Origin of the sequence: Rhodoferax lacus, assembly GCF_003415675.1 — a bacterium.
Lineage (GTDB): Bacteria > Pseudomonadota > Gammaproteobacteria > Burkholderiales > Burkholderiaceae_C > Allorhodoferax > Allorhodoferax lacus.
The window spans coordinates 111168-168144 of the sequence record NZ_QFZK01000004.1 but is presented as its reverse complement, the minus strand read 5'-3'; the positions used below and the strand labels follow the sequence as shown (position 1 = coordinate 168144).

Sequence of the window (56977 nt, the reverse complement as noted above, 5' to 3'; positions counted from 1 at the left end):
CCGGTCAAGAAATAAGCATCTACTTCCTTTGCCACAGCCCGACGCGGATACCAAGCCATGACCGATTTTCTTCAACTGCTGTTCAGTGGCCTGGCCACGGGCGCAATTTATGGCCTGGCTGCGCTGGGCTTTACCTTGCTGTGGCAGGCCAGCGGCACCATCAACTTTGCCCAGGGCGAGTTTGTGATGCTGCCGGCCTTCATGATGCTGGCCTTCATGTCCTTCGGTGCGCCGCTGGTGGCCAGCTTTGTGCTGTCGGTGGGCCTGGCCGTGCTGGTGCTGGGCTGGCTGTTCAAGCGCGGGATTGTGGATCCGCTGTTCAAGTACGGCATGATGCCCATTGTGGTGGCCACCATTGGCCTGTCCATCTCCATGCGCAGTGTCATCCGCGCTGGCCATAGCGCCGAGGCTTCGCCCTTTCCCAGCCTGTTTGCGGACGAGCTCTACAACATCGCTGGAGTGACCATCACCCTGGCCGACATCGGCACCTTCGTTCTGGCCCTGGCCTTGGTGTTTGCCACGCAGGCCTTCATGACCAAGACCGTGACCGGCCGTGCCATGCAGGCCGTGGCGCAGAACACCGAGAGCGCCTCAGTGCTGGGCATCAACGTGCCGCGCATGATTTTTTACGCCTTTGCCATCAACGCGGTGCTGGCCGTGGCCGCGGCACTCCTGGTCACGCCCACCTACCTGGCCAAGTTCGACATGGGCGAGTCGCTGGGCAACAAGGCATTTTTCGCCGCCATCATCGGTGGCTTCAACAACTCGCGCGGCGCCCTGCTGGGCGGCTTGCTGGTGGGCGTGTGTGAGAACCTGGCTGCGGCCTACATCTCGCCCGCCTACAAGGATGCCGTCGCCCTGGTGATCTTCATGGTGGTGATTCTGTTCAAGCCGCAGGGGCTGCTGGGCAAAAAAGAAGAGCGCAAGGTCTGAGTCCGCAACCCCATACAGCTTGCACACACCATGAAAAAATTTACTCTCATTGCCTGGGCGATCGCCGCAGCCATTCTGCTGGCCGCGCCCCCATTCCTGAAAAACTACGGCATCTACCTGCTGAGCTACTGGATGGTGTTCATCATCGCCACCATGGGCCTGAACCTCACGGTGGGATACGCCGGACAAAAATCCCTGGGCCACGCTGCCTTCTTCGGTATCGGCGCCTATGTGGTGGCCCTGATGATGAAAGCGGGCCTGAGCTTCTGGCTCGGCCTGCCTGCAGCGGCCCTGATCTGCTTTGTGGTCGGCATCATCCTGGGCTTTCCGGCCCTGCGCGTGCAGACCATTTACCTGGCCTTTGCCACACTGGGCTTCAACACCGCCGTCTGGCTGGTGATGCGCAACGAAGAGTGGCTTACCGGCGGCACTTTTGGTATCAACGATATTGCGCGTCCCTCGCTGTTTGGCTTCTCGCTGGAATCCAACCTGGCCTACTACTACCTGGTGCTGGCGGCCACCGTGCTGATGGGCCTGTTGCTGCTGGGCCTGCTGCGCAGCCCGTGGGGCAAGGCCTTTACCGCCCTGCGCGACAACCCCATCCGTGCCGAGAGCCTGGGCATTGACACCCGCAGCTACACGCTGCTGAGCTTTGCCATTGGCGCGGCCTATGCCGGCATTGCCGGTGGCCTGCTGGCCTCGCTGGTGCAGTTCATCGAACCGGCCCCGTTCGCCGTGGGCTCCTCCATCATGATGTACCTGATGGTGGTGGTCGGCGGCCCCGGCTACTTCCTGGGCCCGGTGCTGGGTGCGGCGGTTGGCGTGCTTCTGCCCGAATGGCTGCGTTTTGCGCAGGCCTGGTACCTGTTTGTTTTCGGCAGCGCCGTGGTGCTGCTGATGATCTGGCTGCCCGACGGGCTGCTGAGTATTCCTGACCGCATACAGGCCCGCAGACTGGCCAAAGAGGCTTCTGCTGCGCGTGCCGCCTCCGCCAAAAACATGGGAGCCCGGGCATGACACATCCCCACCACCATGACCGCGCCTCGGGTGCGCCGGTCCTCAAGGTCAGTGGCCTGAAAAAATCCTACGGCGCCATCCAGGCTGTGGGCGGCGTGAGCTTTCACGTGCAGCCGGGCGAAATCTTCGGCGTGATTGGCCCCAACGGCTCGGGCAAGACCACCTTGTTCAACAGCATGCTGGGCCAGATCACACCGGATGCCGGCAAGATCGAACTCAATGGCGAAGACGTCACACAACTCGGCCCGCTGGAGCTCAACCGGCGCGGCGTGGGCCGCACCTTCCAGACCCTGCAGGTGTTTGGCAAGATGACGGTACGCGACAACCTGATCGTGGCCGCGCAGGAGCACCAGGGCACCATGTTCAGCCGCATGTTCGCACCCACCGACTCCGGCCTGGGCGAGAAGGCCGACGCCCTGATCGACCAGTTCCGCATCCGCCATGTGGCCGACAAGAAGGCCGGCGAGCTGAGCTATGGCCAGCAAAAGCTGGTGGACATTGCCATGGCCTTCATGAGCGAGCCCGACCTGGTGCTGCTCGACGAGCCCTGTGCCGGCGTCAACCCCAGCCTGGTGGGCGGCATCAGCACCCTGCTCAAGGAGCTCAACCGCAACCCCAAGTTCGGCAAGCACAGCTCCTTTGTGGTGATTGAACACAACATGGACTTCGTGATGGACCTGTGCCACCGCATCATGGTGATGGTGGAAGGACAGGTGATGGCCATCGGCACGCCTGAGGAAATCCGTGGAAACAAGCAGGTGCTCGACGCCTACCTGGGAAGCTGAAACATGAGCAACGATACCTGTATTGAATTTGTGGATGTGGTGGCGGGCTACAAGGATTTCATGATCCTCAACAACCTGTCATTCAAGGCCAAGAAGGGCACCATCACCCTGCTGCTCGGGCCCAATGGCGCTGGCAAGTCCACCGTGCTCAAGACCCTGTTCGGCCTGCTCAAACCCCGCCAGGGCCAGATCCTGCTGGACGGTGTGGAAGTGGGCGGCGCCACGCAAAAGCAACTGCTGGCCCAGGGCATTGCCTTTGTGCCGCAGGGGCGCAATCTGTTCGGCCAGCTCACCGTGTTTGAAAACCTGGAGCTCGGCGGCATCACACTTGGCATGAAGACCACGCACGAGCGCATCCCCGAAGTGCTGGAGTTTTTCCCGCGCGTGAAGGAACGCATGAACTCCACGGCGGCTGCCCTGTCGGGCGGTGAGCAAAAGCAGCTGGAGATTGGCCGGGCCCTGTTGCTGCGCCCCAAGGTGATCCTGATTGACGAGCCCTCCATCGGCCTGTCACCCATGGTGGTGGGCGACGTGTTCAAGCTGCTGCGCAAGCTGGCAGACCAGGGCACCACGGTGCTGATGGTGGAGCAGAACGTCAAGAGCGCGCTGAAGATTTCGGACGAAGCCATCGCCCTGGAGTCCGGCCGCCTGGTGCTGCAAAAACCCGCCTCCGAGCTGCTGGCCGACCCGCATATCGAACGCCTGTTCCTGGGCGGCGCCCACGCCGCAGCAGCCACCTCCGTCTAGACAGAGCCTCTGCACGGCGAAAGCCGTGCAGCCCGCTGCTTGCGCCGGGGTGCTTGCGACTATGCTCGGGGTTTGCAGCCCAATGGCTGCCAACCCCTGGAGCACAAGTGACCCTGGAACCCCTGATACAACTCACCCGCGGCGGCCTGCAGGAGTGCCTGCACCTGGGCGCCGTGGCCGTGGTCAATACACGCGGCAAGCTCACGGCCTGTGTGGGCGATGCGCACCTGCGCACCTTCAGCCGCTCCACCCTCAAGGCCTTGCAGGCGCTGCCCTTTGTCGAGGCCGGTGGCCATGTGCAGATGGACTTTACGCAGCCCGAAGTGGCCATGCTGTGCGCCAGCCACAACGGCGAGGACGCGCATGTAGCCGCTGCCGAATCCATGCTGGCCAAGGCCGGCCTGAACTACCGCACCTTGCGCTGCGGCTGCCATGTGCCGGGTCTGTTCACCCTGCTCGACCAAGCGCCGCCCGAGGGCCTACAGTTTGACGAACGCCACAACAACTGCAGCGGCAAGCACGCCGGTTTTCTGGCGCACTGCGTGCAACAGGGCTGGCCTACCGAGGACTACATTGCCGCAGAGCACCCGCTGCAGCAAGCCATTCGCCGCGATGTAGCGCGCGCCGTGGGCATGGACGCAGACGACCTCAAAATAGGCATCGACGGTTGCTCGGCCCCCAACTACGCCATGCCTTTGTCCAAGCTGGCCTATGGCTATGCGCGCCTGGCCAGCGGCGCCAAGGATGCCGAGTTTGGCCCGAGCTTTGCCACCTTGTCGCAGGCCATGACGGCGCAGCCCTTCATGGTCAGCGGCACCGGCCGCAACGACCTGGCCTTTACCCAGGCCGGGCGCGGCGACTGGGTCTGCAAAGTGGGCGCCGACGGCGTGCAGGTGATTGGCAGCAAGAGCCGCGGCGAGGCCCTGGCCATCAAGATCATCGACGGCAGCAAGCCCGCGCTGTTTGCCACCGCTGTGGAGGTGCTGGACCAATTGGGCTGGCTGGACGATGCGCAGCGCAAGCTGCTCGAGCCCTGGCGCGCCCGCACCCTGCGCAACGCGCGCGGCCTCAAGGTGGGCGAACGTCTGCCGCTTTTTAGAATGCAAATCCCATGAACACCCAGATCAGCCTGATAGGCGCCCCCACCGATATTGGCGCGGGCATGCGCGGCGCCAGCATGGGGCCAGAAGCCCTGCGCGTGGCCCACCTCACCCGCACCCTGGAGAGCCACGGCCTGCAGGTGCAGGACCGCGGCAACCTCACCGGCCCCAGCAACCCGTGGCTGCCGCCCGCCAATGGCTACCGGCATCTGGACGAGGTGGTGGCCTGGAACCAGTCGCTGCATGCGGCGGTGTATGCCGAGCTGCAACTCGGGCGCCTGCCCATGGTGCTGGGGGGCGACCACTGCCTGGGCATTGGCAGCATCAGCGCCGTGGCACGCCACTGCCGCGACACCGGCAAAAACCTGCGCGTGCTGTGGCTCGATGCCCATGCCGACTTCAACACCAACAGCCTCACACCCAGCGGCAACCTCCACGGCATGCCGGTGGCCTGCCTGTGTGGCTTCGGCCCCGAGGCGCTGATAGAAATCGGTGGCCAGGTGCCGGCCATCCACGCCAAGTGGGTGCGCCAAATCGGCATCCGCAGCGTGGACCAAGGCGAAAAGCGCTTTGTGCACGAGCAGGGCCTGGAGGTGTTTGACATGCGCTTTATTGACGAGATGGGCATGCGCGCCACCATGGAGCAGGCCTTAAGCGGCATGGACGACAACACCCACCTGCATGTGAGCTTTGACGTGGATTTTCTGGACCCGGCCATTGCCCCCGGCGTGGGCACCACCGTGCCCGGCGGCCCCACCTACCGCGAGGCGCAGCTGTGCATGGAGATGATTGCCGACACCGGCCGCATGGCCTCCATGGATGTGATGGAACTCAACCCCGCGCTGGATGAGCGCAACCGCACGGCCGAGGTGGCGGTGGATTTAATTGAGAGCCTGTTTGGCAAGAGCACACTGATGCGCAAGTAGCGGATACAGCGCATGGATGCGCCAACCCGCATGCCCGTGCGCCCTATCGACCCACCACGCCCACGGTGCTTGCGCCTTGCAACTTCACTATGTAATAGCTTGCAGCACCGGACTCGCCAACCATTTCACCCGCATCCACGATCAAATTGACATTGCTGAACGGTGTATTCATATTCGAGCAGTATTTCATGTAGGTCGAAGATGTCATAGTCGACGCATAGGCCTGGCTTGAACTCATCAGTGCCTGCATGAGCGTCATGGACAGGCTGGAATCAGCGCCGGCGCCGTACGGGTCAGTGCAGGAAAACACTGCCATGTATTTCTTGCTGCGGATTGAGGCCGCTTCCGACTCCCTTCTCCTGCGTGCTGCTTCCCGGTCTGAGGCTACCCTGCTGTCACGGACGGACACTGCGGTCAAGCCTTTTGTCTTTGCCTGCTCTTTGTCGCCCAGGTAAGACAACACATCGGCTACCGCAGCACCCGCCGCATATTTCTCCTGAGCCATTTGGGCTGCAACCTTTGTGTACTGCTCCTTGTCCACAAGGGCAAATTGGCGCAGACTCCTGATCTGGTCTGGCTTGCCATTGATAGCTGCGGAAAACACATAGTCCGCGTGGCTTTCATAGCCCCTGCTTTTTGCAAACACCTCGTACAGGCCGTCGACATCCATTGGCTTGAATGCATACGGTATGAATCCCTGGTCCCGCTCAAAGGCCTTTTGCACCTGTACAAGGTTCTTCGGGTAGTCCACCAAGACATCACATTTGTCGGTCTTTAAGGCCAGGTAAAAATCATTGATGTCCGCATAGGTCTTGTCAAAGGACGCCTTCTTGTCAACCATCTGGCGTTTCACACTTTCAAGGTACTTCAGGATGCTGGCCGGTGCCGCGCTCCTTATCTGGTACAGGTAACCCAGAACCGCCTCCGCATTGTTTCCCGAATACTTCAATGTGCATATGACTTGCGCATCCGAACTGGAATGGTTGCCCATGATGACCGCCGCGACCTTCTTTCGGGAGTCATTGCTTGCCAATGTGGACAACTCATCCTGGACCAGCTTGTGCTGATTCGCTGCTTCAAGCTGCAAAGACTGCTCCTGCGCAATCGACTTCACCAGATCAGAATACCTGTACTCATAGAACGGCACCCAAGGTGAGCGGCCGCTCTGGGCCTGTGCTTTGAGAAACTCTTCAACCTTGTAATCCGGCACGGCAACGACGGCATCGATGCCGTTGTCAAAATCCGCTTGCAGCGTGTTGACATGGGATCGCATGATTTCCCTCAACGAATACCGAGGATCGCTGGTGGTGTAGCTTCCGGACAGGCTTAGCGAACCGGTCCTCAGATACTGCTCATAGATATCCACAGATTTTTCAGTGTTCTCGGTATAGCGATTCAATATCTCAATTGGCGCCGGATCGGGGCGACTGGTAGCGGCCTGGCTGGCCCCCATGAACTTCAAATATCTGCCATAGCCTAGGCAATTGCGGTACTTTGACTGTCCTTCCTGCATATTGGCCAACACCGGCTCACGCGGATCCTTGGCACCTTTGGCCTTGTTCTTGTTCAAATAAAGGCGAAAGACCCCCAGCAATTGGGAAGCATACAAATCAGCGGAAAGTGACCTTGCGGCAGTGGCCGTCTCCAGGTACAGCGGACACAAGGCCCAGTCGACCTTCCTGGACACATCCAGAGTGTAGGAGCCATCCAGGTTGCGCAACATGGTTTCGCCATTGTCATTTGTGCCTGGGCGCGGAGTGTCTTTGCTTCTTGAAAGGAAGACAATGTTGGCAGGCTCCCTTGCCACTGCATTCGATGCCAGGTTCTGCGCAGCCGAGCCGGCGGGTACCTTCAGGCCACCGGCAGCTGCCAACTGGTACCATCTACCGGCCTGCTCCTGGCTCTTCGTGACACCGGTGCCTGATTCGTATATCTCCGCAAGTCGCATATAGCCATGGGGAAACCCTTTGGTGGCGGACTTCTGAAATAGTTCAGCAGCTTTGGCCGGGTCTTGCTTCAAGCCGCCTCTGCCATTCAGATAGTAGATTCCCAGGGCATATTGAGAGCGTTGGTTTCCAGCATCCGAAGATTTCCTGAACCACTCGGCTGCAGTGGCTTCATTGCCGGGGACTCCCTGCCCCTCTTGGTATTGCTGTGCGATGAAGAACTGTGCGTCAGCACTGCCCTGCGATGCGGCCTTCCGATACAACTCCATGGATTTCTGGTAATCCTTGCTGACGAAGTAAGCGTTCTGGTAGCACTGACCCAACAGCGTCTGTGCCTCGCGATTATTCCGTTCTGCCAGTGGAGTTAGAAGTGCCACCGCATCTGCATATTTCTTCTCATTGAACGCCTTCAGCGCCGCCTTGAGGGCCTCATCCTCCGTGCGTCTATCCGTCGAGGCCGAAATGCCCGTGACTGCCTGGGCTTGAAGCGAATCTTCTTTGCTGCCACCCTTCCTGACGAGCACTTCAATGGTTCCGCTGCCACTACATCCGGTGACGCTGGCAAGCCCCCTGAACTTGAACTTGCCCTCCCACTTGATTTCCTGCACACCCTCTCTTTTGGGTGTGAAAGATACCGACTCCTGAAATGCAGGCGATGAGAAGTCTTTCTCAATCACCTCTCCATCTGGCAATGTGATGTCAGCATTGCATTTTTGTATATTTTTCGGAGCGTCGACTTTGACTACTACGCTTGCTGGCTCTCCGACCTGCACATCCATTGAAAAGCTGGCTGTGCAGTACAAAAGAGAAATTGCGGTGGCCTGGATTATTTTCAGCTTCATGGTGGCTTTCTCTTGCACTGGATAGAGGGCATCTCCCGCGAACTCGCATCGCTTCCGTGCAAGAGCCCATAGGGGGCGCTGCTGCGCGTTCGCTCCATTGAAATTTAACATCCACCGCACCACCCTCAGGAACTCAAACTTTGACTTAGGTCAGAGAGTAGATGGGATAGGTAGCCGGCGCCGATTGCAAGAAGGGAATGCCAGCTATGCACGACCGAATTGGCGGTGGATTTAATTGAGCGCCTGTTTGGCAAGACCACGCTGATGCGCAAGCCGGGCCAGAGGCCGGGCCGGACGGATGCTGGCTTTTTCCAGCGCGACATGTATTCGTCTGGAATTGCCAATAACTGGCAATATCTGTCGCCCAAGTGACGCGTCCATAAATCAGATTTTCTTACTAACGTAACTATGTTTTAATTTTCATACATTCGTGGCACAGACCTCATGCGCGCAACCCCCATGTCAGCAGGACAGTGCCGATAATCAGAGGAGCTTCGTTGGTATGTCTGATATTTCAATCTCGCAACACCTGACTCCCACCCTGGTTGAACGCCTGGTGGAAGAGCGTGAAGAGCAACTGCTGGCTTTGGCCATTGGCATCTGCAGTGCGCTGACGCCCACACATGAACACCACGCCGACCAGGAGCTGCAAACGGCCTGGCGGCTCTCCCAGTTGCTGGAAGACCAATTGAGTTCCACCAAATACCGGGACTCCATTCGCTGCCTCATCAACCCGCACCCTCCTTCAAAAGCCTGACCAGCCGCGCCCCGGTTCCTTCAAGGGCTGCCTTGAAAGGGACCAAGGCCTTGGGAGGGCCTGGAACCAAACCTTCAGCGCAAAAAGCGTTGTGAGGCGCTGCCCGGCTCTGCCTGAAATACCGCAAAGGCCTGCACCAGTTCCTGCGACTGCGATTTGAGGCTGGCAGCGGCCGCTGCCATCTGCTCCACCAGGGCCGCATTTTGCTGGGTGGCCTGGTCCATCTCGGCCACGGCCGTGCCGACTTCGGCCACACCGTTGGCCTGCTCGGAACTGGCCGAGTTGATCTCGCCCATGATGTCGGTCACACGGCGGATGCTGTCCACCACTTCGGCCATGGTGGTGCCGGCCTGGCCCACCAGTGTGCTGCCCTGCTCCACCCGTTCCACGCTGGCGTTGATCAGGCTCTTGATTTCCTTGGCCGCCTCGGCACTGCGTCCGGCCAACGAACGCACCTCGCTGGCCACCACGGCAAAGCCGCGGCCCTGGTCACCGGCACGCGCGGCTTCCACGGCGGCGTTGAGCGCCAGGATGTTGGTCTGGAAGGCAATGCCGTCAATCACGCTGATGATGTCCGAGATGCGGCGCGAGCTCTCGTTGATGCCCTGCATGGTCTCCACCACCTGGGCCACCACGGCACCGCCCTGCACCGCCACCTTGCTGGCGTTCATGGCCAGCTGGTTGGCCTGCTGGGCGCTGTCGGCGCTCTGGCGCACGGTTTGTGTCAGGGACGACATGCTGCTGGAGGTGCGTTGCAGGTTGCCTGCTGTCTGCTCGGTGCGGTCGCTCAGGTCCTGGTTGCCGCTGGCAATTTCGGTGCAGGCCACATCCATGCCATGCGCGCCATTGCGCACGGCGGTGACGGCCTCATCCATGCGCACCAGGGTGCTCTGCAGCGCCTGGCCGCCGGGTGACTGCATCTGCATGGAACGCACATCGAGTGCAATGCCATCGGCCCGGTTGACGCTGGCCACCAGCCGCCCGAGTTCTTCGCCTTCCAGGGCGGAGCGGCGCATGCCCATGGCCAGCACCACCTCGACGCTGGCCTGGATCACCACAAATGTGGCGTGCAACACGATGCGCATGAAGTCCGCCTGCGTGGTGCAATAAAAGCCCAGGCCCGCGGCCTGCAGGCGGTCGAACAGCACGTGGTGCACGGCAATCAAGGCCGCGCCAAAGACAATGAGTTTCCAGTCCAGATAGACCAGCAAAAAGGCCAGCGCCACAAACACGCCAAAGTGGAATTCCAGCATGCCGCGCGCCAGCTGGATGTGCAATGCCACAAAAGACACCAGCACAAAAGTCAGCACATAGCGGCTGGGCTTGGAGCCCGGCCCGCTGCCGTATCCCACCGCTGCCAGCAGCAGCAGGGCCACCGTGGCGCCAATCGCCAGTCCCGATTCAACGAACTGCATGCCCAACGCGATGCTGGCCACTGCACTGATGCCTATGGCTACCAGCAAAACCTTGTCGCCCAAAAGGGCCCGGGCCGAGGGTGGAAGTTTTGCGCTCATGGTTTGTCTCTTGTTTGGAACCCGTTGAATACGGGTCAGCGCATCTTAGTCCCGGCGCCAAACGCCCAATGGTTCCGGACCAATATTTTTCTCAAGGCCTGGGAAAGCGTGCCCGGCGCTCCAGGTCATCCAGATCGATGTGGTTGCGCATGTACTGCTGGCTGGCGTCCACAAAGGGCTGGTGGTCCCAGGAGGTCAGGCGACCCTTGGTCAGCGCACTGTAGACCAGGCGGCGGCGGCGCTGGCTGCCCAGGACCTGCTGGTGCAGGCCCAGGAAGTCCCAGCGCGTGGTGGCCTCGGACCAGAAGGCCTGCAGCGTGCTGTGGTAGCTGGGGTCATTGGACAGGTTCTTCAGCTCTGCGGGATCGTCCTTCAGGTTGAAGAGCATGCAGATGTCGTCGTGCGAATAGATGAACTTCCAGGGGCCGCGGCGGATCATCACCAATGGCGTCTTGCTGCCCTCGGCCATGTATTCGCCAAACACTTCGTCATGGCCGTTGCGGCCTTGCAGGTGCGTCACCAGCGAGCGGCCGTCCAGCGCCAGCAGCGGGTCGGTCTGGCTGCCGGCCATTTCCACAAAGGTGGGCAGCAGGTCGATGGTGGAGACGCTGTTGGCAATGCGTCCGGCCTTGTAGCGCGCCGGGGCGTGGACGATCATGGGCACGCGGGCCGACATCTCGAACCAGTTCATCTTGTACCAAAGGCCGCGCTCGCCCAGCATGTCACCGTGGTCGCCGGAGAAGACGATGATGGTGTCCTCCGACAGGCCGCAGTCCTTCAGGGTCTTGAGCAGCTCGCCGATCTTGGCATCCACATAGCTGCAGGAGCCAAAGTAGGCGCGCCGCGCTCGGCGTATGGCCTCCTCGCTCATGGGTTTGTCCCACAGGTCTATGACCTTCAGGATGCGCTGCGAATGCGGGTCCTGGTCTTCCTGCGCGAAGGTGTGCGCGGGCATGGGAATGTCTTCGTCGCGGTACAGGTCGTAGTACTCGGCCGGGATGGTGTACGGGTCGTGCGGGTGCGTCATGGACACCGTCAGGCAGAAGGGCTGCCCGGGGTTGTTGCGCACATGGTCGTACAGGTACTGGCGCGCCTTGAAGACGGTCTCTTCGTCGTGGTCAAGCTGGTTGGTGCGCACGCTGGGGCCGGCCTGCAGCACGGACGACATGTTGTGGTACCAGCTGGGGCGCTTTTCCAGTTCGTCCCAGTTCACCGCCCAGCCGTAGTCTGCGGGATAGATGTCGGCCGTGAGCCGGTCTTCATAGCCATGCAACTGGTCGGGGCCGCAAAAATGCATCTTGCCGGAGAGTGCCGTGCGGTAACCCAGGTTGCGCAGGTAGTGGGCGTAGGTGGGAATGTCGGCGGGGAATTCGGCGGCATTGTCGTAGGCGCCGATCTGCGAGGGCAGCTGGCCGCTGACCAGGCTGAAACGCGAGGGCGCGCACAAGGGGCTGGGGCAGTAAGCTGACTCGAACACCACGCCCTCGGCCGCGAGCTTGCTCAAATGGGGCATCTGCACCACCGACTGGGGGTTGTACATGGGCAGCATGGGCGCGGCCATCTGGTCGGCCATGATGAACAGGATGTTCGGACGGGTGTTCGTGGAATCAGCTGCCATGGGTGCGGAACTTTCTGTTGGATATCAAAGGAACTAAGCAAGGGCAAATGGTAGCGCCACAGGCAGGCGCAACTCTTGTCTGCACGCGACCTGCTGCCCTGCATGCGCGCAGCAGCGGCGTGCGTTCAGTCGAGCATGCCGTCCAGGCCGTGCGCGAGTTCGTGCAGGGAGGGCATGGGGGGCATGGCCTTCAGGCCAGCGGCGGCGGGTTCTGGCAACACCCATCCGGAAGAAATCCCCAGCCGCGCAGCCACGGCGTGGGGGTAGTGCGCGCCGATGTCCTGCGGGGGGCTGTCCAGCAGGGTGTTGCGCGCATGCCAGGCGGCCAGGTGCACCACCGCTGCTGCTTCGGAGAAATGCGGCCCTGCCAATGGCTCGGCAATCTGCGCCATAGGCTCCACCAGCGTGGACGGAAAATTCCACAGGCGTGCCAGGGCGGCAGAAACGTCCAGAAAATGGAAGCCCAAAGCGGCCTTCTCAAACGCCAGGCGGTCGGCATGCAGCACGGGCAGCTGCAAGTCCAGCGCCTGCATGGCCACAGGCGCGGCACTGTGCATATGCAGTTGTCCGATGCCATGCAGCAGGCCCAGCGTGAAGGCCAGTTCGCCGTGGACGTCGCTGTGCTCTGCCAGCCAGCGGGCAGCGCATGCGGTGTAGAGGCTGTGCGTCCAGAACGGCCGCAACGCCATGCCCGGGGTATTGGCAAAGGTGCCGACGATGCCCCCCGTGACAACCAGCTGCCGCACCATGGCCATGCCCATCACGCGAATGGCGTCGTCCACGCTTTCAACCGACCGGCTGAGCTGGAAGTAGGACGAGTTGGCCAGGCGCAAGAGCTTGGCGCTGAGCACCGGGTCGGCCTCAATCAGGTCCGCTATCTCCCCCACACGCACATCTTCCGATCCGAAGCTGGCAAGCACCCGTTGCGCCACCTGCGCAATGGTGGGCAGCTTGCTGTGGTGCTCCATCAGGCTCTTGAGATCCATTCAGGTATTCCGTTGATGGCTTGGTTGGCTAGGCAGCTACAGTCTGCCCGGCATGCGAGACCGGTAGCGTAATGTGAACGCGCGTGCCCTGGCCCAGGGTGCTGTGCAATTCCACACTGCCAGCGTGGCGCCTCACAATGTCCCAGGACACGGACAGGCCCAGGCCGGTTCCCTGCCCCACCGGCTTGGTGGTGTAGAAGGGCTCGAACACGTGCTTTTGTGTTTCTTCGGACATGCCTACGCCCGTGTCACTGATCTCTATCCAGACCGCGTCCGCTGTGCCGCCGGTGCGCAGGGTAATCGTGCCCGTGTCTTCGATGGCCTGGGCCGCATTGAGCAACAGGTTCACAAAGACCTGGGCGAGCTGGCTTGCAATGCAATCCACCAGGGGCAAGAGCGCAAATTCCTTGACAACCGTGGCCTTGTGCCGGATCTTGTTGCCCACCACATTGAGCGCGCTCTCCAGCGTGCTGTTGATGTCGGCGGCAGCCCAGCCGCCATCACCCGCATGGCTGAAATCACGCAGGTCGTTGACGATGCGCTTCACCCGGGCCAGCCCTTCCCGGCATTCCCTGAGCAAGTCCGGCGCATCTTCCCGTATATAGGCCAGCTCCGCGTAAGCAGGCAGCGCCTCGAGCCTGGCCAGTAGCGCGGCGGGCAGGCTGCTGCGTGCCTCGGCATAGACCGCCAGCAGCGCCAGCAGGTGGTCCAGATAGCCCGACAGGGTGCCCAGGTTGGAATTGACAAAGCCAATCGGATTGTTGATTTCATGCGCCACGCCCGCTGCAAGTTGCCCCACGGCCGCCATCTTTTCGGATTGCAGCAACTGGGCCTGGGTCTGCTTCAGGCGGGCGATGGAATCCACCAGGGCCTGCCGCTCTTCTTGCAGGGCGCTGTTGGCGTCCGCCAACTCATGGGTGCGTTCGCTCACCCTGGCCTCCAGCAGGGTGTTGGCAGACTCCAGCTCGCGCTTGGCGTCGCGCACCTGTGCGTTGGCCTCTGTCAGCGTGCGGTTGCGCGCGGTCAGCAGCGAAAACAGGTCCACCAGCGCGGCGTTGTAGACCGCTTGCGGCGCGCCTTGGGTGGTATCGAGGGATGCAAACGCCTGCGACGCAGTCTCGCCCGCACGAATGGCCAGCACCTGCCGGGCCATGTGCTTGTCTTCGGACAGGATGTGAAAGGTCAGCCAGCTGGTGAGGAAGTGCAGCAAATCGTTGCCGCTGAGTGACTCGCCCTTTTCATACTGCGCGCGCATCTGGACCACTTCCTGGACGAAGGCCTGGTGGGTTTTCAAATGCTGCTCGAAATACACCGGCAACACGTGCGCGGCCTGCATCAGCTCCTCCTCGAAGGTGAAGTGGCTCTGCGCATACTTCACCAGCTTGTCCAGCAGCGGCCCCACCGCGTGCTGCGCCTCTTCGCCGCCACTGGCCAGGTGGGGCGCTGCTGCGTTGATCATCCCCACCAGCGCCTTGTGCTGGGCATCGACGGCGTCAATACCCGAGACAAAGTGTTCACTCCAGGCCATCAGGTTCATGCCACAGTCTCCGGGCTCAGGGGTGATTCAACTGGCAGGGTCACGCGGAAGGTGCTGCCGGCACCGGGGGCCGACTTCACGGTGATGGTGCCACCGTGTCTTTGCACAATGCCAAACGAGATGGACAGGCCCAGGCCCGTGCCCTGGCCGACGGGCTTGCTGGTGTAGAAGGGCTCGAATATGCGCGACTGCTTGTCAGCCGCAATGCCGCATCCGGTGTCCTGCACCTCAAACCAGACCGTGTCGCCCTCCACGCCGGTACGCAGGGTGATGGTTCCATGCTCAGGGATGGCCTGCTCGGCGTTGGTCAGCAGGTTCATGACCACCTGGTTGATCTGGGAAGCGACGCAGTGCACCGGGGGCAAGCGAACATATTCACGCACTACATTGACCTTGTACTTCAGCTGGTTCCAGACCACATTGACGGTACTCTCGATGCCGGACTGCAGGTCGGCGTACTCGGCCTCTACATCGCCCTTGCGCGAGAAGTTCTTCAGGTCCAGCACGATCTGGCTGACCCGCTGCACACCCTGTACTGATTCATCAATCAATTTCCGGATGTCGTCCACCATGAAAGCGTAGTCCATGTCCTCCTTGCTGCGGGCCATCGCCTGCAGTGCGTGTGCAAGGGCATCGCCTTGTAGCTGGTCCACGGCTTCATAGCCCCGGACAATCTGCAGCAGGTTGTCCACATAGCCTGCCAGTGAACCCAGGTTGGACTTCACATAGCCGATGGGGTTGTTGATTTCATGCGCCACCCCGCTGGCCAATTGGCCGATGGATGCCATCTTCTCGGACTGCAGCAGTTGCAGCTGCATATCGGACAGGCGCCGGTTGGCCTCCACCAACTCATCGACACGGTGCTTGAGCGAGGTCTCGAGTCGGCCGCGCCGGGCAATGCGCCACAGGTCGTTGCCCAGCAACTGCAGGGTTTCGGTGTCAAAGTCCAGGTAGTCGGACTCCTTGTTTCCCACGCCCAGCAGCATGCGCACCTGGCCGCCCTCAATCACCGGAACCGAGATCAGCCGCTGCATGGGGACATGCCCTTGGGGCAGGCCTTTCCTGGCCGCATAGCCCGCGTAGTCGTTGAATACCACCGGCGCACGCTGGCGCATGCAGTCGGCCCAGATGCCGGCCTGGCTCAGCGGGTAGTGGGCGTCATAGGCTGCCGTGCAGCCCTTGAGTGCACCGGCCGTCCAGGCCACCATTTCCAGCGTCTCCTGGTCTTCGTTGACGAAATGCAGAAAGCCGATCTTGCTCTGCGTGAGCTTCTCGGCAAGCTCCAGCCCTGCGCTCAGGAATGCGTTTTCCGGAAGTTCACCGGCCAGCTCATGGATTTTCAGCAGCGCTGCGGAACGCTCCTTGGCCAGGTAGCGGTCGGTGATATCCAGGCTCAGGCCGCCCAGGAATTTTTCACCCGCGCCGTCATCAATCACGAACAGGCTGGTCTCGTTGTGGCGTCCGTTAAAGGTTTCCGGATAGACACGGTGTGCGCCGGCCTCCAGCACTTCGCGGTCCAGCAAGGTGACGAAATCCGCGAAATCGGGCGGGAATATGTCGTGCGCGGTTTTGCCGATCAGCGCTTGCGGCGGGGTTTGCAGCAAGGCCCCGAGTTGCTGGTTGGCCATCACCAGACGCAGGCTGCTGTCCTTGACAAAGGCGGTGCCGGGCAGCTGGTCGATAAAGCGCTGCATCAGCGACTGCGCCTGGTGCACCTGTGCCTCCAGGATGCGCCGCGCGGTCACATCGTGGATGGCAGACACCAGGTAGGTCTGGCCATTGAAGTCCATGGGGCTGGTAAACACCTCGACGTTGCGTACCTCGCCATGGGCCAGCCGCTGCCTGAAATCCTGGAAGGTGCGCCCGGATGCCAAGGACCGCGCCATCTCTTCGCGGATTTCCTGCGGGCTCTGGATGTTGATGTCGTGCAGGTACCGGGTGGTGATGGCAGCGTGATCCCAGCCATAAAAATCCATGGCGCGGACATTGGCGTCCACGATGCGGCCGTCCGCAGGGTCCACCACCAGCATCGGCAGAGGGCTGCTGGCAAACAGGGCGTTGTAGCGCTCCTCGCTTTCCTGTGCAGCCAGCTCGCCCTGCGCACGCCGTTCGCCGCGCTCCATCGCCTCTATCGCTGTGCTGATGTTGGACGCAAGCTGCAACAGCAGGTGCTGCACACGCTTGCCAAAGGCACCTGGCTCGCAATCAAACAGAGACAGCACACCGCACGCTTTGCCATCGACATGCAGTGGAATGGCAGCTGCTGCATGCCAGCCCTGGGTTTGGGCCCGTTCGCGCACAGGGTTCAGCAGGGGCTCGGTGGCCACGTCGTTGGACCAGAGGGCCCGGTTGCGGGCCAGGGCGGCACTGGCCAGGTCGTGCTCGGCCGGGGAGCCGGCAGCATTGGGCGCGCGGATCCAGTCGAGCAGGCTCCAGCCTTCCCCGCTTTGAGCCTGCGGCCACAGCCGTTGGTCACTGGCGTCCAGCATGCCAATCCAGGCCATTTGCATGCCGCCATCCCGCACCAGGTGTTGGCAGACGGCATCAAACAGGGCGGCCCTGCCCGTGCTGCGGATGATGACGTGGTCACAGGCCAGGAGCGCAGCGTACAGCCGCTCGGGAATGGGTGCCGGGTCCTGTGTATGCATGGTGGTGCGGCCGGGTGCCAAGGCGTCAAACACAGTCCGACGGTTCGCCCACGCGGATGGTGGCGGCAAGACGACTGCCAATGGAGCGCTCAAAATTCGTGATCTTGCTGATGACGGCTTCGTCCAGCACATGGCCCGCTGCCAGCAGCAACAGCCCGGACGGAGAGGTCATGTCGCTTGCCAGCACCATGCCCACCACCAGATCACGGGTGGTGACGGCTTTGCTGGTGGCCGCACTGACCGTGCGTTCCTCCTGTGAGCGGTCCTGGAAAATATCCAGGAGGACGTCGACCACTGCCGGATCGTAATGGTGGCCGCTGCCCTGGCGAATGACCTGCAGTGCGTCCTGCGGACTGAGTTGGCGCGGCTCCAGCAAACCCAGCTGCAGGCTGTCGAAATCGGCGGCCACCGCAAGAATGCGGGCACCCAGTGCAATATGTTTTCCGGCAGTGCCCTGCGGGTAGCCCGAACCGTCAAAGTGCTCCAGCTGCGCCGCAATGATGTCCACCGTGGACTTGAGTTCGGCCAGCGGCATCAGCAGTTGCTCGGCACGGGAAGGGTGGTTTCTGAACACCTCCAGTTGGCGCGGCGTCATGCTGGCCACCGGGGTTTTCAACAGTTCGTCATCAAAGCCGACCATGCCAATGGCGTGCAACAGACCGGCGACAAAGACCTCCTGCACCTGCTTGTTGTCCAGCGCCAGGGCCAGCGCCAAGCGCCGCGCCGTATCGGCCACGCGCCGCGTGTGGCCCGCCAGGCGCGTATCCCGCAACTCGATCATGGCGGTGAACATCTTGATGGAGGTGAGAAAGTTGGCCTTGAGCTTCTCATTGGCCCCATTCAGCGCTGCGTTGCTCCTTTTGAGCTCGGCGGTGCGCGCCTCCACCTTGACTTCCAGGCTGGCATTGAGCGCCTTGAGCTGCTCGTTGTGGGCCAGCACCAGCGCTTCCAGGCGCTTTTTTTCCTTGACCAGTGCACTGCGCTCCAGCGCGTCCTGCACGGTGAGGATGATGTCGTTGTCGTCCCAGGGCTTGGCAATGTAGCGGTAGATTTCACCCCGGTTGATTGCCCCGGTGATGGACGCGATATCGGCATAGCCGGTGAGCAGCAGGCGCAGTATGTCGGGCTTGCGCTGGCGCACATGCTCCAGAAACACCACGCCGTCCATCTGGGGCATGCGCATGTCGGAAATCACCAGGTCGATGGCTTCTGTCTCCAGAAGATCCAGCCCGGCCTGGCCACTCTCAGCGGAAAGCACCTGAAGGCCGTGGGTACGAAACAGGCGACGCAGCGCCGACAAAATGCTGGGCTCGTCATCCACACACAGGATGACGGGGCGCCTGGCCACAAGGGCATCTGATTCGGTCAAGTTATTTGTCTCCCCATGCAAGCATGCGCCCTGTCACAGGTCTGAAAACTGCGTGACTTCGTGCAGGATTTGGGACATGTCGCCAAGCGAGTCCATGATGGAATCCAGTGTACCGCCTAAAGCCTGCTCCATAGGGGCAGACAGGGCAAGCGCTGCGTCGCTGGCAGCGAAGTCCATGCCCTTGCGCTTGCACATCTGGTTGGCGGCCTGGATGCAGACCGACAGCACTGGCGCGCTGGCGTCACGCACATACTGGTGGCGTATGCCGTCCACCAGATCGGCCGGAAACTGCCAGTGCTCCAGCAGCATGGCGCCCACCTCGGACTGGTCAATGCCTGTGACCTCCATCAGGGCGCTGTGTAGCGACACGCCATGCCAGAGCCCATATTCCAGTGCCTTGTTGAACTGCTCGGGGATGACCTGCGCCAGCACGATCTTGCCGAAGTCATGCAGCAGGCCACCGATGAAAAAGTCGTTGGACTCGGGCTGCGGGAAGCGCGCGCCCAAACGCCGCGCAATGGCCGCCGTTGCCAACGAGTGTTGCAGGTAGGCCTTCTTGTCAAAAGCCGCATGCAGATGCGCTGGCGCCAAACCCAGAGCGGCGATGCTCAGGGCCAGGTTCTTGATGGTGTTGAAACCCAGGAAAACGACCGCATGATCGACCGACGTCATGGGCTTGGAGAGGCTGTAATAGGCCGAGTTGACCACCCGCAAGACCTTGATGGTGATGACAGGGTCGCGCTGAATCACGTCCACCAGATCGCGCGGCGCCATGCCCGCGTCACGCGTGAGCCGCAGTATGCTTTGCACGCTGGCAGGAAAGGCATGCATGCGGTCGATGGCATCCAGCAATTCCTGCGCAAAGGGGGGGCTCAAGGTGGACATGGACCTAACTGTAAACGGCCCGGGCTGCGTGGTATCGGCGGCAGCCGAATCATGGGTCAGGCGTGCAGCAGCGTGCGCTCGCCGTCGGCGTGGCGCAACCGCTGCGCCAGGGTGCGGGAGATGGCCGTCATCAGCAGCAGCGAGAGCTTCTTGTGGTTCTCACTCAGGCGCACATACTGTTCCAAGGACAGGGCGAACAGTTCGATGTCGGTCTGGGCGATGGCGTTTTCACTGCGCGCCAGTTCGTCCAGAAAGGACATGCCGCCAAAGAAGTCGCCACGTCCATAGGTGGCGATGTGGTGCACCTGGCGGCTGGCGGCAATCGGGGCGGTGATGCGCACCTCGCCACTGCGGATCAGGAACAGCTCGGGCACCTGGTCGCCAATGGCGTAAATGGTCTCGCCGGCCTTGAAGCTTCGCTGCTGCAGGCTGGCCTCCAGGTCGGCCATGGTGTCGTCGCGGTGGTCCTTGAACATCTGCATTTCCTGCAGGGTCAGTGCCGCCTGGCTGTCCTGCGGGCGCACGATCTGGCTGACGATGCGGTCTTCCACCCACTCAATGGCGGCGGGCAGGTCCTTGAACACGCGCACCGTGCCCTGTGGCTCTGGCGCCTGGGCGCCCAGCAATGCGGGCACAGGCACATCAGGCTCGATCAACCCGGTCTGTATCAGGAACTCGCGCAGGTTGCGCCCGTTGGGCAACTGCTCGCGCACATGGCTGAGCAGCAGCAGTTTGCCGCGCTCGCGCAACAGGTCGCGTGCATTGCCCAGCATGTTGGCCGCGGTGATGTCCACCGACTGCACGCGGCGCAGGTCCAGGATGACATAGTCGCGCGTCTTGAGCTCGGGCTCCAGAAGCGTGTAGAGCTCGTAGGTGGTGCCAAAGAACAGGCTGCCCTGCAGCTCGAAGATCACCGCCCTGTCGCCCTGCTGGGCGATCAGGCGCATCTCGTCCTCGGGGCGGTACCAGGTGCTGGAGCGCTGGCTGACAAAGGTCTTGTGGCGCACCACACTGCCACCCACCTGCTCGCGCACAAACAGCAGAATGGACAGGGCCACGCCGGTGGCCGAGGCAGCAATCAGCCCCACCGTCAGCGCGCAGGCCACCACCACCAGCACCACGGCAAAGTCAAACACGGTGGCACGCGACTCCAAAAAGCGCAGGGGCTTGGTGTCTATCATGCGCAGGCCCACCACGATCAGGATGCCCGCCAGCGTGGCCACTGGCACCCATGCAATGAACTGGCTCAGCAGCAGCGCAGCCAGCAAGGCCAACACGCCCTCGATGACGCCGGACACGCGCGTCTGCGCACCACTGGAGAGGTTGACCATGGTGGCGCCCATGGTGCCCGCCCCGGGCATGCCACCCACAGCCGAGGAGGCGATGTTGGCCAGGCCCTGCGCCAGCAGCTCGCGGTTGGGCTCGTGACGTGTGCGCGTCATCTGGTCGATGACCACGCAGGTCTTGAGGGTGTCGATGGACAGGAGTGCTGCCAGCGTGAGCGCGCTGCCCAACAGGGCGGCGATTTGCGACAGGCGCAGCTCGCCAATATCGGTCCAGCGGCTGGTGATGGTTTGCAGATAGCCCTCACCCGTGGCACCCAGGGCGCCCAGCACCAGCGGGTTGTTTTCCAGGGTGCGCATGGTCGGGTCATTGCGCGCCAGCAGCACATAGGCCAGGAGGCCCGCCAAGATGCCCACGATGGTGGCCGGTATGGTGCGCTTGCCGCGCAGGGCCACAAAGGCCGCGCCCACCGTGGCCCCGCCCACGATGAGGCTGCGCCCATCCCAGGTCTCTGGGCTGGTGAGCGCGCGCCACCAGTGCAGATCAGAGCTGGCGCCCACAAAGTGCGGAATCTGGCTGCCCACAATAATCAGGCCCACGCCGCTCAGGTAGCCGCTGACCACGGTGTAGGGGATGTACTTGATGAGCCGCCCCGCGCCCATGAAGCCGATGAACATCTGGATCATGCCGGTGAGCATGCCCATTACGGTAAGCAGCAGCACGATGCTGGCCGGTGCCGTGCCCTGGTGCACCAGCTCGATGGCAAAGGCCGAGAGCACGGCGGCTGCGGGTGCACAGGGTGCGCTGATGAGCCGGTCGGTGCCGCCAAAGGTGGGGGCAATCAGGCCCAGCGCGGTGGCACCCAGAATGCCGGCCAGTGCACCAAACACCGCGTACTGCGGGCTGATGGCCGAATAGACAGTAACCCCAAAACCCACCGAGGCCGGCAGCGCCACCAGCATGGAGGCAAAGCCGCCCCACAAATCGCCCGGCACCTTGAATCGGTCTAGAACGCGTGTGAGTGCCGTCATGGAATTGCCTCTGCCTGTCTGTCTTATTGGAAGGCCAGTGTAGGCTGCTGGCAAAAATGCATCAAGTTCGCAGGCCACGCCGCCACTTGGCCGGTGGCAGGCCGTACTCGCGGCTGAAGGCGCGGCTGAAGGCGGCATCGGTCTGGTAGCCCACCTCTTCGGCAATGCGGATCAGCGGCGCGTTGCTGGCGGTGAGCAGGTTGGCTGCCAACAGCATGCGCCACTGCGTGAGGTACTGGATGGGCGCCATGCCCACAATCAGCTGGAAGCGTTCGGCCAGCACCGAGCGCGAGGTACCGGCCTCGCTGGCCAGGCTCTCCAGCGTCCAGGCCTGGGCCGGGTTCTTGTGCAACGCGGCCAGCGCCGCGCCCACAATGCGGTCGCCCACACCGGCCAGCCAGCCGGTGCGACCCGGGGCGTTGGCGTTCATGTAGATGCGCAGCACCTCAATAAACAGCACCTCGGAGAGCTTGGCCAGCACCCCCATGCCGCCCGGGCGCGGCGAGCGTGCTTCGCTGAGCGCATAGCGCAGCGAGGCCTCCAGCCAGGCCCCCGCGCTGGAGCCGCGCACATCCACCTTGACCACCGGCGGCAGGCCCGCCAGCAGCATGCGGGCCAAGCGCGCATCGCACGCCAGGTAGCCGCACACCAGGCGCGTGACCGCACCGCCCCCGCCGTAGGCCAGCTGGCGCGGGCGCTTGGACAGCACCACGTCCAGCCGGGCCCCGGTGGCTGCGGGCACGCCGGGCTGCGAGCACATGCGGTGCGCATCGCCCTGGGGGAAGATCACCGCGTCACCGGCCTGCAGGTGCAGCGGCGCCTGGCCCGCCATCTCCACATAGCACGCGCCTTCGGTGATCATGTGGAAGATCACCACGCGCTCGGCGCCCGGCTCCAGAAAGGGCGCGGCGTAGTCGGCATGCGGGGACTGGTAGCACCAGGGCGCGGTGAAGCGGCCGTTGATGAAGATGGCGCCTATCAGGCGCACCACGCGCAGGGTTTCCGACAGGGCGTCCATGGCCTCTACAGGGCGGCGTCCATGATCCGCACCTGCAGGTCAAACGGTGTGGCCGTGGCCATCGCACAGGGTACGGGGGAGTGGCCCAGGCACTTTTGCACCAGCGCCTGCAGATCCTCTGGCGTGGCACCCGCGGCCGACAGGCTGACGCGCAAGACCACATCAAACGGGCCGGCATACACCGTGGCCCCGTCAGCCCCGGCCATGCCCAACAGCCCACGGGCATCGGAGCGGCTGGCCACATCCACCTGCAGTGCGGTGAGCGCCACGCCCTGGCTGGCGCAGGCCAGCGTGATGGAGGTGGCGGCACAGGAAGCCATGCCGGCGCGCATCAGCCAGCCCGGCGTGAACTGGCCGCCGCTGCCGCCCAACTCCACCGGCATATCGGTAATGACCTCCAGCCCGTCGGGGTTGCGCACCACCACGCGGCTGGCCGATACCCAGCGCGCTGTGGCGGGGCCGTCGTCGTGCACGCCCGCCTCGGGGCGCCGTGTGAAGGCTGCCTTGACGCGTGCGACCGCTGCTGCAATGGCCTGAAGTGACATGGCGGGTTCTCCCTGAATGGTGTTGATTCTGGCATTTTGGGTGCTGCGGGCATAGACCTGCCATGCACCAACGGATGCGCGCATGCCATCCGGATGAAAGCGCAGCAAATCCGGACGCCCGGACAACTGCAGCCTATGCCTCATGCCAGCGGCGGACGCTGGGCCAATGGCGCGCGACGCCCGGGCAGGACAGACCGGCAGGCCTGACAGCACACTGCCCTCACCCCTTTCAGCCACTCTTTCAACCATCCCTTTCAACCACCCTTTCAAGGACTCACCACCATGGACACCGCAATCGATTTTTCGGCCATCAAAACCCGCCAACAAACGGCCTGGGCCAGTGGCGACTACGCCGTGATAGGCACCACCCTGCAAATCGTCGGCGAGTCGCTGGCGGAGGCCTGCAACCTGTGCTGCGACGAGCGCGTGCTGGATGTGGCCGCAGGCAACGGCAATGCCAGCCTGGCGGCCGCGCGGCGCGGTTGCAAGGTGACCTCGACCGACTATGTGGGCAGCCTGCTGGAGCACGGCGCGGCACGGGCCCAGGCCGAAGGCCTGACCATTGACTTCCAGCTGGCCGATGCCGAGGCCCTGCCTTTTGCCAACGCCAGCTTTGATGCGGTGCTGTCCACCTTTGGCGCCATGTTTGCGCCCGACCAGGCCCGCACCGCCACGGAAATGCTGCGCGTGTGCCGCCCCGGTGGGCGCATCGGCATGGCCAACTGGACACCGGAAGGGTTCATCGGCCAGGTGTTCAAGACCCTGGGGCGACACCTGCCCCCGCCCGCGGGCCTGCAGCCGCCTTCGCGCTGGGGCGTGGTGGCGCAGCTGGAGGCGCTGTTTGGCAGTTCGGCGGCCAGCATCCAGGCCAAGCCCCTGGTGTTCAACTTCCGCTACCGCTCGGCGGCGCATTTCATCGAGGTGTTTCGCACCTGGTACGGGCCGGTACACAAGGCCTTTGCCGCTCTGCCGCCCGAGGGCGCGCTGGCCCTGGAGCAGGACCTCACCGCGCTGCTGCAGCGCATGAACAGCGGCGGCCCCGGCACCCTGGTGGTGCCCAGCGAATACCTCGAAATCGTGGTGACACGGCGCTGAGCATGGCCTCCCTTGTGCGCGAGGCGCAGGCCGCACTGCGCAAGCTCTACCTGGAGAACCCCGCGCTGGCGCTGGTGACCGACCATGCGCGCAGCTGCGGGCCCAACACCGCCGACCCCTTTCATTCGCAGGTGACGCCCATGGACGGCTGCGGCGTGTGGGTTCCCATGGGCGTACACCGCGCCCTGGGCGGGCCGCACGATGCCCCAACCCCTGGGGACCTGCTGTGCGCGGCCCTTGCGGCCTGCCAGGACTCGGCCCTGCGCATGGTGGCCAACCGCCTGGGCGTGGTGATCACGGCGCTGGAGGTGCGGGTAACGGCCAATGTGGATGTGCGCGGGGCTTTGGGCATGGACGCCGAAGTGCCCACGGGCTTTCAGTCCATGGCCTGTGACGTCCACCTGGCCGTGGCTGAAGGCACGCCGCCGCGCTTGCTGGCCAGCCTGCAAAGCGCTGCCGAGCGCTGCTGCGTGGTGCAGCAAACCCTGCAGCACCCGCCACCGGTGAGCACCCGGTTTCATGTGACGGGGCTAGGCGTTGCACCTGCCGCTTGAAACCACCCCCCTCAGGCTTGGGCGATGGCTGCAATCGAAATACGCAGGCCGGGCACACGCACCGGCAGTTTGGCGGCCTGGCGTGCCGGCGGGTCCTGGGGGAACCACTGCAGCCATTCTTCGTTCATGCCGGCAAAGTCGGACTCGTCCAGCAGGATCACGGTGGCGCTCACCACCTGGGAGAGCGAGCTGCCCGCTGCAGCCAGAATGGCCGAGATATTGCGCAGGCACTGGCGCGTCTGCTCCTGGATGGTGTCGCCCACGATGGCCCCGCTCTGCGCGTCATAGGGCCCGGTGCCCGACACAAACACCAGCCCGGCCGCCTTGACGGCCTGGCTGTAGGTGGGCGGTGGCTTGGCCGCGTCTGCGCTGAAGATGATTTCACGGGCCATGGCGTGCTTTCCCTGAGCAAGAGGTGGCCCTGAGTATCGTCCTTAGCGCGCCAGCAGCGCCGCGTTGCCGCCCGCAGCGGTGGTGTTCACGGTGATGGTCTGCTCGGCGCAGAAGCGGTACAGGTAGTGCGGGCCACCGGCCTTGGGGCCGGTGCCGCTCAAGCCTTCACCACCAAAGGGCTGCACGCCGACCACGGCGCCAATCATGTTGCGGTTGATGTAGACATTGCCAATGTGCGCGGCATGGGCCAGGGCCTGGGCGCGCGAATCGATGCGGGTCTGGATGCCAAAGGTGAGACCGTAGCCCAGCGCATTGATCTGTGCCACCACCTCGGACGGGTCACCCGACCAGCGCACGATTTGCAGCACCGGGCCGAAGATTTCGGCTTGCACGTCGGCAATGCTGTTCACTTCAAACGCGTGTGGCGCAATCAGGTTGGGCAGGGCGCTTTGTTCATTGGCAGCGGGCTGCACCACCACCTTGGCCTCTTTCGTCAGTCGCGCGATCTGGCGCTGGATATTGTCATAGGCTTCCCTGTCAATCACCGGTCCGACATCGGTGGACAGGTCCGCCGGGTTGCCGCTGACCAGCTCACGCGCAGCACCCTGCACCATCTCGATCACACCATCGGCTATCGACGCGTGCACGCACAACAGACGCAGGGCCGAGCAGCGCTGGCCGGCCGAGCGGAAGGCGCTCATGCCCACGGCGTCCACCACCTGCTCGGGCAGGGCCGATGAATCCACCACCATGGCGTTGATGCCACCGGTCTCGGCAATCAGCGGGACGATGGCGCCATCCTTGGCGGCCAGCGCGCGCTGGATGATTTTTGCCACCTGGGTGGAGCCGGTAAACACCACACCGGCCACGCCGGGTTGCGCCACCAGGGCCGCACCCACGGTCTCGCCAGTGCCATGCAGCAGTTGCAGGGCGTCAGCGGGCACACCGGCGGCGTGCAACAGGCGCACAGCGGCCAGGGCCACGCCCGGGGTTTGCTCGGCGGGTTTGGCCAGCACCGTGTTGCCGGTGGCCAGGGCTGCGGCCACCTGGCCAGCAAAAATGGCCAGCGGGAAATTCCAGGGGCTGATGCAGACCCAGACGCCGCGGGCCGTCAGACGCAAGGTATTGGTCTCGCCGGTCACACCGTAGGTATAGGCCGCAGCAGTAGCACCATGCACCTGCGGCATGGCGATGGGCTGCATGATGCGCTCGGCCTCGTCGGCGTAGTAGCGCAGGAAGTCCACCGCCTCGCGCACTTCCGATACCGCGTCGCCCCAGGTCTTGAAGGCTTCCTTGACCAGGATGGCGCACAGGCTCGGCGTGTCGGCCAGCATGGCGTCGGCAGCGCGGCGCAGGATGGTGGCGCGTGCGGCCACGTCGGTATGGCTCCAGGCGGCAAAGCTGGCCTGGCTGGCCTGGAAGGCTTTGGCCACCTCGGCCACGTTGGCAGTAGCGACAGCCGGCACGGCAGTGCTTTGCAGCGCGGCCAAGAGTGGCGCACGCATGGCAGGCACGGTCAGGTCCAGGCCGGTGCTGTTTTTGCGGGCACCCGCATGCGTGCCGAACAGATCAATGGGCAATGGCAGCGAAGGCTGCGGCTCCAGGCGCAAGGGCGAGATCAGCAGCTCCTGCATGTTCACCGACTCATCGGCCATCTGGTGCACAAACGAGGAGTTGGCGCCGTTCTCCAGCAGGCGGCGCACCAGATAGGCCAGCAGGTCGCGGTGGGCGCCCACCGGGGCGTAGACGCGGCAGGACACGGTGGGGTTCTTGAGCACCTCGCGGTACACGCCCTCGCCCATGCCGTGCAGGCGCTGCAGCTCAAACGGGCCGCCGGTGCGTGCAGCCATTTGCAGGATGGCGGCGATGGTGGCGGCGTTGTGGGTGGCGAACTGCGGGTAGATGGCGTCGGGCGCGTCCAGCAGGCGCCGGGCGCAAGCCAGGTAGGACACATCGGTGTGGTGCTTGTGGGTGAACACCGGGTAGGTGGGCAGGCCCAACTCCTGGGCGCGCTTGATTTCCGCATCCCAATAGGCGCCCTTGACCAGGCGGCACATCAGCCGCACCTTGAGCGAGCGGGCCAGTGTGGTGAGGTGCTCGATCAGCTCCAGCGAACGCGTCTGGTAGGACTGCAGGGCCAGGCCAAAGCCAGACCACTCTGGGCAGTGTTGGGCCACGCGCTGCAGCAGCGCGGCAAACACATCGAGCGAGAGTTCCAGCCGGTCCACCTCTTCGGCATCAATGGTGAGGTTGATGTTGGCGCGGGCGGCCAGCTCGCACAGGCTCCAGACGCGGGGCACCAGTTCGTCCATCACGCGCTGGCTTTGCGCGTCTTCGTAGCGCGGGTGCAGGGCGCTGAGCTTGATGCTGATGCCGTCGTTGCGCTCGGGCGCGCGGCTGCTGTCCGTGTGGCTGGCAATGAAGGTGATGGCTTTGGTATAGCTGTCCAGATAGCGCAGCGCGTCCGCATCCGTGCGTGCGCCTTCCCCCAACATATCGTAAGAATATGTGAGCCCCCACGCTCCCGCACTGCGTGTCGTCGCTGCCCCCCCGGGGGGCTGTTGCGCCTCGGGGCGGCCCAGCGGCGCAACGCTCGCATGGTGCTGCTTGCGTGCGGAATCAGCCTCCTGCATGGCCTCGGCCATGGTCTGGCCCAGCACAAACTGGCGGCCCAGCAGTTGCACCGCGCGCAGGGTGGCGGCCACCACCGTCTTGGCGCCCAGCTTGGCCATCAAGCCGGGCTCGGCCTGCGGGCCCTGACCGGTTTGCGGGTCGGGCAGGAAGTGTTTGGACAGGGCAATGGCCGTGCTGGACAGGCGCGAGAGCACCTTGTCGCTGCTGCCCTCGAAGTCGGCCCGGCCGAGCTGGTCGGCGGTCAGGGCAATGGCAGTTTCGGCATCGGGCACGCGCAACAGGGCTTCGGCCAGGCGCATCAGGGCCAGGCCCTCTGCGCTGGATATCGGGTATTCGCGCAACAGGCTTTCCATGGCCCAAAAAGGTGGCGGGTTGTCGCGCACGGACTGCACCCAGGGGGTGGCGGCGCGGGCGGCTGCGGCCCAGTCCAGCCCGGTGGTGACCACCTGCAAGTGTCGTGCGACGACCTCACTCTCGGAGCGGTAGGGGGAAGGTAGCTGGGAATGGATTAGCAAGGGAAGTCTCCTGAAAATAGCAATAAACGCGATCTTCCCGGAAGCCGCTTTGAATTGCTAACTGTATTCAGACAGGAATTTAGTGATAAACACGGCGATCAAGTATTTTCAGCATTCACCCCAAAATCTGATGAAATGAAGCAAAAACATCCATGAAAGTGATCAAGACCATCATATTGTCTTAGGATAGGCATTCCAAATAGTGAATGCTGCAGCTATTGGTGCTCCTACCCATATACAGACAGGCCATCAAAACCATGACCCACGTTTCCAATGGCCGCGCCGACCTGGACCGCATTGACCTGAAGATTCTCAATTGTCTGCAGCAGGACGGCCGCATCTCCAACCTGAAACTGGCAGAGACGGTAGCCCTGTCACCCACGGCCGTGCTGTCGCGGGTGCAGCGGCTGACCAAGGATGGTTTTATCCTGGGCTACGAAGCCAGGCTGAACCCCATCAAGCTGGATGCGGGCATGACGGTCTTTGTCGAGGTGCTGCTGGACCGCACCACACCCAATGTGTTTGACGCCTTCAAGGCCGCAGTGCAAGTGCATGGCGAGATCCAGGAGTGCCACATGGTGGCGGGAGGCTTTGACTACCTGCTCAAGACCCGCATTGCCGACATGGGCGCCTACCGTGACTTCGCCGGCACGGTGCTGTGGCAGCTACCCGGTGTGCGCGAGACGCGCACCTATGCGGTGATGGAAGAAGTCAAGAACACCACGCACCTGAAGCTGGACTGAGCCGTCACGCGGTAGAGACAACCCGGCGTCAAGCGGGGACAGCCGCGTGGGGGTAATGCCGTCCACCGAAGATGGCGCTGCCCAAGCGCACCATGGTGCTGCCCGACTGAACAGCGGCTTCCAGATCGCCTGACATGCCCATGGACAGGGTGTCGAGTTGCAGGCCCTGGGCATTGAGCGCATCGAACAGTGCACGTGCCTTGGCATGTACGGCGCAAGCGGCAGCAAAGTCCGCGGCTGGTTCGGGGATGGTCATGAGGCCACGCAGGCGCAAGTTGGGCAGGGCCTGGATCTGCCGCGCCAGTTCCAGCACCGCCTCGGGCGCCACGCCGGCCTTGGTAGCACCGCCGTCAATATTGACCTGGATGCACACCTGCAGTGGCGCCATGCCTTGGGGCCGCTGGTCGCTCAGACGCTGTGCCGTCTTCAGGCGGTCCACCGTGTGGGCCCAGTCAAAGTGCGCTGCCACCAGGCGTGTCTTGTTGCTCTGGATCGGACCAATGCAGTGCCACTGCAGCGGCAGGTCGGCCAAAGCGGCCATTTTGTCCACCGCTTCCTGGATGTAGTTTTCGCCAAAAGCGCTTTGACCCGCAGCGCAGGCAGCACGCACCGCATCGGCACCAAAGGTTTTGGATACCGCCAGCAGCGTGACCGCATCGGCTGGACGGCCACAGGCTGCGCAGGCTTGTGCAATACGGTGGCGCACACCTTGGAGATTGTCGGCAATCATGGTCATAATCGCCCAAGCGTACCAAACAACATCAAGCGAACGAGGACTCTGTGGATATCACCCAACTGCTGGCCTTCAGTGTCAAAAACAAAGCGTCGGACCTTCACCTCTCGGCCGGCCTGCCGCCCATGATCCGTGTGCACGGTGACGTGCGCCGCATCAATGTGGAAGCGCTGGACCACAAGCAGGTGCACAGCATGGTGTACGACATCATGAACGACACCCAGCGCAAACACTACGAAGAGTTTCTGGAGATTGACTACTCGTTTGAGATTGATGGCCTGGCACGCTTTCGGGTGAACGCCTTCAACCACCAGCGCGGTGCCGGCGCCGTGTTCCGGACCATTCCCAGCAAGATCCTGTCGCTCGAGCAGTTGAATGCGCCCAAGATTTTTGGCGAACTCGCGCTCAAGCCGCGCGGCATGGTGCTGGTCACCGGACCCACCGGTTCGGGCAAGTCCACCACGCTGGCGGCCATGGTCAACTACCTGAACGAAACCGAGTTCGGCCACATCCTCACCGTAGAAGACCCGATCGAGTTTGTGCATGAATCCAAAAAATGCCTGATCAACCAGCGCGAGGTGGGTCCGCACACCCTGTCGTTTGCTGCGGCCTTGAAGTCTGCCCTGCGTGAAGACCCGGACGCGATTCTGGTGGGCGAAATGCGTGACCTGGAAACCATACGCCTGGCCATGACGGCCGCTGAAACCGGCCACCTGGTATTTGGCACGCTGCACACCTCGAGTGCTGCCAAGACGATTGACCGGATCATTGACGTGTTCCCCGCCGACGAAAAGGAAATGGTGCGCGCCATGTTGTCAGAGTCGCTGCAGGCGGTGATCTCGCAAACCCTGTGCAAGACCAAGGACGGCCAGGGCCGCGTGGCGGCCCATGAAATCATGCTGGGCACCAGCGCCATCCGCAACCTGATCCGCGAGGCCAAGGTGGCGCAGATGTACTCCAGCATCCAGACCGGCAATGCCGTGGGCATGCAAACCCTGGACCAGAACCTGTCGGACCTGGTCAAGCGCAACATCATCAGCCCGGCCGAAGCACGCGGTAAAGCAAAAATCCCAGAAAATTTCCCAGGGTAGAACACTATGGAACGCGATCAGGCCACCAAGTTCATCAACGATTTGCTGCGGCTCATGGTCAGCCGCAATGGCAGTGACCTGTTCATCACCGCCGAGTTTCCGCCCGCCATCAAGGTGGACGGCAAGATCACCAAGGTGTCGCCGCAACCGCTCAACGCTGCCCACACGCTGGCGCTGGCACGCTCCATCATGAGCGACAAGCAGATTGCCGAATTCGAGCGCACCAAGGAAGGCAACTTTGCCATCTCGCCACCCGGCGTGGGGCGCTTCCGGGTGAATGTGTTTATCCAGCAGGGCAAGGTGGGTCTGGTGCTGCGGGTGATCCCGGCCGTGCTGCCCACCATTGATGGCCTGGGTGTGCCCCAGGTGCTCAAGGAAATTGTGCTGGCCAAGCGCGGCCTGTGCATCATGGTGGGCGCCACCGGCTCCGGCAAGTCCACCACGCTGGCCGCCATGGTGGACTGGCGCAACGAATACTCCTGGGGCCACATCATCACCATCGAAGACCCGGTGGAGTTTGTGCATGCCCACAAGAACTGCGTGGTGACCCAACGCGAAGTGGGCCTGGACACCGACAGCTGGGAGGCCGCACTGAAGAACACCTTGCGCCAGGCACCCGACGTGATCCTGATGGGTGAAATCCGCGACCGCGAGACGATGGAGCACGCCGTGGCCTTCTCCGAGACCGGCCACCTGTGCCTGGCCACCCTGCACGCCAACAGCGCCAACCAGGCGCTGGACCGCATCATCAACTTCTTCCCGGAAGAGCGGCGCAGCCAGTTGCTCATGGACCTGTCGCTCAACCTCAAGGCCCTGGTATCGCAGCGCCTGATCCCCAAGCAGGACGGCAAGGGCCGGGTGGCTGCGGTGGAGATCATGATCAACTCGCCCCTGATTTCGGACCTGATCTTCAAGGGCGAAGTCACCGAGGTGAAAGAGATCATGAAGAAGAGCCGCAACTCCGGCATGCAGACCTTTGACCAGGCCCTGTTTGACCTGTACGAGGCCAATGCCATCACCTACGAAGACGCGCTGCGCAATGCCGACTCGCTCAATGACCTGCGTCTGCAGATCAAACTCAACGGTGTGCGCGGCAAGTCGCAAGACCTGAGTGCCGGCACCGAAAATTTCGCCATCATGTAACTTATGTCCAGCATCAACGCCAAAACCTACGAATCCATCTCCCCTGTCTCGGTTGCCTTTCTTGGCCTTGGCGTCATGGGTTATCCCATGGCGGGCCACCTGGCCCAGGCCGGGCACCGCGTCACCGTCTACAACCGCACGGCCGCCAAGTCCGAAGCCTGGCTGGCCGAGTTCAACGCAAGTGGCGCCAAGCACACCCATGCCCTGACCCCGCGCGCAGCCGCAGCCCAAGCCGACGTCGTGTTTTGCTGCGTCGGCAACGATGACGATTTGCGCAGCGTGACCCTGGGCGCTGACGGCGCCTTTGCCGGCATGCAGCCAGGCGCCGTGTTTGTGGACCACACCACGGCCTCGGCCAGCATTGCACGTGAACTCGCGGCGGCGGCCAAACTGGCAGGCATTGAATTTGTGGACGCGCCAGTGTCCGGCGGCCAGGCCGGTGCGCAAAACGGCATGCTCACCGTGATGTGCGGTGGCGACGCGGCCGCCTTTGCCAAGGCGCAGCCCGTGGGCATGGCGTTTTCGCGCGCCTTCACCCTGCTGGGTGAAAGCGGCGCGGGCCAGTTGGCCAAGATGGTGAACCAGATCTGCATTGCAGGGCTGGTGCAGGGCCTCTCGGAAGCCATTGCCTTTGGCCAGAACGCCGGACTGGACATGAACCAGGTGCTCGATGTGATTGGCAAGGGTGCCGCGCAAAGCTGGCAGCTCGACAACCGCGGCAAGACCATGGTGGCCGACAAGTTCGACTTCGGCTTTGCCGTGGACTGGATGCGCAAGGACTTAGGGCTGGTGCTGGACGAAGCCAAGCGCAACGGCGCGCGCCTGCCGGTTACTGCGCTGGTGGACCAGTTCTATGCCGACGTGCAGCACATGGGCGGACGGCGCTGGGACACCAGCAGCCTGATCAAGCGTCTGAAATAAGCCCGGGGCCACATCCGAGATGGTGACCGGTGAAACCCACACCACGATTTCCGACCAGACCCTGAGCCGTGCGCAACTGGAGCAGCTGGTGGCAGACGCCACGGGAGCGCTGGTGTTCGAGCGCTGCGATTTTGAAAGCGCCGACCTCTCGCGCCTGGACCTGCGGGGCTTTGGCTTTCACGGCTGCGCGCTGATGGAGGCGTCTTTCTACGCGGCCAACCTCTCGCGCACCACCTGGCAGCAGTGCCGTGGGCGCCAGGCCGATTTTGAAGCGGCGGACCTGACCGACGCCCAGTTCCACAACTGTGACCTCAACAACAGCAAGTGGCGGCGTGCCCGCCTGTCTGCGGCACACTTCAAGGACTGCAAGCTGACCGGAGCCAACTTTGAAGAGGTGCAGGCGCTGGGGCTGGTGTTGGAAGACAGCCTGCTGGTGGGTGCCAACCTGCTCAAGATGTCCTTTCGCAAAATGCAGCTTCAGCAGCTGGACTTTTCCGAGGCCGATCTGTCGGGCTGCGACTTCCGGGACGCAGTGTTCGTGGGCGGCAGCCTGCGCAACGCCCACCTCAAGCTGACCCGCTTTGAAGGTGCGGACCTGCGCGAGGCAGACATCGGCGGCCTCAAGCTGGTGGATGCCCGGCTGTTCCGCGGGGCCACCATCTCGCTGAATCAGGCTGCTGATTTGCTGGGGGAATTGGGCATCAGTGTGGCCTGAAGCCGAGCCGTGGAACTTTCGGGATAAAGACCGCAATCAGCCCGGCCAGCACCGCCAGCACGATGGACATCAGCCACAGCCCACGGTAGCTGCCGTAAAAGTCAAACACCACACCACCGGCCAGGGCACCCAGGGCGGCGCCCAGTGAATGGCCGGCTCCCAGCAAGCCCATGGACAGACCCATGACGCGCACGCCCAGATGCGAGGCCACCAGGCTGGCCACCACGGGCGCCGTTGCATAGTCGAACAGACCGAAGACCGCAGAGAACAGGTACAGCAAGGACAGGTCATCGCCCACCTGCATCAGCAACACAAAACTCAGCGAACGCACCGCATAAATGCCGGCAAGCAGCAGGGGCCGGTTCATGCGGTCAGAGAGCCATCCGGCCAGCAAAATGCCCAGCAGGTTGATGCCCGACAACAGCCCATAGGCACCTGCAGCCGTCACGCCGCTGAATCCGCAGGCGGCTGCATAGGGCAGGAAGTGCGTCTCTATAACCCCCGAGCTGGTGAAGCCGCACAGGAAGAAACTCCAGAACAGCAGATGGAATACCGGGCTGCGTGCCAGTTCCCGCAAGCGGCCTGACAGCGGCACATCGGGCACGCCATCGGTTGCCTGCACGCCTGCCACGCGGGGCAGCAAACGCCAGGACAGGGGCAGCATCACTACACAGGCCAGGGCCATGGCGGCAAACTCAAAGCGCCAGCCAAACTGCGCCAGCAAGAGTGCAGCCAGGGGCACCAGCAAGAAGGGACCCACGGTGTAGCCGGAGTCCACCACCGCCAACGCAAAGCCCCGCTGCTCCACAAAATAGGGCGCCACTGCAGCAAAGAAGGCGCTCACCGCCACCACCCCAAAACCCACGCCCGAGACCACACCAAAGGCCAGCAGCAAGTGCCAGGCCTGGGTGGCCAGCGCAGTCATCCCCAGGCCCAGGGCCAGCACGGCGAAACCTGCTGTCAGCAGTTTGCGTGGACCAAAGCGGTCAATGAAGTGGCCTGCAACCGGCGCCGTCAAGGCCATGACCAGCAGGGCCAAGGCACCGGCACCGGACACCAGGCTGCGCGACCAGCCCAACTCGGATTCCCAGACCGGCATGGCCAGGCTGAGCAAGGTGCGCGCCGTGGCCGACAGGGCAACCGCCAGAAAGCCATAGGCCACGATGGTCCAGCCTACCCTGTGCGCATGGCTGCGTGCGCTGGCGTCCGGCACGCTGTTGTGTGGCGCGCTCATGGGAAGTGCGCTCCGGGTACCGGGTGCTTTTGCGCATTTTTAAGCAGCTTGTCTTCCACCGCCGCCTGCAGGTCGACTCCGGTGTGGTCTGCGAGTTGCAGCAGGTAGAGCAGCACGTCGGCCATTTCCTCACCCATGCGACTTTTCAGTACCGGGTCGCGACTGGCGGCGGATGACTCCTCAGGTGTCATCCACTGAAACAGCTCCATCAGCTCGGCGGTTTCCACCATCAGTGCCATGGACAGGTTTTTGGGCGTGTGGAACGTTCCCCATTGCCGCTCGACAGCAAAGGCCCTGAGCCGCGCTTGCAATGCTTCCAGGTCCATGGAGTCCCTCCCTTTTTTGTTGATCGCCCGACTATACGGGTCCCATCCACAAACAAAAAGGCCTGGAGTGACCCAGGCCTTTTGCGTGGCTGCGACGGGCCAGACTACTTCTTGCTGTCGGGCGCCGGCAGCATGTTGGCCAGTTCGTCTTCGCTGATGATTTCCAGGATGCGCACCACGCGCTGCACGCCGGAGGTGCCTGACACCACTTCAGTGGCACGGTTGGCTTCGCGCTGGGTCACACGGCCCATCAGGTACACGGTGCCGCGCTCGGTGGTGACCTTGAAGGCATTGGCAAACAGGTCCTTGGCGTCGAACAGGTTGGCCTTGACGCGGCTGGTGACCAGGGCGTCAGACGAGCGCTGGGTCAGGGTGGCGTTGCCCAGCACAGCCAGTTCATTGACGATGTTGCGCAGGTTCTCCACGCCGGAGGCTGCTTTCTCGGCCAGTTGCTTGTCCTGCTCGGAGGGCACTTCGCCGGTCAGCAGGAGCTGGCGGTTGTAGCTGGTGGTATTGATGTGCGCACGTTCACCCAGGGCGTCTTCAATGCGGTTGCGGGCCTTGAGCTGGATCGCGTTGTCTTCCACCACGGTGCCCGAGGTGCGGCGGTCAGAGGCCACCAGCGCGCCGGTCACGGCACCGCCCACCATCAGGGGGAAGCAGCCGCCCAGGCTGAGCAGGCCGGCGGTCAGGGTGAGGGCAAGAATGGATTTTTGAAACGTTGTTTTCATGTCTGGGTTTCCTGGTCGCCCAAGAGCTGGGCATCAACCGCATCACAGATGCAATGCAGGGCCAATATATGCACTTCCTGAACGCGGGCCGTGCGCTCGCTGGGCACGCAGATGTGCACATCGGTATCACGCAGGGCCTGGTTCATCTTGCCGCCGCCGCGCCCGGAGAGGCCAATGACCACCATCTCGCGCTCGTGCGCGGCTTCGATGGCAGCCAGCACATTGCCGGAGTTGCCACTGGTGGAGATGGCCAGCAGCACGTCGCCAGGCTGGCCCAGGGCACGCACCTGGCGCGAGAAGATGACGTTGAAGTCGTAGTCGTTGGCAATGGCCGTGATGATGGAGGTGTCGGTGGTCAGCGCGATGGCGGCCAGCTCCGGGCGGTCACGCTCAAAGCGGCCCACAAACTCGGCCGAGAAATGCTGCGCATCGGCTGCCGAGCCGCCGTTGCCGCAGGCCAGCACCTTGCCTCCGCTGGTGACACAGGCCACCACGGCCTGGACGGCTGCGGCAATCGGTTTGCTCAGGGCTTCGGCGCACTGGTATTTGAGGTCAGCGCTGTCGATGAAGTGTTGGTGTATTCGTTTTTCCAGCATGGGGCGATGATAACTGCCCGCTATGAAGCTGCTGTGAAGCAGGCCCCACCTGCCCTGTGGCTTTGTAAGCCCATGTCAACCGGCGTCAAAAGCCGCCTGCAGCCACTGCAATCCGTGCGGCTCCACCAGCACCACATCAAAACGGCATGGAGGCAGCGGGCGCTGGCTCAGCAGGTAGTGGCGTGCGGCAAAGACAATGCGGCGCTGCTTGAAGAAACTGATGCTGGCGCCCGCGCCACCGTGGGCCGCCGAGGCGCGGCTGCGGACCTCGACAAATACGGTGGTACCGTCAGGCGTCTGCATGATGAGGTCAATCTCGCCGCCACCACGCCCCGGGGTTCGATAATTGCGCTGCAAAAGGCGCAGGCCGTGCCGCTTGAGGTGGCGCAAGGCCTCGTCTTCGGCGGCATCGCCAGACTGTTTGGTGCTGCCGTTTTTGGGCGGCGGTTTTGATGAAGGAATTTCCATAGTGAGCGCGTCTTATTCTTCTGCCCGTGCGGCTGCACGGGAGGCTGCGTCTGATCAGCATTATCCGCAAGGTGCACTGTATGTGGTTGCAACGCCCATAGGCAACCTGGCCGACATCACCCTGCGCGCCCTGCATGTGCTGGAGTTGGTGGACGTAATTGCCTGCGAGGACACGCGCCACACCCAGCAGATGCTGCGCGCCTATGGCATCGACAAGAGCGGCGGCCAGTTGCTGGCCGTGCACCAGCACAACGAGACCGAGGCGGCGCACACCGTGGTGGAGCGCCTGCGCGCGGGCCAGCGCGTGGCCTATGTGAGCGATGCCGGCACACCCGGCGTGAGCGATCCCGGCGCGCGCCTGGCGGCCGTACTGGTCCAGCAGGGCTTGCGCTGCATTCCTCTGCCTGGCGCCAGCAGCGTGACTGCCTTGCTGTCGGTGGCGGGCGTTGCGGCCGAATCCGGTGCCGCCAGCGGCTTTGTGTTCCAAGGCTTTTTGTCCAGCAAGAGCACGGAGCGTGCGCATGCGGTGCAGTTGCTGATGCAGGAGGCACGCGCCGTGCTGCTGCTGGAAGCGCCCCATCGCATCGAGGCCCTGGCCGAGGCCCTGGGCGCGCTGGGTGAGCGGCCCATCACCATCGGGCGCGAGTTGACCAAGCAGTTTGAAGAAATTGCCACCTTAGCCGCCCGGGACTTCAAGGCCTGGCTACAGGGCGATGCCAACCGTCTGCGCGGTGAGTTCGCCCTGTTGCTGCACCCGGCGCCCGTGGCCGCAGAGGGTGGTGATGCTGTGCGCATACTCACTTTGCTGCTGGCTGAGTTGCCCCTCAAGACCGCCGTGAAGCTGGCCGCCGATATCACCGGCCAGCCGCGCAACGCGCTCTATGAGCAGGCGCTGGCGCTCAAGAGCGGAAAAACCGCTTGAGGCTCACCGATTGCAGTGTTGACAGGCCTGTGTTTTTGAACGTTGCGCCGTGCATTGCCAGCAGGAGGTTTTAAACATATGATGATTGAAACGCCCAAACGGCCTTACGCCAGCGGCTACAGCCCATGAACCCCCGCCTCACCAGCCACACCTCCACCTACTCCGGGCGCAACCTGCATGGGCAGGTGGTCAACGAGCTGGGCCGGCGCGTGGTCAGCGGCGCCTATGCCGCAGGCGCGGTGCTGCCCAATGAAGAGCAGCTGTGCCAGGAGCTGCAGGTCAGCCGCACGGCGCTGCGCGAAGCCGTCAAGGTACTGGCTGCCAAGGGCCTGCTGGAGGCGCGCCCGCGCATCGGCACCCGGGTGCGGGTACGCGACCAGTGGAACCTGCTGGACCCGGACATCCTGGCCTGGCGCTGTGCCACCGGGGCGGATGCCGAATTCCTGCGCCACCTCACCGAGCTGCGCGAAATCATTGAGCCCGCCGCTGCGTCGCTGGCTGCCAACAGCCGCACACCGGCGCAGCTGGAGGCCATAGCCGCGGCCCTGCAGGACATGCGCCAGGCACCCGCCATTGCCCAGTGGATCGAGGCCGACCTGGCCTTCCACACCGCCATCCTGCGCGCCACCAACAACCCGCTGCTGATGCCGCTGGCGGCCATCATCGGCAGCGCGCTGGAGTCGCTTCTGGGTGTCACAGCACGCTCGGCCGGCGACTTCAAACGCGCCCTGCCGGACCACCAGAAGGTGTTCGAGGCGATTGAAAGCGGCGACGCCCAGAGCGCCCTGCACCGCATGGCCGGCATGCTCTCGGACACGCGCTCGCTGATGAAACAGGTAGTTTTCTAGGCGGCTCCTGCGGACAAGGGTTTGTCCCTAGCGGCATTTCAGCCGCTTATTTGTATGATGAATGAATGGCGGCACCTGGTAGCAAGGTGCCCTGTTGCACGCTTCCGAGCGTTTCACCATCCTTAGCCCAGAGATTTCCATGGCCCGCATTCAGCTCGAAAAGGTGTTCAAAGCCTACGGCGACAACCCGCCGGTGATCCGTGACGTCTCGCTGGACATTGGTACCAACGAGTTTTGTGTGTTTGTCGGCCCTTCGGGCTGCGGCAAGTCCACGCTCTTGCGCATGGTGGCCGGGTTGGAGACCATCAACGGCGGCACCCTGCGCATTGGCGGCCAGCCCATGAACGAGGTGGCCCCGGCCCAGCGCGGCGTGGCCATGGTGTTCCAGAGCTACGCCCTCTTTCCGCACATGACGGTGTTCGAGAACATGGCCTTTGGCCTGCGCCTGTCCAAGGTGGCCGAGCCCCAGATTCAGAAGCGCGTGGGTGATGCAGCGCGCATCCTGCAGCTCGAGCCCTTTTTGCAGCGCCTGCCCAAGGCCTTGTCGGGCGGGCAGCGCCAGCGTGTGGCCATTGGCCGGGCCATCGTGCGCCAGCCCGGTGTGTTTTTGTTTGACGAACCGCTCTCCAACCTGGATGCCGCCCTGCGCGTGCAGACGCGCTTTGAGATTGCCAAGATCCACCGCGACTTCGGCCAGGCCAGCACCATTTACGTCACGCACGACCAGGTAGAGGCCATGACCTTGGCCGACCGCATCGTGCTGCTCAACTCCGGCCCGGCAGTGGCGCGCGATGGCAGCGTGGCCCAGTTTGGCGCGCCGCTGGACCTGTACCACCATCCCGTAAACCAGTTTGTGGCCGGCTTCATCGGCAGCCCCAAGATGAACTTCTTTGCCGCCACCCTGCACAGCGCCGGGCCCGAGTTGGCCACCGTGCAACTGCCCACCGGCGAGACCTTGCAGGCCCGCGTCAACGCACAGGCCCTGCCTGCAGGCGCACCCATCACCGTGGGCCTGCGCCCCGAAGATGCCGAGGTGGGCACGGCCACCCAGCACGTGCTGCGCAATGTGCAGTGGCAGGAGCGCCTGGGCGAATCGACCTACCTGTACCTGGACAGCGGCATCACCAGTGACCCCTGGGTGGTCAAGGCACCCGGCAACACCTTTGCCCGCGCCGGTGAGCGCGTGGCCCTGAGCATGCCCGCCCAGCACCTGCATGTGTTTGATGCACAAGGCCTGTCCATGCCGCGCACCATTGCCAGCCATGACTTGTCGCTGTCCGTGCCCGCCTCGGCTATGACCCCGTCCACCGCTGCCAGCGCCTGAAAGTCCCCATGCAATTAGGTGTTTGCTATTACCCCGAACAGTGGCCAGAAGAGTGGTGGGCCGATGACGCCGCGCGCATGGCCGCCATGGGCATACGCTATGTGCGCATTGCCGAGTTCGCCTGGAGCCGCATAGAGCCCACGCCCGGCGAGTTTGACTGGGCCTGGCTGGACCGTTCTATTGCCACCCTGCACGCTGCGGGCTTGCGCGTGGTGATGTGCACACCCACGGCCACGCCACCCAAATGGTTAGTCGATTCCGACCCGGCCATGCTGGCCGTAGACGCCAACGGCCAGGCGCGCGGCTTTGGCTCGCGCCGCCACTACTGTTTTTCCAGCCCGTCGTACCGGGCGCAGAGTGCACGCATCACCGAGGCCGTGGCCCAGCGCTACGGCCAACACCCGGCAGTGGCCGCCTGGCAGACCGACAACGAATACGGCTGCCACCTCACCGTGCTGAGCTACAGCCAGGCCGCACGCCAGGGCTTTCGCGCCTGGCTGCAGGCCAAATACATCACAGTGGACGCCCTCAACACCGCCTGGGGCAATGTGTTCTGGAGCCAGGAGTACCGCAGCTTTGACGAGATTGACCCCCCGGTGGGCACCGTCACCGAGGCCCACCCGGCGCACCGGCTGGACTACCGCCGCTTTGCCTCCGACGAAGTGGTGGCCTTCAACCGCATCCAGACCGATATCCTTCGCCAGCACTCGCCCGGACGCGATGTGACGCACAACTTCATGGGCTTCTTCACCGAGTTCGACCACCACGATGTGGCCGCCGACCTGGACGTGGCCACCTGGGACAGTTACCCGCTGGGCTTCACCCAGGACTTCTTTTTGAGCAGCCTGGAAAAACAGCGCTACGCGCGCACCGGCCACCCCGACATTCCCGCCTTTCACCACGACCTGTACCGCGGCCTGTGCACGGGCGCCAACAAGGGCCGATGGTGGGTGATGGAGCAGCAACCCGGCCCAGTGAACTGGGCGCAGTGGAACCCGGCTCCCCTGGACGGCATGGTGCGGCTGTGGACCTGGCAGGCCTTTGCCCACGGTGCCGAGGTGGTGAGCTATTTCCGCTGGCGCCAGGCGCCGTTTGCGCAGGAGCAAATGCACGCCGGCCTGCACCGCCCCGACCGCTCGCTGGACCAGGGTGGCTTGGAGGCCACGCAGGTGGCGCAAGAACTGCTGGCAATCGGTCTCGCCGCCACAGGTGACGCAGCAGCCAATGCATCAGCAAGCCAGGCCCGCGTGGCCCTGGTGCTGGACTACCCCAGCCTGTGGATGGCGCAGATCCAGCCACAGGGTGCGGACTACAACCCCATGGAAATTACGTTCCGGGCCTACAGCGCGCTGCGCCAGCTGGGCCTGGATGTGGACATCGTCTCCAGCCGCGCTGATCTGAAAAGCTACGCGCTGGTGGTGCTGCCCGCGCACCTGCGTGAGGACGCGGCGCTGGCCGCACGCCTGGCGGCGTTACAGGCCGACGGCACGGCACAGGCGGTGTTCGGTCCGCGCGCAGGCGCCAAGAACCAGGCGCTGTCTTTTGCTGACGGCTTGCCGCCCGGCGCCTTTGCCGCACTGGCCGGTGTGCGGGTGCAGCGCGTCTCGTCCCTGCCACCGGGCGTGGTGGACGCGGTGCGCTGGCCCGATGGGTCCTTGAGCAGCAACAGCCATTGGCGTGAAGACGTACAGACCCAGGGCGCACAAGCCTTAGCCAACTTTGACGATGGCCGCCCTGCCGTGCTGCGCCACGGCAGCAGCTGGTACAGCACCGGCTGGCCCGATGAGGCGGGCTGGAAGCAGCTTTTCACCCGCGCCGCAGCGGCCGCCGGTCTGGCCACGCAAGATCTGCCAGAAGACCTGCGCACCAGCCGTCTGGGCAACCATGTGTTCGTCCAGAATTTTTCGAGTTCCACGGTGCACTACGCACCTGTCAACCATGCGCAGTGCCTGCTGGGTGCGCGTGAACTGGCCCCGCAAGGCCTGGCTATCTGGAAGCTAAGCCCTTCCATCTGAAGACGTTGCAAGACGCGAACCCACCAACAACACTAGGAGACCGCATGACATTCAAACCCCTCAAACTCGCGCTGCTCACCGCCAGCCTGATGGCCAGCTTTGCCGGCTTCGCCGGCGATCTGGTGATCAACACCGACGCCTCCGACCCGGCGCCCAAGGCCGCTTTTGAAGCCCTGGTCAAGGGCTTCGAGAAGGCCAACCCCGACGTCAAGGTCAAGCTCAACACCTTTGACCACGAAGGCTACAAGACCTCCATCCGCAACTTCCTCACCGCCGAAGCACCCGACCTGGCCACCTGGTACGCGGGCAACCGCATGGCCCCGTTTGTCAATGCCGGCCTGTTTGAGGATGTGTCCGATGTCTGGGCCAAGGAAGGCCTGAACGACTCTTTCAAGTCGGCTGCGGCCTCCATGACCATGAATGGCAAGAAGTGGGGCCTGCCCTACACCTACTACCAGTGGGGCGTGTACTACCGCAAGGACGTGTTTGCCAAGCTGAAAATTGCCGAGCCCAAGACCTGGGAAGAACTGCTCAAGGCCTGCGAGACCCTCAAGGCCAACAAGGTCACGCCCTTTGCCATTGGCACCAAGGCCACCTGGACCACCGGCGGCTGGTTTGACTACCTGAACATGCGCGTCAACGGCTATGAGTTCCACATGGACCTGACCGCCGGCAAGGTGCCCTACACCGACAAGCGCGTGGAAGCCGTGTTCGACAAATGGGACCAGCTCACCAAGCCTGGCTACTACCTGGCCAACCACGCCTCCTACCAGTGGCAGGAAGCCCTGCCCGCGTTCGTGAAGGGCGAGGCCGCCATGTACCTGATGGGCAACTTTGCCGTGGCCCCCATGAAGGAAGCCGGCCTGAAGGAAGAACAACTGGGCTTTATGCAGTTCCCCGAAATCACCAAGGGCCTGCCCAAGGCAGAGGACGCTCCCACCGACACCATCCACATCCCGGCCAAGGCCAAGAACAAGGTGGATGCACGCCGCTTCCTGGCCTATATGGCCAAGCCCGAAGTGCAGTCCGAGGTCAACACCATCCTGGGCCAGCTGCCGGTCAACAAGAACGCCAAGATGCCTGAGGACACTTACCTCAAGGCCGGCTTCACCATGCTCTCCAACGCCTACGCGCTGGGACAGTTCTATGACCGCGACGCACCCGCCGAGATGGCCAAGGCCGGCATGGATGGCTTCCAGCAGTACATGCTGAAGCCGGGTGAGCGTGGTGCCATGCTCAAGCGCCTGGAGCAGGTGCGCCAGCGCGTCTACAAGTAAGCCTGCAACGCGCTTTCGCTTAAGGAAACAACCATGAACACCAGCACCCCATCGACAACACCTGCCCGCAGCGGCTGGTGGGCGCGTCACCAGATGGCGCTGGTGCCATGGTTGTTTCTGGCGCCCGCGCTGCTGATGTTTGGCATCTATGTGGTCGCACCCATCTTCGAGTCCATGGCCATCAGCCTGTACGACTGGGATGGCCTGGGCACGCCCAAGTACATCGGCCTGGGCAACTATGTGGAGCTTTGGAGCGACGAGGATTTTTTTACCGCGCTCAGAAACAATGTGATCTGGTTCTTCGGCTTTTTGCTCGCCATCCCTATGGGATTGGGCCTGGCGCTGCTGCTCAACCAGGAGGTGTTTGGCATACGCCTGGCCAAATCGCTGTTCTTCTTTCCGTTTGTGATTTCGCAGGTGGTGATCGGCCTGGTGTTCAGCTGGTTTTACGACCCCACCAACGGCCTCTTGCTGCATGTGATGGCCTGGCTGGGCATGGACCCCATAGCAGTGCTCTCGGATGAGCACCTGGTGACCTACGGCATTGTGATTGCCGGCCTGTACCCGCAAACCGCCTACTGCATGATTCTGTACCTGACTGGCCTGAACAACCTGCGCCCCGACCTGATCGAGGCCGCGCGCCTGGAGGGCGCAAAGGGCTGGACCATGCTGTTCAAAATTGTGTTGCCGCAGCTGCGCCCGGCCACGTTTATTGCGGTGGTGGTCACCATCATCGGCAGCCTGCGCAGCTTTGACATGATTTCCATCATGACCCAGGGCGGGCCCTACGGCCAGTCGCGCGTGCTGGCCTATTACATGTACGAGCAGGCCCTGAGCGAATACGGCTACCGCATGGGCTACGGCACGGCCATTGCCACGGTGCTGTTTTTGCTGATGCTGGTCTACATCGTGTTTGTGCTGTACCGCGTCTACCGGCAAGAGCAGGAAACCGACTAGGACCCCCATGTTCCCCACCCCTATCATCCAAACCTCCCGCCCCACGCAGTGGCTGTACCGCGTGGGCCTGCCTCTGGCCCTGCTGGTGTGGCTGCTGCCCATCATCGCGGTGGCCTTTACCTCGGTGCGCGGCCAAGGCGACCTGGCCAACGGCAACTACTGGGGCCTGCCCACCGAGTGGCGCATCCTGGAAAACTACAGTGCCGTGTTCCAGAACACGCCGCTGGCGCACTACATCCTCAACAGCTTTCTGGTCACCATCCCCACCGTCATCGGTGCGCTGACGCTCGCCTGCATGGCCGGTTTTGCACTGGGCGTGTACCGCTTCAAGCTCAACCTGGTGGTGTTCTTCCTGTTTGTGGGCGGCAACTTTGTGCCCTTCCAGATCCTGATGGTGCCGGTGCGTGACCTGAGCCTCAAGCTGGGGCTCTACGACAGCATTGCCGGCCTGGCGCTGTTCCACATAGCCTTCCAGACCGGCTTTTGCACCTTCTTCATGCGCAACTTCATACGCGACCTGCCGCGCGAATTGGTGGAGGCCGCACGCGTGGAGGGTGCCAGCGAGATCCAGATTTTCTTCAAGGTGGTGCTGCCCCTGGTGCGCCCGGCCGTGGCCGCGCTCTCGGTGCTGATCTTCACTTTCATCTGGAACGATTACTTCTGGGCCACGGTGCTGATCCAGGGCAACCACGCCATGCCGGTGACCGGCGGCCTCAAGTCGCTCAACGGCATGTGGGTGGCGCAGTGGCACCTGGTCTCGGCCGGCTCGATTGTGGCCGCCCTGCCGCCGGTGCTGATTTTCTTTGCCATGCAAAAACACTTCATTGCAGGCCTGACCATGGGTGCCACCAAGGGATGAATGGCCCCACCCACACCTTGCTGCGTCTGGACGGCACACACTGCTGCGCCCTGATTGAATGGGAGACGGGCCGCATGCCGGTGTGGCGCCACTTTGGCGCGCTATTGCCCGAGGCGCCGCTCAGCAGCCAGTGGACTGCAGCCAGCCTGCGCCGCCAGGCCAATGCCAGCATGGACCGGCTGGACGGCAACCCGGTGTTTCCCGGTTTTGGCAACGGCCTCTCACTCAACCCCGCGCTGCGCGCGCACGCCAATGGCACAGGCGCCGTCCACGAGTGGGTTGCGCACTCCTATAGCCGCAGTGAAGACGCCAAACAGCAAAGCCTGCTGCTGCACTTGCAGGACGCCAGCGGTCTGGCCTTGGACATAGTGCTCACGCTGTGGCGCAACAGCGATGTGCTCAGCCTGCAAACCACCCTGCACAACCACAGCGGCCACGCCTTGCAGCTCGATTGGCTGGCCTGCGGCACGGTGCCCACGGGTGCGGAGTTGTCCGAGGTGGCGCATTTTTCCGGCCAGTGGGGGCTTGAGTTCCAGTGGCAGCGCACGCCTTTGGCAGCAGCGGGCTTTCAATTGCAGAACCGCCACGGCCGCAGCTCGCATGAGGCACCTCCTGCCTGCTTTGTGCTCGCACCCACCACCGGCGACCACAGCGGCGAGGTGATTGCCGCGCAGCTGGCTTGGAGCGGCAACCACCAGTTTGCGCTGGACCGCTGTGACGACGGCTCGGCCCTGTTGCAGGCCGGTGTCTGGCTGGCGCCGGGCGAGCAGCAACTGGCTGTGGGGGATAGCCACAGCACACCCGCGCTGCACATCAGCTGGTCGGGCCAGGGGCTGAACGGCACGTCGCACAACTTCCACCGCTTTGCGCGCCAGCAGGTGCTGCAGTGGCATGGTGGCCGCATGCGCCCACGGCCCGTGCACCTCAACACCTGGGAGGCGGTGTACTTCAACCACGATGACGCCACCCTGCGCGCCCTGGCCGAACGTGCCGTGGCCCTGGGCGTGGAGCGCTTTGTGCTGGACGACGGCTGGTTTCCTGGCCGCCCCGATGACCACAGTGGTCTGGGAGACTGGTGGCCCGACCCGATCAAGTACCCGCAGGGCCTGGGGCCCTTGATCGGCCATGTGCTGGGGCTGGGCATGGAGTTTGGCCTGTGGGTGGAGCCCGAGATGGTCAACCCCGACAGCGATTTGTTCCGCGCCCACCCGGACTGGGCGCTGCAGATGGCCGGGCAGCCGCTGCAATTGGGGCGCCAGCAACTGGTGCTGGACCTGTCGCGCCCCGAGGTGGGCAACTACCTGTTTGAAAAACTCGACACCCTGCTGCGCGAGAACCGCATCAGCTATTTGAAATGGGACATGAACCGCGACCTGGCGCAGGCCGCAGGCGCCCATGGGCAGATGGCCTATGCACAACAAATACCGGCTCTGTATGCGCTGCTGCAACGCCTGCGCGCGCAGCACCCGGCAGTTGAAATCGAGAGCTGCGCCTCGGGCGGCGGGCGCATGGATCTGGGCATCCTGCAGTACACCCAGCGCTTCTGGACCAGTGACAACAACGACGCGGTCTCGCGCGTGGCCATCCAGAGCGGTGCGACGCGCCTGTTCCCGATGGAGGTGCTGGGCGCCCATGTGGGCCCGGCCCCGGCCCACACCACCGGGCGCAGCCAGAGCCTGGAATTGCGCTGCGCGGTGGCGCTGTTTGGCCACATGGGGGTGGAGGCCGATGTGCGCAAATTCAGCGAGGCCGAGGCACAGACGCTGGCTACCTGGATTGGCCTCTACAAAGCCTGGCGATCGGTGCTGCACAGCGGGCGCTTCAGCCAGGGCCGCACCGCCAACGGCGTGTGGTGGCTGGCCCAAGGCGCGGGCCGCGCGCTGCTGGGTGTGTTCACGCAGACCGCGCCCACCAACATGCACCATGCGCCCTTGCGTCTGCCCTGCCTGCAGGGTTTGCCCGAAGCCACACACTGCCATGTGCACTTGCTGGGTCAGGCCGGCCAGGAGCGCGCGCGGGGCGATGCGGCATCTGGCTGGCTGGATGCCCTGCGGGGCGAAGGTGTCACGTGTTCTGCGGCTGAGCTGCGCCACATCGGGCTACCATTGCCCAATATGAACCCCGAGTCGGCCCTGGTCTTCTCGCTGGAATGGCAAACCTCTTGAACGGGCAATTTCCTTGAACATCAAAACCATCTGGCCGGCGGAGCTGGACCTGGGCGAAGGCCCGATGTGGCACGCGCCCTCGGGGCGTTTCTTCTTTGTGGACATCCATGGCTGCGCTGTCCATGCCTGGCACCCTGTCAGCGGCCAGCGCCAAAGCTGGAATATGCCTGAGCGCATAGGCTGGCTGATTGCCCGCCGCGATGGCGATGGCTTCATGGCCGGCTTCCAAAGTGGTTTTGCGCGCCTGTGGCTGGAGCCCGTGCTGCGTATCGAGCGCTTGGGCTCACCGCACGCCGGGCAGCCGGATGTGCGCTTGAACGATGCCAAGGCGGATTGCCATGGCCGCATCTGGGCCGGCTCCATGAACAACGTGGACACCAGCCGCGCCGACGGCCAGCTCACCCGGCTGGATCCGGACGGCCACTTTACGGTGGTGGAGCGCGGCATCCACATTGCCAACGGCCCCTGCATCAGCGAAGACGGTCGGCGCATGCTGCACACCGACAGCGCGCTGGACTGCGTGTATGAGTACCGTGTAAGCCCCATGGGCGAGCTGATGGACAAAAAAGAATGGAAGCGCTTTGGCGGCAAGCAGGGCACTCCGGACGGAATGACACTGGATGCAGACGGCAATGTCTGGATCGCGTTCTGGGGTGGCGCCTGCCTGCGCCAGTTCACGCCGGACGGCGACTTGCTGCAGCGCATTGACCTGCCCGCCCTGAACATCACCTGCATGGCCTTTGGCGGCGAGGATATGCAAAGCTTGGTGGTGACCAGCGCGCGCAACGGCCTGTCAGCCAAACAACTGACGCAATACCCGGCCTCGGGCTGTGTCTTTTTGTTGCGCCCGGGTGTGGCGGGGGTGTTGCCAAAAACTTTTGGCTAAAGGCTGCCCATGGCATCAGGCTGGCGCCATTGCGACAGCTCGGCCAGGCGGCGCACCACCCATTCGGACTCGGCTGGATTGAAGATTTCGCCTGCCAGCAGCCCCTGGTAACAGCGCAGCAGCACATCGGACTCGGCAATGCCCAGACCATGCAGCATCTCCTGCGCGGTTTGCGTCAGCAGGCTGGCCATGTCTTCACACAGCTCATAACGTTCGGCAATAAAAAACCGGGTCGCAGCAGGCTTGCTGCGACCCGGTTCCATGAACAGTGCAATAAAGGACTGCGGTATTTCTACCTGGTTGTCTTCAGACAAACGCCGTCCTGTGCAATGCCAAACTTAGGCCTTCTTGGCGTAGGCGCTGCACCAGCCAGCTGCGGCCACTTGCTTGCCTGCAAACAACGGGCAGGCACCTGCCTTGTCGCCTGCCTTGCCCTGGAACAGTGCGCAGCTGCTGCATTGCTGGCCGGCTGCGTACTTGGGGAACTTGGTCTTGTCGGTCTTGGTACCGTCAGCCTTGTAGCCCAGTGCTGCGGCTTGCGGGTCGGCATCAGCCACCATGGCGCCTTGGGCGTGGGCTTGGGTTGCCAGCAGGGCGGCAGATCCGAGGCTGAACTGAACGATGAATTCGCGGCGATTCGACATGGCAATAATCCTCAAGGGGGTGGTAAAAAAAGGCAGTATAGAAACAATAGAACGCATTCTCGCTTACAACCGTTGACCCACCGCCTGACAATCGAATACCCACTGATTCAGGTCAATTAACAAAACATCAAGGCCACCAGGGCCGCGTCCTCGCCCAGGTTCATCAGCACATAGGCCGACACCCGATACACAAGGTACCAACCGGACTCAGCGTTCCAGGCCATGCACAGGGTTTTCAAGCACGGTGATGGCATCAAACTGCAGATGGTGCATGAACTCGCGCAGGATCAACAGGGCCGTGGCAAACGCGTTGGACTCTGGCAAGCCTTCATGCACCGCAGGCATGCCCTGGACCACGCGGCTCAGACGGTTGAAGCTGCGTTCCATGGCCTCGAGCGACAGCACCATGACGGGTTGTTGCGGCACACCAGAGAGCAACGCAATCTCGCGTACCGCAGCATCACAGCAAAACAGTTGCGCATCGCGCGGGATGTGGGCACGCAGCGGCATCACCACGTCCTCCACCACCATGATGGCGTTTTCCAGGGCCAAGGGGGTGGGTGGTGTGGTCCTGAATTGTTCAGCCGCCGTGCGCTCCAGGCCCAGGGGCAAGACCTGCATCCGGTCCGCTGTGGGCCCGGTGCCCAAAGCCATGCCGCACTGCTGCGCCCCCAGGTGCAGCGCAAGGATGCAGGCACCGGGGCCCGCATTCTGGCGTGCGCTGGCGTAATGTTGATGCATGGCTTTGGTGGTGGCGTTGTGCGGCATGGAAGCGGCTTCAACCCGGGCGGCGCATGCGGAACAGTTGCTCGGGGGTGACCTGAAAGTAGTCCGCCGGGCCACCGCCGCGCAGCACGGGTTCGGCGTCTGCGGTCTGGTAGACGCCCTCTTTGAGCAGACGCCTGGCAATGTGCACCGCCACCACCTCGCCCAGCACCAGCCAGGTGGAGATAGCACTGCCGTCCTGCCCCTGCAACTGCAGGATCTGGGTCTTGCGGCATTCAAAGCTCACAGGGCTGTTTGCCACGCGCGGCACATCCATATGACTCGATGGCAGGGTGGCCAATCCGGCCAGTTCAAACTCGTTGACCTCAGGGCCCACGGCGGCGCAGGTCTGGTTCATGGCCTCGGCCAAGGGCCGCGTCACCAGGTTCCAGACAAAGGCGCCGGTCTCCTCGATGTTGCGCAGCGTGTCCTTGGCGCCAATGCTGGCAAAGCCGATGATGGGCGGGGTGTAGTTGAAGGCGTTGAAAAAGCTGTAGGGCGCCAGGTTGACGTGGCCACTGGCACTGCGCGAAGAAATCCAGCCAATCGGGCGTGGACCCACGATGGCGTTGAACGGGTCATGGGCCAGGCCGTGGCCGGTGGCAGGTTCATACGAATGGAAACTGTGTTCCATGGAGGTCAGGCGGGCGAGGCTTCGGGCATGCGCTGGAGTATCGCAGCTTGGCAATACACGCAGGACTGCCACTGTCCCACCAATTGAAACAATCCATTCTATTTTTCAATGTTTATCTTCCCGTTTAGAACCAATACAGTACGGGTCATAGGCTGCAAATTGGCGGCACGGCACACGAGTCACCCAAGGATTTCCCATGACCACTCACACCACCACGCCCCTGCTCTTCATCTCCCACGGCGCGCCCACTTTTGCCATAGAGCCCGGCAAGCTGGGCCCGCAACTGAATGCCTTGGGCTCCGAACTCGGCGACGTGCGCGCCGTGCTGGTGGTATCCCCGCATTGGCAAACGCGCGGTGTAGCCGTGTCCACCACAGCGGCACCCGAGACGATTTACGACTTTGGCGGTTTTTCTTCCAGGCTGTATGACCTGACCTACCCTGCAGCCGGTGCACCGGACGTGGCGCTGGAGGCTGTCAAGCTTCTGTTGGAGGCTGGCTTCCAGACCGAAGTCGACAGCCGCCGCGGTCTGGACCACGGCGCCTGGGTGCCGCTGTACCACTTGCTGCCACAAGCGCAGATTCCGGTGTTCCAGGTGTCCCTGCCCTATGACCTGAATACGCAAACCGCCTTGCAGTTGGGCCGCGCCTTGGCGCCCCTGCGTGCGCAGGGGGTGCTGATCGTGGCCTCGGGCAGCATGACGCACAATCTGCGCGAGTTCCGCGGGGGCGCTACGCAGCCAGCCAGCTATGTGCTGGAGTTTTCCAACTGGGTGCGCAGCGCCGTGCTGGCGCATGCCGTGGGACCCATGCTGCAGTACCGCAGCGAGGCGCCCCATGCCGAGCGCGCGCACCCGACCGAAGAACACTTCCTGCCGCTGCTGGTGGCCATGGGCGCGCAACTGGAAGGCGAGACCGCGCGGCTGATCGATGGCGGTGTGGAGTACGGCATGCTCAGCATGGACTCTTTTGTGTGGGGTCAGCCCCAGGCTGCCACCACGCTGCAATAACGGGCGGCCCACATGCGCTGAATGCGCTTGGGCCAGGGGCTTCAGCTGCGCCGGCGCAGCGCGCTGTTGCGGCGGTCTTCAATCTTGGCGCTCTCTTCCATGCTTTGGCGCACGAAATTGATGTGCTCGCGCGCAGTACGCATGGCGTCTTCGCTGGCGTGGCGGCGCACCGATTCCCAGATGGCGCGGTGCTGCGCGCGCAACTGCTCCCACTGCCGGGGCAGGGCGTGCAGGTGCGCCAGGTTGTCCGACACATGGCCGTGGATGACCTGCATCAGGCTGGCCACCAGGTGGCCGATCAGGGCGTTGTGGGAGGCGTCGGCAATCGCCTGGTGGAAGGCCACATCGGTATCAATACAGGCCGACATGTCGTCTCCGTCGTAGGCCAGCTCCATGGCCGCGTAGGCGGTGTCTATGCGCTCCAGATCCACGTCCGTGGCGCGTTCGGCAGCCAGCATGGCGGCTTCGCCTTCGAGCATGTGGCGGAATTCCAGCATGTCGCTCTGCAGCAGGGGGTGGGCCTGCAGCATGTCTTTCCAGGGGTCGGAGAAGGTGGCCTGCAGGCGGTCGGTAACCACGGTGCCGCCGCCGTGCCGGGTTTCCAGCAGGCCTTTGGAGGCCAGCTTCTGGATCGCCTCGCGCAGGGTGGGGCGCGACACATTGAGCTCCAGCGCCAGATTGCGCTCAGCCGGTAGCCGGTCACCCGCCTTGAGCGAGCCTTCCAGGATGCGCTGCTCCAGATCGCGGGCAACAACATCGGCAATGCGGGCAACAGCAGGGCGGGATTGGTTCATGATGTGAAATTTTTGGTCTGACCAGTTTAGCATTTTGCCTTTCCCATAAAAAGTTTGGGCCTGATTTGCCCATTGCGGTTGACAGAACCGATCCCGAGCATTTACATTCGCGCCACCTTTTTGGTATTACCACTTTACCAATTATCAAAACAACGAGGAGACTGCCCATGCACAGCCACGTCCGCCAGCCTGGAAAACGCGCCATCTTGCGCCGCGGCACCGCCGCGCGTACAGTGGCCTGCACTTCAGGGAGCCAGCGCACGACAGCGTTCGTGTGCCTCTTTGTGAAGGAAAACAAGAAATGAGTCCACTCATCACCGCCTTGTGCACGGTACTGTCTGCACGCCAGGTCATCCATGACGAATTGCGCCGCCTGGCTTATGGCACGGACGCCAGCTTCTACCGCCTCACACCCGAGGTGATTGCCCTGGTGGAAAACGAAGACGAGGTGCGCGCCGTGCTGGCCACAGCCCACGCCCACCAGCGCCCGGTGACCATCCGCGCCGCGGGCACCAGCCTCTCGGGCCAGGCCGTGACCGACGGCGTGCTGGTGCTGATTGGCGAAGGCTTTGCCACCTGCGAAATCGCAACCGACGCCGCGAGCGTGCATTTGGGGCCGGGCATGATTGGTGGAGAGGTCAACTTCCGCCTGGCGCCGCTGGGCCGCAAGATCGGGCCGGACCCGGCTTCCATCAACGCCTGCAAGATCGGCGGCATTGCTGCCAACAACGCCTCTGGCATGTGCTGCGGCACGGCGCAAAACAGCTACCGCACGCTGCTGGGCCTGCGCGTGGTGCTGGCCGATGGCAGCGTGCTCGACACGCTGGATGCAGCCAGTGTGGCAGCCTTCAAGGCCAGCCACGCGGCACTGCTGTCGGCGCTGCAGCAAATGGGCGAACACACCCGGCTCGACACGGCGCTGGCCGAGCGCATCCGCCACAAATACCAAATCAAGAACACCACCGGCTACAGCCTCAACGCGCTGGTGGATTTTGAAGACCCCATAGACATCCTCTCGCACCTGATGATTGGGTCTGAGGGCACGCTGGGCTTTATCTCCCGCATCAGCCTGCAGACCGTGGCAGAAGACCCTTTCAAGGCCAGCGCCCTGGTGTTCTTCCCCACCATTGCCAGCGCCTGCGAAGCCGTGATCCGCCTCAAGCCCCAGCCCGTGGCGGCCGTGGAGTTGCTGGACCGCCCTGCCCTTCGCTCAGTGGAGGCCAAGCCCGGCCTGCCCCCGGTTCTCAAAACCCTGGGGCCAGACGCGGCCGCGCTGCTGATCGAAGTGCGGGCTCAAACCGCCAGCGCCCTGCAGGTGAAGATGGACGCGGTGCTGGCCGCCCTGCAAGGCATTGCCACGGTAGAGGCGCCCGCTTTCTCCACCGACAGCGCCACCTGCGAGATGTACTGGAAGGTGCGCAAGGGCACCTTCCCCTCGGTGGGCGCCATGCGCAAAGCCGGCACCACCGTCATCATTGAAGACGTGGCCTTTCCCGTGGCCTCGCTCGCTGCGGCCACGCTGGACCTGCAGGCGCTGTTCCAGAAGCACGCCTATACCGAGGCCATCATTTTTGGCCACGCGCTCGAGGGCAATCTGCACTTCGTCTTCACCCAAGACTTCGGCGATGCCGCCGAGGTGCAGCGCTATGCCCGCTTCATGGACGACGTGTGCGAACTGGTAGTCAAGAAGTACGACGGCTCCCTCAAAGCCGAGCACGGCACCGGCCGCAACATGGCGCCGTTTGTGGAGCTGGAATGGGGCAAGCAGGCCACCGACCTGATGCGCCGCATCAAGGCCCTGTTCGACCCGAGCGGCCTGCTCAACCCCGGCGTCATCCTCAACGATGACGCCGAGGCCCACCTGAAGAACCTCAAGCCCATGCCCGCGGCCGAGGCAATAGTGGACCGCTGCATCGAATGCGGCTTTTGCGAGCCGCTGTGCCCCTCGCACCGGCTCACGCTCTCGCCACGCCAGCGCATTGTGAGCTGGCGCGAGCTCTCGCGCCGCGAGGCGGCCCACGAAGACCCGGGGCAGGTCGCCACGGACTTTGCCTACTTCGGCCTGGACACCTGCGCCGGCTGCGGCCTGTGCTCCACTGGTTGCCCGGTGGGCATCGACACGGGTGAACTCACCCGCCTCTTGCGCGGGCGCGGCCTGGGCACGGTCAGCCAGCAGATCGGCAAACTCTCGGGCGAGCACTTTGGCAAAGTGGCCACCCTGTCGCGCACCGCCATCAGCGCGGGCCACATGGCCTCCAAGGTAGTGGGCGGCAAGGTGCTCAACAAACTCTCGGGTGGCGCCTGGAAAAAGAGCATGCCGCAGGCCGGACGCGCGCCGCAAACACGCACAGGCACCGGCGACCCGGTGGTGTACTTCCCCACCTGCGGCGCGCGCATTTTTGGCGGCAATACGCCCGATGAGGCCGGCCTGGCCGATGTGGTGATCGAGCTGCTGATACGCGCCGGCTTTGATCCGCGCCTGCCCGAGGGCTATGACAAGCTGTGCTGCGGCCTGATGCTGGCCAGCAAAGGCATGGCCGAAGAAGCCGACGCCATGGCCGATGCGCTCACCAGCGCCATCCTGGCGGTGGCCGACAACGGAGCAGGCGGCCTGTACCCGGTGGTGATGGATGCGAGCTCCTGCTCGGCGCGCATGCAAAAACTGTTGGCCGCGCGCGTGCCGGTGCTCGACTTCCACGAGTTCGCAGCCGACGCCCTGCTCCCCCGCCTGGCCCACCGCCTGCACAAAAAGCCCGGCCCGATTGCCCTGCACATCAACTGCAGCGCCCGGCGCACCGGCACCCAGGACAAGCTGCGCCAGCTGGTGTCGGCCTGTGCCGAGCAAGTGGTGGAGCCCGCAGGCGTGACCTGCTGCGGCTTTGCCGGGGACCGCGGCTTTGTGGTGCCCGAGCTCAATGTGCACGCCCTGCGCAAGATCCACGCGGAGTTGCCTGCCAACTGCTGCGAGGGTGTCTCCACCAACCGCACCTGCGAGATTGGCCTGACCGAAGAAACCGGGCGGCCCTACCACTCGGTGGCCTATCTGCTCGAAGAATGCAGCCGCGAGGAGGACCTGCCCACTTGCTAAACAAACACCTCCGCCCGCGCGCAGGCGCCAGCCCACCCCCCTTTCAGCGTTTCACCCTTTTTTCAATGCACTCTGCAACTCAAAAACCAATGAGGAGATATTCATGATCTGGCAACAAATTTACGATCCCTTCGGCAACATGGTCATCTCGACCCTGCTGGCCGCCGTTCCCGTGGCGGTCATGCTGATCTGCCTGGGCTTTCTGCACATCAAGGCGCATATTGCGGCGGGCCTGGGCCTGCTCTCTGCCCTGGCCATTGCCGTGCTGGCCTATGGCATGCCGGCCGAAATGGCGGGCAAGGCTGCCATTTTCGGCGGCTTCACCGGCCTCTTGCCCATCGGCTGGATTGTGCTCAACATCATCTTTTTGCAGCAGCTCGCCGAACAGAACGGCAGCTTCAAGGTGCTGCAGGATTCGCTCTCTGGCATCACCAGTGACCGGCGCCTGCAACTGCTGCTGATTGCCTTTTGCTTTGGCGCCTTCTTTGAAGGTGCTGCAGGCTTTGGCACACCGGTGGCGGTGACCGCGGGCATTCTGATCGGCCTGGGCTTCTCACCCCTGGCTGCATCCGGTTTGAGCCTGATCGCCAACACCGCACCGGTGGCCTTCGGCGCGCTGGGCACGCCAGTGATCACACTGGCCAAGGTGCACGGCTATGACCTGATGGAAGTCACCGCCATGATCGGCCGCCAGTTGCCCTTCTTCTCGCTCCTGGTGCCGTTCTGGCTGATCTGGGCCTTTGCCGGACGCAAGGCCATGATGGAAATCTGGCCGGCGATTCTGGTCACCGGCCTGTCGTTTGCCATTCCGCAGTACCTGGTGTCGAACTTCATCGGCCCGGAGCTGGTGGACATCATTGCCGCCATTGTGTCCATGGTCGCGCTGATCCTGTTCCTGCGCGTCTGGCAGCCCAAGAAGATCTGGCGCTCGCCTTCGCTGAAGGGCCACGAAACCGACGGCGGCGAAGCCAAGGAAGAAGTGGCACCCGTGGTGCACAGCCGCGAAGCGCTGATCAAGGCCTGGACCCCCTGGGCCATCCTGACCGGCTTTGTGTTTGTCTGGGGCCTGCCCCCGGTCAAGGCCTTTCTGAACGGCATTTACGCACCCAAGTTCGAAATGACCGGCCTGCACAACATGGTGGAAAAAGTGGCCCCTGTGGTGGCCCAGCCCACCAAGGAAGCCGCCATCTACACGCTCAACCTGCTGTCGGCCACCGGCACCGGAATTTTGCTGGCGGCTGTCATCGGCGCGCTGGTGATGAGCTACAAGCCCTGGGAGATCGTCAAGACCTTTGGCCGCACCGCCTGGCTGGTGCGCTACTCGCTGGCTACCATCGTGCTGATGCTGGGCCTGGGCACCCTCACGCGCTACTCCGGCACCGACACCACACTGGGCCTGGCATTCGCCAA

Annotated in this window: 52 protein-coding genes (2 of these 52 only partly in view); 28 read left to right on the top strand and 24 right to left on the bottom strand. The window is 63.4% G+C overall.

Translation table 11 applies throughout. From position 1 onward, the window contains the following. The 7 genes from DIC66_RS08855 to rocF all read left to right on the top strand — a co-directional run. Window positions 1-15, top strand: the end of a protein-coding gene (locus tag DIC66_RS08855) for an ABC transporter substrate-binding protein (RefSeq protein WP_117176222.1). Its footprint begins 1203 nt before the window's first position; 15 of the gene's 1218 nt are visible here — the last part of the coding sequence; its start codon lies beyond the left edge, outside the window; it ends in the stop codon at window positions 13-15. Window positions 16-57: 42 nt separating this feature from the next. Then, on the top strand, window positions 58-933 hold the full coding sequence (locus DIC66_RS08850; RefSeq protein WP_117176220.1) for a branched-chain amino acid ABC transporter permease: 876 nt from the start codon (window positions 58-60) through the stop codon (window positions 931-933). A gap of 30 nt (window positions 934-963) precedes the next feature. After that, window positions 964-1950: a branched-chain amino acid ABC transporter permease gene (locus DIC66_RS08845; protein ID WP_117176218.1), complete on the top strand. Its 987-nt coding sequence runs from the start codon at window positions 964-966 to the stop codon at window positions 1948-1950. Further along, on the top strand, window positions 1947-2735 hold the full coding sequence (locus DIC66_RS08840; RefSeq protein WP_117176216.1) for an ABC transporter ATP-binding protein: 789 nt from the start codon (window positions 1947-1949) through the stop codon (window positions 2733-2735). Before DIC66_RS08845 ends, DIC66_RS08840 begins: the two co-directional genes overlap by 4 nt. A 3-nt stretch (window positions 2736-2738) precedes the next feature. After that, on the top strand, window positions 2739-3482 hold the full coding sequence (locus DIC66_RS08835) for an ABC transporter ATP-binding protein (protein WP_117176214.1): 744 nt from the start codon (window positions 2739-2741) through the stop codon (window positions 3480-3482). Between the two features lie 107 nt (window positions 3483-3589). Then, window positions 3590-4597, top strand: coding sequence for an asparaginase (locus DIC66_RS08830; protein WP_117176212.1), 1008 nt, complete (start codon window positions 3590-3592; stop codon window positions 4595-4597). Next, the gene (gene rocF / locus DIC66_RS08825; RefSeq protein ID WP_117176210.1) at window positions 4594-5508 is read left to right on the top strand and encodes an arginase; all 915 of its coding nucleotides are present in this window, start codon (window positions 4594-4596) and stop codon (window positions 5506-5508) included. The genes DIC66_RS08830 and rocF overlap by 4 nt, the downstream gene beginning before the upstream one ends. 43 nt (window positions 5509-5551) lie before the next feature. On the opposite strand, the gene DIC66_RS08820 is transcribed toward rocF, so the two are convergent. Then, window positions 5552-8296 (bottom strand): tetratricopeptide repeat protein, encoded by a 2745-nt coding sequence (locus DIC66_RS08820; RefSeq protein WP_158558880.1) that lies wholly within the window; start codon window positions 8294-8296, stop codon window positions 5552-5554. A gap of 502 nt (window positions 8297-8798) precedes the next feature. On the opposite strand from DIC66_RS08820, the gene DIC66_RS08815 reads away from it, so the two are divergent. Then, window positions 8799-9053 carry a hypothetical protein gene (locus DIC66_RS08815; RefSeq protein WP_117176206.1) on the top strand — a complete coding sequence of 85 codons (255 nt, stop codon included), beginning with the start codon at window positions 8799-8801 and terminating at the stop codon, window positions 9051-9053. Between the two features lie 74 nt (window positions 9054-9127). Here the strand turns inward: DIC66_RS08815 and DIC66_RS23605 are convergent, their stop codons facing one another. From DIC66_RS23605 to DIC66_RS08765, 10 genes are all read right to left on the bottom strand, one after another. After that, window positions 9128-10567 (bottom strand): methyl-accepting chemotaxis protein, encoded by a 1440-nt coding sequence (locus DIC66_RS23605; RefSeq protein WP_117176204.1) that lies wholly within the window; start codon window positions 10565-10567, stop codon window positions 9128-9130. A 91-nt stretch (window positions 10568-10658) separates the two neighbouring features. Then, window positions 10659-12185 (bottom strand): choline-sulfatase, encoded by a 1527-nt coding sequence (gene betC, locus DIC66_RS08805; protein ID WP_117176202.1) that lies wholly within the window; start codon window positions 12183-12185, stop codon window positions 10659-10661. A gap of 125 nt (window positions 12186-12310) precedes the next feature. After that, a complete protein-coding gene (locus tag DIC66_RS08800; RefSeq protein ID WP_117176200.1) occupies window positions 12311-13171 on the bottom strand; it encodes an HDOD domain-containing protein in 861 nt (286 codons plus the stop codon). 28 nt (window positions 13172-13199) lie between these two features. Beyond that, window positions 13200-14708 carry a bacteriohemerythrin gene (locus tag DIC66_RS08795; protein ID WP_117176198.1) on the bottom strand — a complete coding sequence of 503 codons (1509 nt, stop codon included), beginning with the start codon at window positions 14706-14708 and terminating at the stop codon, window positions 13200-13202. Next, window positions 14705-17356: a GAF domain-containing protein gene (locus tag DIC66_RS23600; RefSeq protein WP_158558879.1), complete on the bottom strand. Its 2652-nt coding sequence runs from the start codon at window positions 17354-17356 to the stop codon at window positions 14705-14707. The genes DIC66_RS08795 and DIC66_RS23600 overlap by 4 nt, the downstream gene beginning before the upstream one ends. A gap of 25 nt (window positions 17357-17381) precedes the next feature. Further along, window positions 17382-18725, bottom strand: a complete 1344-nt coding sequence (gene nosR / locus DIC66_RS08785; protein WP_233505847.1) for a response regulator c-di-GMP phosphodiesterase, NosR family — start codon at window positions 18723-18725, stop codon at window positions 17382-17384. A 33-nt stretch (window positions 18726-18758) separates the two neighbouring features. Beyond that, the gene (locus DIC66_RS08780; protein WP_233505846.1) at window positions 18759-19610 is read right to left on the bottom strand and encodes an HDOD domain-containing protein; all 852 of its coding nucleotides are present in this window, start codon (window positions 19608-19610) and stop codon (window positions 18759-18761) included. A 56-nt stretch (window positions 19611-19666) separates the two neighbouring features. Next, a complete protein-coding gene (locus DIC66_RS08775; protein ID WP_117176194.1) occupies window positions 19667-21925 on the bottom strand; it encodes a SulP family inorganic anion transporter in 2259 nt (752 codons plus the stop codon). A 61-nt stretch (window positions 21926-21986) separates the two neighbouring features. Then, the gene (locus DIC66_RS08770) at window positions 21987-22943 is read right to left on the bottom strand and encodes an AraC family transcriptional regulator (protein ID WP_117176193.1); all 957 of its coding nucleotides are present in this window, start codon (window positions 22941-22943) and stop codon (window positions 21987-21989) included. A gap of 5 nt (window positions 22944-22948) precedes the next feature. Beyond that, window positions 22949-23488 (bottom strand): OsmC family protein, encoded by a 540-nt coding sequence (locus tag DIC66_RS08765; protein WP_117176601.1) that lies wholly within the window; start codon window positions 23486-23488, stop codon window positions 22949-22951. A 282-nt stretch (window positions 23489-23770) separates the two neighbouring features. Here DIC66_RS08765 and DIC66_RS08760 point away from each other — a divergent pair, with 282 nt between their 5' ends. Continuing rightward, window positions 23771-24583 (top strand): class I SAM-dependent methyltransferase, encoded by an 813-nt coding sequence (locus DIC66_RS08760; RefSeq protein ID WP_117176191.1) that lies wholly within the window; start codon window positions 23771-23773, stop codon window positions 24581-24583. 2 nt (window positions 24584-24585) lie between these two features. Further along, entirely contained in the window at window positions 24586-25137 is a 552-nt protein-coding gene (locus DIC66_RS08755; RefSeq protein ID WP_117176189.1) for an OsmC family protein, read from the top strand. Window positions 25138-25148: 11 nt separating this feature from the next. Here the strand turns inward: DIC66_RS08755 and DIC66_RS08750 are convergent, their stop codons facing one another. After that, window positions 25149-25529 carry a RidA family protein gene (locus DIC66_RS08750; RefSeq protein WP_117176187.1) on the bottom strand — a complete coding sequence of 127 codons (381 nt, stop codon included), beginning with the start codon at window positions 25527-25529 and terminating at the stop codon, window positions 25149-25151. A 42-nt stretch (window positions 25530-25571) separates the two neighbouring features. Then, entirely contained in the window at window positions 25572-28679 is a 3108-nt protein-coding gene (locus tag DIC66_RS08745) for an L-glutamate gamma-semialdehyde dehydrogenase (protein WP_117176185.1), read from the bottom strand. 257 nt (window positions 28680-28936) lie between these two features. On the opposite strand from DIC66_RS08745, the gene DIC66_RS08740 reads away from it, so the two are divergent. Beyond that, window positions 28937-29422: an Lrp/AsnC ligand binding domain-containing protein gene (locus tag DIC66_RS08740; RefSeq protein WP_117176599.1), complete on the top strand. Its 486-nt coding sequence runs from the start codon at window positions 28937-28939 to the stop codon at window positions 29420-29422. Window positions 29423-29450: 28 nt separating this feature from the next. On the opposite strand, the gene DIC66_RS08735 is transcribed toward DIC66_RS08740, so the two are convergent. Next, window positions 29451-30158 carry a YggS family pyridoxal phosphate-dependent enzyme gene (locus DIC66_RS08735; protein ID WP_117176183.1) on the bottom strand — a complete coding sequence of 236 codons (708 nt, stop codon included), beginning with the start codon at window positions 30156-30158 and terminating at the stop codon, window positions 29451-29453. A 44-nt stretch (window positions 30159-30202) separates the two neighbouring features. Here DIC66_RS08735 and DIC66_RS08730 point away from each other — a divergent pair, with 44 nt between their 5' ends. The 4 genes from DIC66_RS08730 to DIC66_RS08715 are packed head-to-tail and all read left to right on the top strand — an operon-like array spanning window position 30203 to window position 34025. Continuing rightward, window positions 30203-31246 carry a type IV pilus twitching motility protein PilT gene (locus tag DIC66_RS08730; RefSeq protein ID WP_117176181.1) on the top strand — a complete coding sequence of 348 codons (1044 nt, stop codon included), beginning with the start codon at window positions 30203-30205 and terminating at the stop codon, window positions 31244-31246. Between the two features lie 6 nt (window positions 31247-31252). Next, window positions 31253-32389, top strand: coding sequence for a PilT/PilU family type 4a pilus ATPase (locus tag DIC66_RS08725; protein ID WP_117176179.1), 1137 nt, complete (start codon window positions 31253-31255; stop codon window positions 32387-32389). Between the two features lie 3 nt (window positions 32390-32392). Continuing rightward, on the top strand, window positions 32393-33310 hold the full coding sequence (locus DIC66_RS08720) for an NAD(P)-dependent oxidoreductase (protein WP_117176177.1): 918 nt from the start codon (window positions 32393-32395) through the stop codon (window positions 33308-33310). A gap of 19 nt (window positions 33311-33329) precedes the next feature. Continuing rightward, window positions 33330-34025 (top strand): pentapeptide repeat-containing protein, encoded by a 696-nt coding sequence (locus tag DIC66_RS08715; RefSeq protein ID WP_117176175.1) that lies wholly within the window; start codon window positions 33330-33332, stop codon window positions 34023-34025. On the opposite strand, the gene DIC66_RS08710 is transcribed toward DIC66_RS08715, so the two are convergent. The 5 genes from DIC66_RS08710 to DIC66_RS08690 form a co-directional block, all read right to left on the bottom strand. Next, the gene (locus tag DIC66_RS08710; RefSeq protein ID WP_117176173.1) at window positions 34012-35259 is read right to left on the bottom strand and encodes an MFS transporter; all 1248 of its coding nucleotides are present in this window, start codon (window positions 35257-35259) and stop codon (window positions 34012-34014) included. The two genes, DIC66_RS08715 and DIC66_RS08710, sit on opposite strands and share 14 nt — an antisense overlap. Continuing rightward, on the bottom strand, window positions 35256-35585 hold the full coding sequence (locus tag DIC66_RS08705; RefSeq protein WP_117176171.1) for a nucleotide pyrophosphohydrolase: 330 nt from the start codon (window positions 35583-35585) through the stop codon (window positions 35256-35258). The genes DIC66_RS08710 and DIC66_RS08705 overlap by 4 nt, the downstream gene beginning before the upstream one ends. Before the next feature lie 104 nt (window positions 35586-35689). Next, complete coding sequence (locus DIC66_RS08700) at window positions 35690-36316, bottom strand: BON domain-containing protein (RefSeq protein ID WP_117176169.1); 627 nt, start codon at window positions 36314-36316, stop codon at window positions 35690-35692. Continuing rightward, complete coding sequence (locus tag DIC66_RS08695; protein ID WP_117176167.1) at window positions 36313-36912, bottom strand: phosphoheptose isomerase; 600 nt, start codon at window positions 36910-36912, stop codon at window positions 36313-36315. The genes DIC66_RS08700 and DIC66_RS08695 overlap by 4 nt, the downstream gene beginning before the upstream one ends. A 75-nt stretch (window positions 36913-36987) precedes the next feature. Beyond that, on the bottom strand, window positions 36988-37380 hold the full coding sequence (locus tag DIC66_RS08690; protein WP_117176165.1) for a YraN family protein: 393 nt from the start codon (window positions 37378-37380) through the stop codon (window positions 36988-36990). 1 nt (window position 37381) lies between these two features. On the opposite strand from DIC66_RS08690, the gene rsmI reads away from it, so the two are divergent. The 9 genes from rsmI (at window position 37382) to DIC66_RS08645 (ending at window position 48633) form a co-directional block, all read left to right on the top strand. Next, on the top strand, window positions 37382-38302 hold the full coding sequence (gene rsmI / locus DIC66_RS08685) for a 16S rRNA (cytidine(1402)-2'-O)-methyltransferase (protein ID WP_117176163.1): 921 nt from the start codon (window positions 37382-37384) through the stop codon (window positions 38300-38302). Between the two features lie 125 nt (window positions 38303-38427). Then, entirely contained in the window at window positions 38428-39150 is a 723-nt protein-coding gene (locus DIC66_RS08680; RefSeq protein WP_117176161.1) for a FadR/GntR family transcriptional regulator, read from the top strand. A gap of 139 nt (window positions 39151-39289) precedes the next feature. After that, the gene (locus DIC66_RS08675) at window positions 39290-40474 is read left to right on the top strand and encodes an ABC transporter ATP-binding protein (RefSeq protein ID WP_117176159.1); all 1185 of its coding nucleotides are present in this window, start codon (window positions 39290-39292) and stop codon (window positions 40472-40474) included. Window positions 40475-40482: 8 nt separating this feature from the next. Then, on the top strand, window positions 40483-42489 hold the full coding sequence (locus DIC66_RS08670) for a beta-galactosidase (protein ID WP_117176157.1): 2007 nt from the start codon (window positions 40483-40485) through the stop codon (window positions 42487-42489). Window positions 42490-42533: 44 nt separating this feature from the next. Then, window positions 42534-43766, top strand: coding sequence for an ABC transporter substrate-binding protein (locus DIC66_RS08665; protein WP_117176155.1), 1233 nt, complete (start codon window positions 42534-42536; stop codon window positions 43764-43766). 33 nt (window positions 43767-43799) lie between these two features. After that, window positions 43800-44723, top strand: a complete 924-nt coding sequence (locus tag DIC66_RS08660) for a carbohydrate ABC transporter permease (protein WP_420820486.1) — start codon at window positions 43800-43802, stop codon at window positions 44721-44723. Between the two features lie 7 nt (window positions 44724-44730). Then, complete coding sequence (locus tag DIC66_RS08655; RefSeq protein ID WP_117176151.1) at window positions 44731-45582, top strand: carbohydrate ABC transporter permease; 852 nt, start codon at window positions 44731-44733, stop codon at window positions 45580-45582. Next, the gene (locus DIC66_RS08650; protein WP_117176149.1) at window positions 45579-47747 is read left to right on the top strand and encodes an alpha-galactosidase; all 2169 of its coding nucleotides are present in this window, start codon (window positions 45579-45581) and stop codon (window positions 47745-47747) included. Before DIC66_RS08655 ends, DIC66_RS08650 begins: the two co-directional genes overlap by 4 nt. Window positions 47748-47760: 13 nt before the next feature. After that, complete coding sequence (locus DIC66_RS08645; protein ID WP_117176147.1) at window positions 47761-48633, top strand: SMP-30/gluconolactonase/LRE family protein; 873 nt, start codon at window positions 47761-47763, stop codon at window positions 48631-48633. Here the strand turns inward: DIC66_RS08645 and DIC66_RS08640 are convergent. The 4 genes from DIC66_RS08640 to DIC66_RS08625 form a co-directional block, all read right to left on the bottom strand. Continuing rightward, complete coding sequence (locus DIC66_RS08640) at window positions 48630-48947, bottom strand: ATPase with chaperone activity (RefSeq protein ID WP_117176145.1); 318 nt, start codon at window positions 48945-48947, stop codon at window positions 48630-48632. The two genes, DIC66_RS08645 and DIC66_RS08640, sit on opposite strands and share 4 nt — an antisense overlap. A gap of 24 nt (window positions 48948-48971) precedes the next feature. After that, a complete protein-coding gene (locus DIC66_RS08635; protein WP_117176143.1) occupies window positions 48972-49277 on the bottom strand; it encodes a high-potential iron-sulfur protein in 306 nt (101 codons plus the stop codon). A 207-nt stretch (window positions 49278-49484) separates the two neighbouring features. Next, on the bottom strand, window positions 49485-50045 hold the full coding sequence (locus tag DIC66_RS08630; protein WP_117176141.1) for a hypothetical protein: 561 nt from the start codon (window positions 50043-50045) through the stop codon (window positions 49485-49487). 10 nt (window positions 50046-50055) lie between these two features. After that, entirely contained in the window at window positions 50056-50676 is a 621-nt protein-coding gene (locus DIC66_RS08625; RefSeq protein WP_117176139.1) for a flavin reductase family protein, read from the bottom strand. A 196-nt stretch (window positions 50677-50872) separates the two neighbouring features. On the opposite strand from DIC66_RS08625, the gene DIC66_RS08620 reads away from it, so the two are divergent. Beyond that, entirely contained in the window at window positions 50873-51685 is an 813-nt protein-coding gene (locus tag DIC66_RS08620; RefSeq protein ID WP_117176137.1) for a DODA-type extradiol aromatic ring-opening family dioxygenase, read from the top strand. Between the two features lie 41 nt (window positions 51686-51726). Here DIC66_RS08620 and DIC66_RS08615 read toward each other — a convergent pair whose 3' ends face one another. Further along, the gene (locus DIC66_RS08615; protein ID WP_117176135.1) at window positions 51727-52479 is read right to left on the bottom strand and encodes an FCD domain-containing protein; all 753 of its coding nucleotides are present in this window, start codon (window positions 52477-52479) and stop codon (window positions 51727-51729) included. Between the two features lie 167 nt (window positions 52480-52646). On the opposite strand from DIC66_RS08615, the gene DIC66_RS23090 reads away from it, so the two are divergent. From DIC66_RS23090 to DIC66_RS08605, 3 genes are all read left to right on the top strand, one after another. Beyond that, window positions 52647-52784 carry a hypothetical protein gene (locus DIC66_RS23090; protein ID WP_158558878.1) on the top strand — a complete coding sequence of 46 codons (138 nt, stop codon included), beginning with the start codon at window positions 52647-52649 and terminating at the stop codon, window positions 52782-52784. Further along, window positions 52781-55567 carry an FAD-binding and (Fe-S)-binding domain-containing protein gene (locus DIC66_RS08610; protein WP_117176133.1) on the top strand — a complete coding sequence of 929 codons (2787 nt, stop codon included), beginning with the start codon at window positions 52781-52783 and terminating at the stop codon, window positions 55565-55567. Before DIC66_RS23090 ends, DIC66_RS08610 begins: the two co-directional genes overlap by 4 nt. Window positions 55568-55670: 103 nt before the next feature. Further along, a protein-coding gene (locus DIC66_RS08605; protein ID WP_117176131.1) for an L-lactate permease crosses the window boundary here: on the top strand, window positions 55671-56977 show its 5' portion. The gene runs 355 nt beyond the window's last position; only the first 1307 of its 1662 coding nucleotides appear in the window; the start codon lies at window positions 55671-55673; its stop codon lies off the right edge, out of view.

Excerpts from the sequence above, each read along its gene's own strand:
- DIC66_RS08850 (WP_117176220.1), top strand. The coding sequence starts at position 58 with ATGACCGATTTTCTTCAACTGCTGTTCAGTGGCCTGGCCACGGGCGCA.
- DIC66_RS08845 (WP_117176218.1), top strand. The coding sequence starts at position 964 with ATGAAAAAATTTACTCTCATTGCCTGGGCGATCGCCGCAGCCATTCTG.
- DIC66_RS08840 (WP_117176216.1), top strand. The coding sequence starts at position 1,947 with ATGACACATCCCCACCACCATGACCGCGCCTCGGGTGCGCCGGTCCTC.
- DIC66_RS08835 (WP_117176214.1), top strand. The coding sequence starts at position 2,739 with ATGAGCAACGATACCTGTATTGAATTTGTGGATGTGGTGGCGGGCTAC.
- rocF (WP_117176210.1), top strand. The coding sequence starts at position 4,594 with ATGAACACCCAGATCAGCCTGATAGGCGCCCCCACCGATATTGGCGCG.
- DIC66_RS08820 (WP_158558880.1), bottom strand. The coding sequence starts at position 8,296 with ATGAAGCTGAAAATAATCCAGGCCACCGCAATTTCTCTTTTGTACTGC.
- DIC66_RS08815 (WP_117176206.1), top strand. The coding sequence starts at position 8,799 with ATGTCTGATATTTCAATCTCGCAACACCTGACTCCCACCCTGGTTGAA.
- DIC66_RS23605 (WP_117176204.1), bottom strand. The coding sequence starts at position 10,567 with ATGAGCGCAAAACTTCCACCCTCGGCCCGGGCCCTTTTGGGCGACAAG.
- betC (WP_117176202.1), bottom strand. The coding sequence starts at position 12,185 with ATGGCAGCTGATTCCACGAACACCCGTCCGAACATCCTGTTCATCATG.
- DIC66_RS08800 (WP_117176200.1), bottom strand. The coding sequence starts at position 13,171 with ATGGATCTCAAGAGCCTGATGGAGCACCACAGCAAGCTGCCCACCATT.
- DIC66_RS08795 (WP_117176198.1), bottom strand. The coding sequence starts at position 14,708 with ATGAACCTGATGGCCTGGAGTGAACACTTTGTCTCGGGTATTGACGCC.
- DIC66_RS23600 (WP_158558879.1), bottom strand. The coding sequence starts at position 17,356 with ATGCATACACAGGACCCGGCACCCATTCCCGAGCGGCTGTACGCTGCG.
- DIC66_RS08780 (WP_233505846.1), bottom strand. The coding sequence starts at position 19,610 with ATGTCCACCTTGAGCCCCCCCTTTGCGCAGGAATTGCTGGATGCCATC.
- DIC66_RS08775 (WP_117176194.1), bottom strand. The coding sequence starts at position 21,925 with ATGACGGCACTCACACGCGTTCTAGACCGATTCAAGGTGCCGGGCGAT.
- DIC66_RS08770 (WP_117176193.1), bottom strand. The coding sequence starts at position 22,943 with ATGGACGCCCTGTCGGAAACCCTGCGCGTGGTGCGCCTGATAGGCGCC.
- DIC66_RS08765 (WP_117176601.1), bottom strand. The coding sequence starts at position 23,488 with ATGTCACTTCAGGCCATTGCAGCAGCGGTCGCACGCGTCAAGGCAGCC.
- DIC66_RS08760 (WP_117176191.1), top strand. The coding sequence starts at position 23,771 with ATGGACACCGCAATCGATTTTTCGGCCATCAAAACCCGCCAACAAACG.
- DIC66_RS08755 (WP_117176189.1), top strand. The coding sequence starts at position 24,586 with ATGGCCTCCCTTGTGCGCGAGGCGCAGGCCGCACTGCGCAAGCTCTAC.
- DIC66_RS08750 (WP_117176187.1), bottom strand. The coding sequence starts at position 25,529 with ATGGCCCGTGAAATCATCTTCAGCGCAGACGCGGCCAAGCCACCGCCC.
- DIC66_RS08740 (WP_117176599.1), top strand. The coding sequence starts at position 28,937 with ATGACCCACGTTTCCAATGGCCGCGCCGACCTGGACCGCATTGACCTG.
- DIC66_RS08735 (WP_117176183.1), bottom strand. The coding sequence starts at position 30,158 with ATGACCATGATTGCCGACAATCTCCAAGGTGTGCGCCACCGTATTGCA.
- DIC66_RS08725 (WP_117176179.1), top strand. The coding sequence starts at position 31,253 with ATGGAACGCGATCAGGCCACCAAGTTCATCAACGATTTGCTGCGGCTC.
- DIC66_RS08720 (WP_117176177.1), top strand. The coding sequence starts at position 32,393 with ATGTCCAGCATCAACGCCAAAACCTACGAATCCATCTCCCCTGTCTCG.
- DIC66_RS08715 (WP_117176175.1), top strand. The coding sequence starts at position 33,330 with ATGGTGACCGGTGAAACCCACACCACGATTTCCGACCAGACCCTGAGC.
- DIC66_RS08710 (WP_117176173.1), bottom strand. The coding sequence starts at position 35,259 with ATGAGCGCGCCACACAACAGCGTGCCGGACGCCAGCGCACGCAGCCAT.
- DIC66_RS08705 (WP_117176171.1), bottom strand. The coding sequence starts at position 35,585 with ATGGACCTGGAAGCATTGCAAGCGCGGCTCAGGGCCTTTGCTGTCGAG.
- DIC66_RS08700 (WP_117176169.1), bottom strand. The coding sequence starts at position 36,316 with ATGAAAACAACGTTTCAAAAATCCATTCTTGCCCTCACCCTGACCGCC.
- DIC66_RS08695 (WP_117176167.1), bottom strand. The coding sequence starts at position 36,912 with ATGCTGGAAAAACGAATACACCAACACTTCATCGACAGCGCTGACCTC.
- DIC66_RS08690 (WP_117176165.1), bottom strand. The coding sequence starts at position 37,380 with ATGGAAATTCCTTCATCAAAACCGCCGCCCAAAAACGGCAGCACCAAA.
- DIC66_RS08680 (WP_117176161.1), top strand. The coding sequence starts at position 38,428 with ATGAACCCCCGCCTCACCAGCCACACCTCCACCTACTCCGGGCGCAAC.
- DIC66_RS08675 (WP_117176159.1), top strand. The coding sequence starts at position 39,290 with ATGGCCCGCATTCAGCTCGAAAAGGTGTTCAAAGCCTACGGCGACAAC.
- DIC66_RS08670 (WP_117176157.1), top strand. The coding sequence starts at position 40,483 with ATGCAATTAGGTGTTTGCTATTACCCCGAACAGTGGCCAGAAGAGTGG.
- DIC66_RS08665 (WP_117176155.1), top strand. The coding sequence starts at position 42,534 with ATGACATTCAAACCCCTCAAACTCGCGCTGCTCACCGCCAGCCTGATG.
- DIC66_RS08660 (WP_420820486.1), top strand. The coding sequence starts at position 43,800 with ATGAACACCAGCACCCCATCGACAACACCTGCCCGCAGCGGCTGGTGG.
- DIC66_RS08655 (WP_117176151.1), top strand. The coding sequence starts at position 44,731 with ATGTTCCCCACCCCTATCATCCAAACCTCCCGCCCCACGCAGTGGCTG.
- DIC66_RS08650 (WP_117176149.1), top strand. The coding sequence starts at position 45,579 with ATGAATGGCCCCACCCACACCTTGCTGCGTCTGGACGGCACACACTGC.
- DIC66_RS08635 (WP_117176143.1), bottom strand. The coding sequence starts at position 49,277 with ATGTCGAATCGCCGCGAATTCATCGTTCAGTTCAGCCTCGGATCTGCC.
- DIC66_RS08630 (WP_117176141.1), bottom strand. The coding sequence starts at position 50,045 with ATGCCGCACAACGCCACCACCAAAGCCATGCATCAACATTACGCCAGC.
- DIC66_RS08625 (WP_117176139.1), bottom strand. The coding sequence starts at position 50,676 with ATGGAACACAGTTTCCATTCGTATGAACCTGCCACCGGCCACGGCCTG.
- DIC66_RS08620 (WP_117176137.1), top strand. The coding sequence starts at position 50,873 with ATGACCACTCACACCACCACGCCCCTGCTCTTCATCTCCCACGGCGCG.
- DIC66_RS08615 (WP_117176135.1), bottom strand. The coding sequence starts at position 52,479 with ATGAACCAATCCCGCCCTGCTGTTGCCCGCATTGCCGATGTTGTTGCC.
- DIC66_RS23090 (WP_158558878.1), top strand. The coding sequence starts at position 52,647 with ATGCACAGCCACGTCCGCCAGCCTGGAAAACGCGCCATCTTGCGCCGC.
- DIC66_RS08610 (WP_117176133.1), top strand. The coding sequence starts at position 52,781 with ATGAGTCCACTCATCACCGCCTTGTGCACGGTACTGTCTGCACGCCAG.